The sequence below is a fragment of the Legionella shakespearei DSM 23087 genome, assembly GCF_000373765.1.
GTDB lineage: Bacteria > Pseudomonadota > Gammaproteobacteria > Legionellales > Legionellaceae > Legionella > Legionella shakespearei.
Map to the genome: position 1 here is coordinate 173,015 of NZ_KB892393.1, position 57,671 is coordinate 230,685.

Sequence of the window (57,671 nt, forward strand, 5' to 3'; positions counted from 1 at the left end):
GTTATCTCTTAATTGGTCCAGAGTGATTTTGTTTTTGATGACAAAAGTAGTCGTTCCATGCAACGCAGTAACTGTCAATGATTTGACATCCTCTGAAGCCGTTTGAAGCGGCTCCGTGTTTCCATCAGCACGAAACATGGCTTTTTTATCATGATAAACTATTTCATTTTTACGGGCATCGCCTCTTAACGCTCCCGTGGCGACATGAATATGCAGATCTTTAACATCTTCTGTGGATATATCCAGAAGATGGGAGTTTTCATATACAATATGTGCAACTTCTTCTTCAAGCGAACGCAGGTCATCCTGTCCTATTTTTCTATCGATCAACAGAGGCTTGTTGTCACCACTTAAAGCGTCAATTGTTTTCAAAAGCAACAGTTGTAAATCTCTGATTTGGATTTGCGTAAATCGCTTATTACTGAAGACCCTGTCATCGCCTGATTGAAATCCTTGAGCTACAGAAAAATCACGATCATAGATCAAGGGAGCCAAATCTGTTTGTCTGACGCCAGCAGCTAGCAATTTTGCTGTTACTTCATCATTTTCAAATCTGAAAATATTGGCACGGGCCCTTACTCGGTCGATATCACGCGTTTGCGGCCTTAAACGGTCATCAATAAAAACGAATTTCGCCTTAGGATCATAGTTTCTTATCTTTAAAGCACGATGGAGATTCCCAGGCCCAGCACCGATAAATACGTGAACAGTCATCATGATTCCTGAAAATGGATTACATGGCATGAAGAGCAGCAAAAAATGCTTCTGCTCTCACCTCTACTTGTTCAAAGTATAAAACATGAATATTAAGAATACATTAAGCATATATTTGTCACAAAAATCAGCAAATTAAATGTGATTTGAGTACCCTAATCTTATTGATAGAGTAAGCATAAAGTTAAAAAAAGCTTCCATATTATTTAACAATGTGATTAAATATGCAACACAAGAGGCTGTATTTAATTGTTTATGGAGTTTATCTTTTGATTTATGACGTCTATTCATTCGATTTTGATGGCTGTTTAGCCCATGTAGGATTTTTATCAGCCCAACAAAAAGACATCCTCGCTGCGAACAGAGATTTACTCGAATCACTTAAAGCCAGTCCTAATCCCAAAATTGCTTTTGTGGGTTCAAACAGACAATCCGCACCGGATGACTCAACAAATTCTCATGCCGATGAGCGTGGCTCTTGCTTTCCTGCAATTTCTGCTATTAGTCAGGAACTCAATGCCGTGTTGGATGGGTTCCTGCTGAGCGACCTCTATAATGATTTGCCTGATGGCACTTCTTTCAGGATGGCATTGGAACATATTGCTCCGAATAAAAAGGATTATAACCCAACAGATATTAAGCTGGTCAAAGGACTTCCTAACTGGATTCATGATGAAAGCAAGCTCACCCTGCTCTATGCACAAATTCATAAAATAGCATCCGAACATCCAAACGATACAATCAACTTCAACTTCTTTGACGATCGTGAAGATTTACTGGATAACCTGCATGCCTATTTTTCAAAATACCCCGAATTAATTCCCGGTAATGTTACTTTAAAATTAAAGCAGTATCGCGGTCCTGTTGACAAGTTCGATAAACCGATTGAGCCACAGGTAAAGGAGTATCCTTCTATACAAGGCAGCAGAACAACCTATGACGCAGATTATCGCCAGACTGTGAAAGATATGGCAGCTGTTACTATTGAAGAAATGACCAGGCAAGGTATAGACATTACAACATCCAAATCATCCAGACCAATCACCAGTTTTGCAGAGGCGAAACAGAATCAGTTTGATATGTCACCCATAAAATGCATCCGCTATTATCAACCTGGCATGACACTAGTCCCCAAAATTCAGGCTCCCGAGAAAGTTCAACCCCCGGTGAAAACCAAAAAATCGCGGTTCTTTTTTGGTTCGAGGAAACAGGAAAGCAATTCCAATTTGTCTGCAGCCTCCAGCTCATCAAGTTCTGCTGACTCACCAACGTCCCCCCGATTTGCAAGCTCGTCCAGCTCTTCGGGTTCATCAAGATCATCAAGTACTTCAAGCTCTCCAGATGATCCGAATTTAATAGCTATTGATAAAGGAAAACAGGAAGTGCAACCTGAACCTGTAGTATTTGGTAAAACCGTACCTAAACCGATAAAAACCTGGTTCCATCAACCCATGGGCGAACATAGAAGAAAAGGTCGTTCTACTGAAGATACTGCTTTATCTGGTGAAAGCCCAACAAATGGCAGTTTGAAATAAATTAAGGAATAATGCAGTGCAGCCACGAAGCCAGACCAGGTTATCTGGCTTCAGCATGTAACTGGTAAAAGGTCAGCCCCTAGCAGGAAACGTTCGAGCAAGAGACAAGCTCCTCCCTGACCTGTTACTTTACCTATTGTTCGTTAGCTAAAACAACATCTTGTGCTTTCAGGCCTTTCGGTCCCTTATCCAGCACAAACGTTACAGGATCATTTTCATGGAGTGTTTTAAACCCAACACCCTGGATGTCTTTGTAATGTACAAAAATATCATCGCCTTGCTGGTTGATAATAAATCCAAATCCTTTTTTTTCATTAAACCATTTTACATGGCCTGTTTCTCTTTGCGACATTAGCTATCCCCTTTGTCTTAAACATTTTACATCTTTTTCGTTATTTAAATATTATAATGTCTATCGTAAGAACTCAGGCAGGGAATTAAAATACGGTTAATGCTCTGTCTAAAAACTATAATAAACATTTTACTATACGCACAAACATGATGCGCATCTCCATTAGCATAACAGTTTTTTATTGATTGTTAAGGATTTTTTTCAAAATATGTGTTTGTTTTCAATAATTTTTTATTTTAGGAATAAATAATGAATCATACCAAATCATCTTTTATAAAATTAGCTCTAGATAGCCAAGTTTTAAAATTTGGGGAATTCACGTTAAAGTCAGGCCGGATAAGCCCCTATTTCTTCAATGCAGGATTATTTTATCAGGGTAATGCCTTACGCCAGTTAGGGAAATTTTACGCGCAAACTCTATTGGATCAAAAAGTAGAATTTGATCATCTGTTCGGTCCCGCTTATAAAGGGCTGCCTCTTGCAACAGCTACCGCAGTCGCTTTGGATGAAATGGGTAAAGATGTCACAGTCACTTTTAACCGTAAAGAAGTCAAAAGCCATGGTGAAGGCGGCCAGTTAATTGGAGCCCCTTTGACCGGAAGGACAGTAATTATCGATGATGTTATCACCGCAGGAACCGCTTTTCGTGAATCACAAACCCTGATTAAAGAGAACGGTGGCCAACTCAGTGCCGTAATTATTGCCCTGGACCGATGTGAACGAGGGTTAACCGAAAAGTCCACCCTCTCTGAAATTAAAGAACAGGGTATTGAAGTGTATTCGATCATTAATTTATTTGATCTGATCGAATACCTTAATCATGCCAATCAAAAAGATCAGGTACAGAAACTCGAGGCCTATCAGGCTCTTTATGGGTGTTAGCATAGTGCCAATATCTGGAGATCCTTCGCGCAAAAAGACGCGCTCAGGACGACGTAGATCGGGGAATGGCAAAGATGCGTAGCCCGGTCTGCTTGCAGCCGGGATCGAAGTGGCACAATCCCGTCCAGGATTCAGATTTACACTCTCTGCCACGTTGGCACAATCTCTCAGAAACACCTTGACCTAAGCCTGTCTTTTAGGGCGTTGTGCACAGGGACGTGCACATCGACCGCATGGACGCAGGTTTCCCTAAAAGACAGGCTTAGGTCAAGGGGTTTCTTGCTCAGGACTTTCGGACTTTCGTACTGGAACTAAAGCTCATTGCCACTTCGATCCCGGCTGCAAGCAGACCGGGCTACACACCGTGCCAGGATTCGGATTTACGCTCTCTGCCACGTTGGCACAATCTCTCGGAAACACCTTGACCCAAGCCTGTCTTTTAGGGCGTTGTGCGCAGGGACGCGCACATCGACCGCATGGATGCAGGTTTCCCTAAAAGACAGACTTGGGTTAAGGGGTTTCTTGCTCAGGGCTCGAAACCCTGGAGTTATCTTGAAGTTCGGTGCCACTTCGATCCCGGCTGCAAGCAGACCGGGCTACAACCCATAACTCACTTTGATTTATTTATTGACAAATTTATTGCATCAGATTATCATGTATTAATGTTATAACACGCTAATACATTATTATGAAAATACATACTACTGCTAAAAGCTCTGCTCTGCCGGAATTAATGGATGCCATCAGCATGTTGGCGAATGGAAATGAAGCCATGCAGTTTTTTACTGATTTGTGCACACCCGCCGAATTGGAATCAATGGCAGATCGCTGGCAAGTGGTGCCCTTGCTTCGTCAAGGCATACCCTATCGCACCATCCATGAACAAACCGGGGTGAGCGTCACCACCATTACTCGAGTGGCGCGTTGTTTAAGTTTTGGTACTGGCGGTTATAAGTTAATTGCCGACAGATTGGAGAAGTTATGAAAAATCGCTTACGTTTAGCCTTACAGAAAAAAGGTCGTTTATCAGAAGAATCACTAAGCCTCTTACAACGCTGCGGATTAAAATTTCGCATCAAACCCAATGCTCTGCTGACCCATGTAGATAATTTCCCCATAGACTTACTCTTTGTCAGAGACGATGACATCCCTACTCTGGTTTTCGACCGCCTTTGCGATGGCGGCATAGTCGGTGAAAACGTACTCTTTGAAGCCTCTCTGGCCAAACCAGAAAAACAATACAAAATAATATTGCCCCTGGGCACCTGCACTTGCCGTTTATCCATCGCTGTTCCTGAATCATTCGACTATCAAGGTCCAGGCAGCCTGGATGGCAAACGCATAGCCACCAGCTACCCATATTTGCTTGGCCAATACTTAAGTGAACGAAAAATCTGTGCCGAAAGCCTGATTCTGTCCGGCTCAGTTGAAGTGGCACCCCGAATGGGCATGGCAGATGTCATCTGCGATTTGGTATCCAGTGGCCAAACCCTGGAAGACAACAAACTCTATGAAGTAGACACCGTTTTACAAAGCCAGGCCGTATTCATCCAAAGCCAAAAACAAATGGCTCCCGAAATTCAGGACTTATTTGACATGCTTACCCGCAGAATACAGGCAGTACAACAAGCTCAGGAAAGAAAATACATAGTCTTCCACGCGCCAAAATCGGCGCTCCAGAGCATTGCAGAAAAGCTTCCAGGAGCTGAAGCCCCCACCATCCTGCCCTTGCCCGACAACATCGATAAAGTAGCCGTACATGTTGTTTCCACCGAGCGGGTATTTTGGAATACCCTGGAAAACATTCAAAGTCTGGGAGCAAGTTCCATACTGGTGTTGCCAATAGAAAAGATGTTGGAGTGATGTGATGTTAACGATTAAAAACTGGCAGCTACTCTCTGCCGCAGAAAAGAGACAGTGCCTATCCCGTCCTGTACCCACAGTATCAATCAAAGAGCGTGTTGCTGCAATTATTCAACAGGTACAAACTCAGGGTGATAAAGCCCTGTTTGATTTAACCCAACAGCTCGATGGTCCGGCACTGGAGCAAATACAGGTTCCTGAAGAAACCATTCAGAAAGCGGCGATCAACCAACAGGCATTAACTGCGATCAATCAGGCAATAGTGACCATAACCAGCTACCACCAATCACTGTTGCCAGAAAATACCCGAAGTACTACAGCTCCGGGAATAAACATTCTCACCACCTACAGACCCATTCAAAAGGTAGGCTTGTACGTCCCGGGTGGGAATAAAACTCCATTAATATCTTCCCTGCTGATGCAGGCAATCCCTGCACGTGTTGCCGGGTGCCCTGTAAAGGTTTTGTGCACACCACCTGATGCACAGGGAAAAATCAATGAGCATTTACTGGTTGCTGCACGCTTGTGCGGTATAGAGACCATCTACACTCTGGGTGGAGCTCAGGCCATTGCAGCCATGGCCTATGGTACAGAAACGGTAACCAAGGCAGATAAACTCTTCGGCCCCGGTAACAGTTATGTAACGGAAGCAAAAACACAGGTTGCCAGCGACCCTTTCGGTGCGGCTATAGATATGCCAGCAGGTCCATCTGAAGTCATGGTTCTTGCTGACGATAAAGCCAATCCTGATTTTGTTGCTGCAGATCTGTTAGCACAGGCTGAGCACGGAATTGATTCACAAGTCTATCTTGTCTGCGATGATTCAGCTTTTGCCCAAAAAGTGAATCAAGCCTTGAAAAGACAATTAGCCAGTTTATCCAGAACCGAGATAATGAATAAATCACTGGCAAACAGCATGATTATTGTTTGCTCTGATCTGCAAGAACAGGCGGATCTGGTAAATTCCTACGCTCCGGAACACTTGATTATTAATCGCGAAGACGCAGATTCCTGGGTGGATAAAATAACCGCCGTGGGTACTGTATTTCTTGGTGCCTGGGCTGCCGAAAGCATGGGCGATTATGTTACCGGCAGCAATCACGTGTTACCCACTAATGGCTTTGCCAAAAATCATAATGGTCTTGGCACTCTTGATTTTCTTACCCGTTTTAGTGTGCAATCAATAAACCAGGAGGGTATCAAAGCTTTAGGTCCAGCTGCAGTAACACTGGCCACAATCGAAGGACTAGACGCCCACGCCAATGCCGTACAGATTCGGCTTAATGCTTTGGAGGTTTAAAATGTCCATATTAAATTTGATACGCCCTGAATTACTGAACAGTCAAAATTATGTACCAGGCGGCGAAAGCAGCCAATACAGGCTGCACGCTAATGAATTGCCCTGGTCTCCGGTTGATTTTGACTCTCTGCCACTGAATTTTTACCCGGACACTCGTCTTGAAGCGCAGTTACAAAAACAATTGGCAGCATGTTACGGCATTGAGACCGATCAATTAGTACTGACCCGCGGCAGTGATGATGGCATTGATCTCGTAACCCGGCTCTTTTTAAATGGGCTGCAAGATGCATTAATGCAATTTCCTCCCACCTTTCCCATGTATGCCTTTTATGTTCGCTTGCAACAGGCACAACTTCTGCAATGCCCACTTGATGCCGAACAAAATTTTAATCTCACCCTCGATACCATCCGCAACAGCTGGCAAAGCAACTGCAAAATAATCATGTTCTGCAGTCCGAATAATCCCACAGCGAATGTGATGGATTTAAAACTTATAGCCGCAGCCTGCGAAGAATATACTGATAAATCAGTAATAGTAGTAGATGAGGCCTATATAGAGTTTTCCAGTTCTGAAAGTGCGACATCATTACTTTCGCAGTACGATAATCTGGTAGTATTAAGAACCATGTCCAAGGCACGAGGCCTTGCCGGATTGCGTCTTGGTTGCATTATTGCTCAGGCCGAAGTGATCAACGCATTTAAAAAAATTATCGCACCTTACACCATTCCCAGCACAACCATGCAACTTGCTGGCAAGGCTTTATCTGATCATAACTGGTTTTCTTCAGTTATAGAAAAGATTCAGAATTCACGCACGCAACTCATCAATGCATTGCAGGCTATGGCTGTATTCAAAAAGGTCTATTCGTCGGAAACCAATTTTATTCTGGTACAAACAAATCATGCCCGGGAATTAACTTCCTGGTTTGCAACCCATGACATAGCAGTGAGGGACTTCCCGCCCACATCTGTATTACATGACCATTTACGCATAACCGTGGGTGATGAGACACAAAATCAATTACTGATAGATGTCCTGTCTTCTTTTATCAATAATGTTTCAGGATTAAATGATGCAAAAAATCTTATTTATTGACCGCGATGGTACCTTGATTGAAGAACCTTTTGATTTTCAGGTGGATTCCCTTGATAAAATCAAATTAACCAAAGCTGTGATACCTGCCCTGCTCGAATTGAAAAAAGCAGGCTTTAACTTCATTATGGTTTCCAACCAGAATGGCATAGGCACCGCATCCTTTCCGGAAGAAGATTTTGCTGTTTGCCATGAATTTACTCTCGACCTTTTTTCCTCTCAGGGAATTGAGTTCGATGAAATTTATATTTGTCCCCATATGCCTGAAGACAATTGTGCCTGCCGAAAGCCTAAAACCGGTTTGCTCGATCAGTTCATGCGCAATACCCGTATTGATAATAATTCATCATGGGTTATAGGTGACAGAGAGACAGATCGCGAATTGGCAGACAATCTGGGCGTTAAATTTCTGCCAGTGTCCAAAGAACACGGCTGGCCAGAGATTGCTTTATCCATACTCAATAATCGCCGCAGTGCTGCAATTAACAGGACAACAAAAGAAACAGCAATAAGCTTGAATTTAACACTGGATACCGATCAAAAGAGTCAGATAAATACACCCATTGCTTTTTTTAGCCACATGCTGGAACAAATTGCAAAACACGGTGGCTTTGATCTGGAACTGACCGCAACAGGAGATGTGGAAGTAGATGATCACCATTTGGTAGAAGATACTGCTATTGCCTTAGGCGAAGCATTAAAAAATGCTTTGGGAGATAAATGGGGAATTAATCGATATGGGTTCACCTTACCCATGGATGAAGCACTTGTCAGTATCGCATTAGACATCAGCGGCAGAAGTTTTTGTGAGTTCAACGGCCAGTTCACCCGTGAATTTGTCGGCGGCATGGCAACCGAAATGGTGCCGCACTTTTTTAACTCACTGGCCAGTGCCTTGAATGCCACCATACACGTTAAGGTCACAGGATCCAATCACCACCACATGATTGAAGCCTGTTTTAAATCTTTGGGGAGAGCCTTACGTCAGGCCTGCACCAAAACCGGGGATGCCCTGCCCTCAACCAAGGGGATGCTATGATTGCGGTCATTGATATCAGCGGTAATAACCTGACATCACTGGCCAATGCTCTGAAAAGGCTGGGATTTGATTATGTACTCACTCATGATGCCAAAGTGATACAGAAAGCCAGCCATGTCATTTTACCAGGGGTAGGAACGGCCTCTTTTGGGATGAATGCATTGCGCAGTTATGGCTTGGTGGACGTACTCAGAAATTTAAGCCAGCCATTACTGGGCATTTGCCTTGGCATGCAATTGCTGCTCGAATACAGTGAAGAAGGCCAGGTAGAATGTCTTGGGTTAATTCCTGGTAGTGTGGAGCGTTTAACAGCAAAAAAAGACTGCCCCGTCCCGCACATGGGCTGGAATCAGTTACAGTGGCGCCGCGACAGTGTCCTGCAGGAAGGCTTGACTGAAAAGGATTACGTTTATTTTGTTCATAGCTATGCATTTAAAGCGGATGAATTCGCTTTGGCTCGCTGCCAATACAGCGAAGAATTCACTGCCATAATCAATAAAGGCACTATTTACGGCATGCAGTTTCATCCTGAAAAATCGGCAGAAACAGGTATGAAATTACTGAAGAACTTTTTATCACTGGAGGCTGTATGCTGATTATTCCTGCTATTGATTTGCAAGCTGGAAGCTGCGTGCGTTTAAAACAGGGAGAGTTTGACAGAGTAACCCGATTTGATATGGATCCAGTAGAGCGTGCTGCTTTTTTTGCCCGAACAGGAGCCCAAAGGCTACATATTGTTGATTTGGACGGGGCAAAGCTTGGTTCAATGCAACAACTTCCACTCATACGGTCTATGCAAGATACAGGTATTTCTGTTCAGGCGGGCGGAGGAATCAGAACCCTGGAGCAAGCCATATTGTGTCGTGACTCAGGTATAAAGCGTTTGGTTATTGGCAGTATTGCCATTTCTAATCCTGAGCTGACCGCTGCAATCATTGAAGAAATAAAACCTGAAAATATTGTGCTTGCTTTAGACGTACGTGTAGAACAAAACGTTCCCATTCCCGCGATTCATGGCTGGCAGAGCTCGAGTAACCGCACTTTGTGGGAAGTCGTTTCGGCTTATCGTCAATCAGGGATAAGAGAAATACTGTGTACTGATATTGCCTGTGATGGAATGATGCAAGGCCCTAACTTTTCCCTTTACCAGGAGGCCGTGAAACGCTTTCCCGACATAAACTGGCAGGCATCAGGCGGCATTCGCAGTATTGAAGATATAGCCACTCTTAAAGCATCTGGAGTTGCCGGAGCTATTCTTGGCTTATCGCTTTATAAAGGCACTATTGATTTGGCCGAATGCCTGGAAAAATACAGCTTAGAGGGGGATTTATGCTAACAAAACGTATTATACCCTGTCTTGATGTACGGGATAATCAGGTGGTAAAAGGGGTAAAATTTCGTAACCACAGAATCATAGGCGATATTATTCCCATGGCCGAGCACTATTCAGCATCGGGAGCTGATGAGCTGGTCTTTTACGACATAACCGCCAGCAGTGATCAGCGCTCCGTGTCCCCGCAGTGGGTAGATCAGGTTGCGGCAGCAATTAATATTCCCTTTACCGTAGCAGGAGGCATACGCTCTTTTTCACAAGCCAGGTCTATACTTAATGCGGGTGCAGACAAAATCTCAATCAACAGTCCTGCACTGGAGTCCCCCGCGTTAATAAATGAGTTAAGCAGTCAGTTTGGCAGCCAATGTGTGGTTATTGGCATTGACAGCCAATGGATAGAAGATGATTATTATGTATACCAGTACACTGGCAGTGAGAGTACCAGCATTAATTCAAGGCGAAAAACCCGCGACTGGATTAAAGAAGTTCAAGACCGCGGGGCTGGTGAAATTGTATTGAATTGCATGCAGTCTGATGGGGTACGAAAAGGTTATGACCTGCATCAGCTGGAAGAAATGTACCCTTTATGTCAGATACCTTTAATTGCCTCAGGAGGCGCAGGCAGTACTGATGACTTTGTTAGCCTGTTTTTAAAATCACATGTAAGTGGGGCTTTGGCAGCCAGTGTTTTTCATGACAAAATACTGACTATCAACGACGTAAAATCAGCCCTGAAAGCACACAATATTGAGGTAAGACTATGAGCGATTTGGAAATAAACTCACTGGATTGGCAAAAAATGAATGGCCTGCTCCCGGCCATTATCCAGAATGCTGAAAACGGAAACGTATTAATGCTAGGCTACATGAATCAGGAAGCCCTGATTGCTACAGTAACTTCGGGCCAATTGACCCTGTTTAGCAGAAGTCGACAAAGACTATGGCGTAAAGGGGAATCCTCCGGAAATAGTATGGCCGTACAATCCATTAGTGCGGATTGCGATAACGACAGCCTGTTAATTCATGTCTTGCCTAAAGGCTCTTGCTGTCATTTAGGCTATTCCAGTTGCTATCAGCCGCCATTACCGACAACACTCGGCTTTCTTGATGCTTTGATTGAACTGATTAATGAACGTGCAGAAGCCAATGATAGCGACAGTTATACCGCAAAATTATTAAGAGATGGCGTCAGCCGTTGCGCACAGAAAGTAGGTGAAGAGGCAGTAGAAACCGTAATCGCTGCCGTGAATGCTGACAGAGAAGAACTTATCAATGAAAGCTCTGATTTAGTGTTTCATTTGCTAGTGCTTTTAAAATCCTGCGAACTGAGCTTTTATGAAGTATTGCAGTGTTTGCAGGATCGGGATAGAAGTACTCATACATAAAAATGTAGCCTTGATTACGCTATCGCTGCATCAAGGCTACGCCTATTTTGAATCAACTACGCGATTTTTCAGTTAATGCCTTGCTTCATTTTCACAATATGACGATAGGCCTCATCAATTCTCTGCTCAGGAATTTCCCCTGACCTGACCTTTTGCTCGATAAGGTCAATCAACTCTTTAGAGCCTTGAAATTTATCAACCAGCTGATTGCCAAAAATCAGCATGTCTACACCTGCATTAATTGCCAGCGTGACGGCTGTATCGACACCGTAATAATTGGCAATTGCTTTCATCTGCATATCGTCAGTGATCACCACACCATCAAACTTCAAATCATGGCGCAACAGACCAGAAATCATCGTGTAAGACAGGCTGGCAGGAACTCCGGTTGGATCCAGTTTCCGGTTTACTATATGAGCCACCATAACCATGCCACAGTGCTGTGGTTGAGACAGTAATTGTAAAAAGGGAATAAGTTCCTGTTCGCTCCAGGTATCAGTGACATCAACAAAACCCAGATGAGAGTCATCCTGCGAACTTCCATGCCCTGGAAAATGCTTATAAGAACATTGGATGTTATGTGCCAGAAATTGATTCGAAAACACTTGTGCATACAAACCGACCTGCTCAGGAATGGAAGAAAAACTGCGCTCCTTTCGGCCTATAATCGGATTGTCAGGATTCACATCAACATCAAGAGAAGGGAAAAAATCAAGATTGAAGCCTGATGATTTTAATGCGTCCGTCATAAGGTTTGCTACATTCTGAGCATCTGTCAATGACATCTTACCCACCATCTTGGGCGCAGGAATGACAGGAAAGCCATAATTGGGATGAAGGCGATTTACCTGCCCTCCTTCGTAATCCACCGAAATCAATAAAGGCAAATTGGCACGATGATGTAAGCGGTTCGCTTTCTGTGTCCAGGACTGTAATTGCTGGTTTAATTTTTTTACTTGTTCAGGGCTTTCAATATTTTTATCAAAGGTTTGTGATTGCTGATTGTAATCAAAGAGAATAACCCCACCAATATTATCCTGCTCAATCGCATCGGCAATCGATGAATGCTCATCAAGCACTTTGCCATGAAATCCCAGAATAATCATCTGGCCAATTTTATCCCTAAGGCTTGGTTCTGCAGCAGGTGTACTGGCGGAAAAAGTGATGAGACTGATAGCGAATAGTATTTTCTTTAACATCAATAGGTTCTCATTTTAAAATGAAACGAAATAGAATAACCACAAATTATACCTATTTAGCCCATTTTAATCAAATTATAATCAAAAAGAAAGACTGTAGCCCGACCTGCTTGCAACCGGGACAAACCGAGGAACGTAGAAGTGATCCACGTCGTCCTGAGCGCGTCTTTTGGCGCGAAGGATCTCCTGAAAGCGGCACGGTGCCAGTATAACTGTTCCGCTCCCTCACGGTCGCGGCTCGGTTTTCGTGCGTTCGTAGATATTTCATCGTGCNCCGGAAACCGAGCCGCGACTGTTAAGGAGCGGAAGTTTTATAAAATCACATACAGTACGTTCCACTATCACTGTTCCACTCCCTCACGGTCGCGGCTCGGTTTTCGTGCGTTCGTAGATATTTCATCGTGCACCAGAAACTGAGCCGCGACCGTGAGGGAGCGGAAATTTTGCTGGGGCACAGATTTTATAGCCCGTATTTGGCGCTGACCGTAGGCTCTTTGCCACTTCGATCCCGGCTGCGAGCAGGCCGGGCTACAACTCCTGCCAGGATTTGGTGCGATCTCGTAGCCCGTACGGGGTAAGCACGATTAAATTTGAGACTTTGGGGAGACTGCTGTTTCACACACTCGCCTGATTGCACTGCCAATCTGTTTCAATACTGGCAATTGCCCTGCATCCATATGATAAGCTTTGGCGAGTGATTCCGGATCTGTAAAACTTAACCATACCTGTCCCGAGCTGTCTTTAGTAGCCATGATACGCAAGGGTAAATCAAGGGCAAACGCGGGGTTTTGCTCCATTAAAGCAGTACCCTTCGCCGGGTTTCCGATAATCAGCACTTCCGTATCAGCCAACGTCTGATTGACCTTTTTCGCCTCAGCTGAATGATTAATATGGGCAAAAACTGTTCCGCCATTTTTTTGAATTATGGCAGCCACACGCTCTAAAGTTTTATCTACTGAATAAGGGCTTTGAATCGTTTCAGACCAGAACGCACCTTCGGGAGTAGCCAATTTAATATCAAAAGCCGCTGCAATTTTACGTGCCAAAATATCCAGATCAGGCAAATTGTCCTTATTCGCCAGCAAGGTAACGCAGAGCAACTCTGAAGGGTCGGTAAAACGACTTAAAAAAGAAGAAAAACCAGGAATATTCCCCTTTATTTCCATCAAACCCGGATGTCCTGGAAACAGCCAACCGACATTGCCTGGTACTGCATTGCCATTTATTACTGGAGCACTGTATAAAAATTTTCTGTCTTCAGGATCTTTCACTAAAATATCACCAGCAAGGCCAATATCCCACAAGCTAATATCTTCTGCTGATGCAATAATTCCACTTGCTGAAAATGAAGCAGTCCAGCTCATTTCTGGTACAGGTTTTAACGTGTTATCGACCATAACATAGCCAACTGCTGGCTCTACCGGGTCAATAAAAACCGGATCTTTGAGAAAAGTGCTGTGTTTGAATGGTTTGGTACCATTATTGATTTCATTAGGAATATCTTTGGTCTTTCCTGCAAAAAAGGTATGTTTTAAGCCAAGACGAGTGATTTGATTTTTGGTGACATAGTCCTGATAACTCATCGCACTGGCCTTTTCTATAATCAGGCCAAGCAAATAGGGGTTAGTTGCACTGCTTTGCATCTGCGAACCCGGTTTAAACAATAAATCTTTATCAGCGACTAAAGCAATAATTGCCTCAGAATCATAGTTTTTTGCGTAATCAAAACCCTCACTCTGAGTATAATCAGGTATGCCTGTGCTGTGGGTTAATAATTGTCTGATAGTAATCGATTGCCAACTTTCAGGTATGGACGAAACATAGGTAACGATAAAATCATCCAACCGAAGCTTGCCTTCTTCTTTTAACTGCATGATGGCGACAGCAGTGTAGGCATTGGTCATTTGCCCAATATTGAAAACAGTCCGGGTAGCTGCCAAACGTTTATTTTCCGTATCTGCGAGGCCGTATCCTACGACTCGCGTTATATAAGGAGCCTGCACTATGGCTAAAGTCATCCCAGGCACATTATTGGCTTCCATATAGTCGATAATCAAATCATCAACGGATTGCCCTTTATATACAGTATGAAAATCACCACGCCCAGTCCCTGCGAACGAACTCATTGAATCCATAATAACTCCTGCAAAAAGTAATGCGATTAAGCCACCTTTTATCCATTTGCTTTGCACTGACAACTCCTTGTCATTGATATTTTGTTGTAGCGTATTCACGTCGTCCTGAGCGCGTCTTTTTTGCGCGAAGGATCTCCTGAAGCGGCATGGTGCCAGTATTTGGAGATCCTTCGCGCAAAAAGACGCGCTCAGGACGACGTAGATCGGGGAATAGCAAAGATGTGTAGAGAGTCAGCTGCTTGCAACCGGGAGCGCTCTATTTTAAATCATCATTCCCGGCTGCGAGCAGACCGGGCTACAACACCGTGCTACTCATGAACCCTCTGTTAATGTTAGTTGAACATTAGCAAATTACCAATCTGCCAAACCAGGATCTTTTGGCCAAGATAGTAGAAATGTCAACAGCCACTAAACCACAGCGACTAATACGGCAGTAAGATAATTCCCCTCAGGAAAAGAACTCAAGGTAGGATGGCAACTGGCTGGGCCATAAACTCCTAAAATACGAGCTTGTTTTCCCACTGCGGCAGCCTGCCCGCTTACCAGGGAACAAAACTCTTGCGATGACAGTGCGGAAGAACAATTGCAAGTCATCAGCAAGGAGCCAGGCTTCATGTTTTTGAATACTTCCCGGTGTAAGAAACGGTAATAATTCTTGGCCTTTTGCAAATGTTGTTGTGAAGGAACCAATTTAGGCGGGTCAAGAATGACGATGTCATACTCCCCTGCTTTCACCAGATAATCACGGGCATCCGCCTCAATAAATTCTATATTATCCAACCCATTTAAAGTTGCATTATTTTGCGCCTGCGCTATTGCCTGTCCTGAACTGTCCACAGCGGTAACCTGTTCAGCACCCGCTTTGGCTGCATGCAAGGCAAAACCTCCAGTATAAGTATACAAGTCTAAAACCTTCTTACCTTTTGCCAAATCGGCAACTCTCTTATGGTTTTCTCTTTGATCAATAAATAAACCGGTTTTCTGAGCATGCGCAAATTCAACCTGATAAAGAATTCCTGCTTCAAGAACCTGTGCAGTTGACTGCGCCTCCTCCGTTACTGCTTGTTTCCATCCATCTTGCCCCAAGGGTTTCACTTGAGGTATCCAGATGATTTGATCTGAAGGAAATAACTCCTGTATTACTTCGCTGATTATTTCCCTGTTCGCTTCCACCCAATACGCAGAACTTGCCACCACACAAATCTGGTTAAATCGGTCAATAGTTAATCCGGAAAGACCATCAGCTTCACTGTTAAATAATCTGTAAGCAGTAGTCTGTTGATCGGGCAAGTTCAAACAGTCTCTGACTCGCTTAGCCTGATGCAACCTGTGACGAATCAGCGGCCTGAAATCGCTCATATCCAGACCTTCATTTGCAAGCGCTAGAACCCTGACGCGATACAAGGAATGTTCATTGTATGCACCAATACCAATAAGACCATCCTCAGCACTGTAAATTTCAACCAGATGGCCGGTAGTCAGTTTACCGCTCGTTCGGGCAATCGCTTTTGGGAAAATCCAGGGATGGCCTCTCAGTACTGTGTTCTGCTTCGCCGCTAACAGCGTAATTTTTGCTTTCATATCTATTTCCCAAAGACCAAAAGTCGGCTAATCTACACCATAGAACGATGTAACTGCAATGAAAAAAGGACAATTATGCGGCAATATATAAAAATGCTATTCATTTTTCTTGGCGTATGCACAGCGAATACACAAGTATTAGCTGGACCATGGTTTACCGGCCCATTACTGGCGCCTGCAGGACATACCGTTCCCAGAGGACACACCAACTTTGAAATCTATGGAATCAGAGCCTTAAACGATGGTCATTATGATGACGCTGGCAACATATTTCATACCCCCATGTATCGTTCGTTCATCACCAACCCTCTTCTTACCCATGGCTTCACTGATTGGCTGGATGTCCAGATTGGAGTGCCCTATGCATTCAACTCAACTCAAGGTCAACATCATAACCGTTTAACCGACGTTTCTGCTGCTTTGGGGATACAATTACTGGAACAAAAAGGCTCACCCAGACGCTTTGATTTTCGCATACTGCTACAGGAAGTATTCCCAACGGGACGATTCGATCATCTAAACCCTGCGTTGTTAGGAACTGACTCAACCGGTCTGGGCAGCTATCAGACACAAGTAGGTTTAAATTTCCAATATTTGCTTGAAGTATTCAAAACTCATTATTTGAGAACGCGTCTTATTCTAAGCCGTAACTTTGCCAGCTCAGTTTTTGTAAACGGGTTGAGCAGCTACGGCGGTTCAGTAGATACCCATGGGTTTATCAAACCCGGAGATGAAAACAACGCTGATTTGGCTTTTGAATTTACTCTGACTCAAAATTGGGTTGCCGTGCTGGAAGGCTATGTAGCCAGAGGCCAGGCCAGTCGCTTTAATGGTATTTTAACCGTAGGAAATATAGGCAGCCCTACCGTAACCATAGGAAGCAAGAAATTTGAACAAAGAGGCTTGGCTCCTGCACTGGAATACAACTTCAATGAGAATGTTGGTCTTATTGGTGGCGTATGGTTCCCGGTCAGCGGCAGGAATACCTCCCATTTCACCACGTATATGTTAGCCCTTAATGCTTTTTGGTAAGCGCTATTTAGTATCTAACAGACAGGTGCACAATCCCGATGGAAATTAAAAATAAATTCTCTTATGGACTGACATTGGGAGCTTTGGGTGTCGTATTTGGAGACATTGGTACCAGCCCCTTATATGCCTTAAAAGTCACTTTATCTGATCTGCCAATTACACCACTGAATGTGCTGGGCGTCTTATCCCTCATATTCTGGTGTTTAATTATCATTATTTCGTTCAAGTATTTAATTATTATTTTCCGCGCTGACAACGATGGTGAAGGAGGCATATTGGCTCTGTTAGCTTTGATGAAGCACAAGAGCACTAAATACGAACCTTTATTTTATATAGTGGCTATCTTTGGCGCCGGGCTTTTGCTTGGGGACGGCATGCTTACCCCTGCCATTTCAGTGATCAGTGCTGTTGAAGGGATTACTACCCTTTCCCCTGCGTTTCATTCTTACATACTACCAATTGCCTGCATTATATTAATACTGCTTTTTATGATTCAATCACGAGGAACGACCAAGATAGGCTATTTCTTTGGCCCGTTGATTTTTGTCTGGTTTATTACCATTGCTGTTTTAGGCTTAACGCAAATCATAGCTCATCCTATAGTCCTCAAAGCAGTAAATCCCTACTACGCCATATATTTTTTATATAGTGAAGGATTAACGGGCTATCTGTTATTAGGAGGCATTTTCCTGGTAATGACCGGAGGCGAGGCGCTTTTTGCTGACATTGGCCATTTTGGTAAAAATCCTATTCGTGCCAGTTGGTTTCTTCTGGTTCTCCCTTGCCTGTTGATGAACTATTTTGGTCAGGGAGCTAATTTGTTATCCCATCCGGAAGCCATCACTAATCCCTTTTATATGATTGCTCCTCGCTGGTTTTATTTGCCTTTAATTATTCTTGCGACCTTTGCTACGATTATTGCATCGCAAGCGGTTATTTCAGCCACCTTTTCGCTCACGAAACAAGCAGTTTTACTGAGTTTGTGTCCAAGAATTCCTATAGTTCAGACTTCAAGAAAACATTCCGGACAAATTTACGTGCCGCAAATCAATTTTATTCTGCTGGCAGGAACCCTATTGTTTTCTATTGCCTTTAAAACTTCGGATAATCTGGCGCATGCGTACGGTATTGCAGTAAACATTGATATGCTGCTTGTTGATGCTATGGTGGCTTATGCAGCCTTATCTATCTGGAAATGGTCAAAACTCAAAACCGCGCTCATTTTTGGCCTCTTTATCGCCATAGATTTTGCCTTTGTTGGTGCCAATGCCCATAAATTTATGACGGGCGGTTGGGTTCCACTCCTTTTAGCCTTGCTTGTTGCCTTTATCATGTACACCTGGAAGTACGGTCTTGAATACCTCAGAAATAATTTCTATCTGAACAAAGAAGATATTTCCAAAATACTGAAACAATTACAATACAAGAGCTTAAATCAGTTACCTGGTGTTACCGCGATTTTCATCACTGATGTTTATGACAAAAGCGGCGGCAGCTTTCTTCACTTCCTTAAACTCAGCCGTTCGGTTCCTGAAAACGTGCTTATTGTTAATTATATCGTTGAGAATATTCCTTACGTCCGTTACAGCCAGCGTTACGAAATTACCTGCCTGGATGAACGCGTCTGTAAACTCACGTTACATTATGGCTTTATGGAAACCATTTCATTACCAAGAGCTTTGGAAAAAGCCAGTGATAAAGACCTGCTGCCCTTTAAACTCAATGTGGAGCATGCAACTTACATGGTTGAGATACCTAATGTTATGGCATCAAAAAATAAAAAATCTCTGGGCTTTTTCTGGCAGGAAAAATTGTTTGCCTTTTTAATTCGTAACTATTCGGCAAATTTGAATATTGAATTCTATAAATTGCCTTATAACAGAACCATCGCTATAGGTACTTATTGTATTCTCTAGCCGCGGGACGGTGGATTAAGGTGAAATTCCTTTTTTTCCATCGCGACGTAAGCGGTTTCATGGTAGTATTTCAAATTTATTTAAAGGATAAAATATGTGGTTTAATAATGCACTAGTGTTCCAATATGAATTAGATGAAGCGACAGATTTGAATGCTTCTCTGGCTGAAGAAAGCCTTAAACCCTGCCCTCCTCATGCACGTTTCATTTACGGCTGGCTTCCTGCCCTTGCTGATGAAATGGTTCATGAAGTAGCTGGTGCTGCACTTATTTGCATGGGTAAAGAAGAGCGCCTTCTTCCGCGCGGTGTTATTAATAAAATGCTGGAAGAAAAAATATTAAATATTGAAATGCAGCATGGACGCAGCGTAAAGCGTGCAGAGAAGGCGCAGATAGCCGAAGATCTGGAATTTGAATTATTACCTAAATCATTTTGCGTGCAAAAGAGATTACCCGCTTTACTGGATACCGTGAGTAAGCGTTTAATTGTCAATGCATCGAGCAATACCCAGGCAACACAGCTTACCTCTCTTCTGCGCAAATCAGTTGCAGGCATTAGTATAGAGCCTCTGACTCATACCGAAAACCTTGCAGTACGATTTGCAGAATGGATTCAATCACCAGACACTTTGCCAGAAGACTTCCAACTTGCTTCTGATTGTTTGTTGTTTTCTTTAGATGATGAAAAGAAACGCGTGCATTGTAAAGGGTATGAACTTCCTGCTGAAGAAATTTTAACTCTTCTTTCTCAAGGGATGGCTACTGCTGAAATTTCGATGATATGGAAAGAACGAATCCAATTTACCTTAACGCATGATTTCACTTTCAAAAAGCTTAAAAGTCTTGATTACCTCCAGGATGATTTTAACGAAATCAGACAGCTTGATGAAGAATACCAACGCGAAGATGCTGCTTTGACTTTATTGGCTGGAGAGTTAAGGGAGTTGACCAATGATTTGTTGGCGGCACTTAAACCAACAGAAGATAAAGCTTTGGCAGATGCTACTTCTGTAAAAGAAACCAACGATGCAGAATTGGAAGCTGTATAAAGAGTAAATAAAATGTAGCCTTGATGCAGCGCTAGCGCTGAGTGATCCTCTCATATTGAGTACCACTCAGAACTATGCAGGATCGCCTTCCCCTCTCCGGGGGAAGGTGCCCGACAGGGCGGATGGGGGGATCAAAAAAGGAGTTTCTATCAAATAGACCCTGTTATTTTAGACCTTTCTACCTTAAATAAGTTCTCTTTTTGATCCCCCCACCCGCCCTGTCGGGCACCCTCCCCCGGAGGTGGAGGGGCTACTTGCGCTGATCATCCTGCTTATTTGCATCTTTTTACAGGTTAAAATTATGAGAGGATCGCTCAGAGTGATAGCGTAATCAAGGTTTCATATCACAAAAAACGAACTAGAGAAAACCTTGATTACGTTTCACTCCATCACCAAAATATAAAAAAGATAGATATAGCCCTGCCTGCACATCTTTGCCGGTTCCCAGATCCAGGTCGTCCCCCAGCTCTACGTCGTCCTGAGCGCGTCTTTTGGCGCGAAGGATCTCCTGAAAGCGGCATGGTGCCAGTATTTGGAGATCCTTCGCGCCAAAAGACGCGCTCAGGACGACAGGGATCGGGGAATAACCAAGGTGTGTAAAAGAACCGGTTGCTTGCAACCGGGAACTAACATAGTAACCGTTCGGGGGGTATGGGCTTATGTGTACTCGAACAGACAGATTTGAGCTCAGGTTGAGAAAAAAACCCGCGAAATGAGCGGAGCATAGGTGGCTATGTGAGCATCATTTCGCGGGTTTTTTTCTCAAGATGAGCCAAATATGGCTGTTCCTTCAATAGGGCTGAACACTTACCTAACATATTCCTCAGGCAGGAACTCTACCCATATCAGTAGTATGATAAGTTGCCTGATAAACAGCCATTACATCATCTGCTGCTTTTTTCAATCCTAAAGCCATATTGGAGTTATACATAATCACCAGAGCTTTTTGTGCGCTCGGAGCTTGCTGATAGTTCTTAACCAGATAGTTGGCTCGTTCTATAGCCGCCACATACATTTTACGTTTGAAGTAATATTCCGATACGTTAAGTTCATGCTGAGCAAACATATTACGTAAATAAATCATACGCTGTAACGCATTGGCTTTATACTTACTCTCAGGGAACTTTTGAATCAAAGTAGCAAAATCAAGGAATGCCTGAGTCTGTGTACCCGGATCACGCCATGACTCATCCAACGGCAAGACTTTGGCAAAAACGCCGCGAGTTTGCTGGAAGTTAGCCAAACCTCTCATGTAATAAGCATAATCTACATTTTTAGCACGTGGATACAAATGAATAAAACGCTCCGCCGTAGCTGCTGTTGAAGGATAATCTTCATTCTTATAATAAGCATAAATCAAATCCATCTGCGAACTTTCTGTGTAATCACTAAAAGGATACATAGACTCAATCGCTTCCAGTTGCTTTGTTGCTGTAGCGTATTCCTCTTTCTTCAATGACTGACGTGAAGCCATGTACAGCTGTTTGGCTGTCATTCCTTTATAAGGGTTCTTTTCTTCATCATCTTTATTCCATTTGGCACATGATGAAATGCCTGCAATTAGAGCGACCAGGAATAATACTTGAATTCTTTTCATAAGCACACCTATAAATTGTATCCGTTACATCCGCAAACAGCGGCATGAAAATTTGGGACATTATACCTGTGACACGATAATTTGCGAACACTCTCGTGCTTATTCTTTGAATTTAAATAACCAAGCAGAGCGTTATACCAAATACCCTAAAAAAAGCGAAATATCATTTGCAATGAATAGGGGGTTGCGATAATATTGTCGACGGAGAGGTGGCAGAGTGGTCGAATGCGGCGGTCTTGAAAACCGTTGAAGGGCAACCTTCCCAGGGTTCGAATCCCTGTCTCTCCGCCAAGTTCCGGCATCAACAAAAATCCCTTCTATTGATAGACATATAGCGATCCCAATTGATATTTATGAAGAACATTTAAAAACGCATCTCTTTCTTGTGAAGACGGCTTTTGGACTGCCAAAATGTTGAGTAAAGACGTAACATCATCAGGATTAAGCGTTACAAAAATCGGTAAACTATGAAGAGTATCAATGATTTCCTGATCGGCCAGAAGAGGACTGTTAGTACAAACGGTTTTATAGGATTCTTCGTTTAAACCATCACTCGCCTCCAAGTGCTCAAAAAGGTAATAAGCCCCTCTTCCCAATTCATTAATTTTATTAATATCCTCACTATTATTTGGATTAACCAGAAAATCTTTGCTCAGTAATATGATATTTTTAGCCAGGATATTTGCATTTTCCGGGTGTACAGCAACTGCCTTGAAGTAGCCTTCGCTGAGCATTTCCGCAGTACTGAGTTTAACAATGCCTTTGTAAACAGATTCAACATGCTCTGGGTGTTTCGTCAGGAGATCCAGAGCATCCGTTAAGAACGGTTTATTTAACAGTACATTATTTTGTAAAAGATAAGAAAGCATCAGCAGAACTGCTCCGATATTCTGAGGGGGAATCTGACTCAGTGATGTTTCCATAGTTTTAGTGTTATAGGTATATTGTTGTAAATCGACAAGTAGCTTTCCAATCTCTGTCGCATGTTCAGGAAACTTCAACATTAAAAGCAGAGAGTCTGTACTTATAGATCCATGTGATGTGATATAGCTATTGATAGCATATTTTAATGGCTCAACAAACTGAGAAGCCGATGCGAGAAGATTCATATCAAGATCTCTGATATCTATATTCAACTCATGAAGAAATGTTAGCAAACTTTCAAAGGAGCCAGCATACGCCAGATTGTTGGAGACTATTTGATACAATTCCTCTGTCAAAGGAACATCAGAAATCATTAATGCCTTGTACAGATCAAGAATTCTGTTCACTGATTTGGGATTTGCTTCAATTAAAGCGATAAGAGCATCATCAGTTGTAAAAGGATAGTTTTTAGAATCTGATTCGCGATGTTTGCCTAGAAATAGGAAAAAAGAGTTTAACTTCTTTTCCACTTTCGGATATTTTTTTATAAGTTTCTGAATTTTTTCAGGCACTGGAGATTTATCAGCAGATTCCTGGAGATTTGACAGAATATTTTTTGTACTGGAACGGTTCTGTGCCATAAAAATCCCAGGCTGCATTCATTACATGATATTATAGCATAGCGAATAAATTGAGTTATTTTAACGTGAGTTCGGGATAAGAAGCTTGATTTAAATATATAAAAAACTGTAGCCTATTTTAAATGAATTAAGACAAACTGGGTAAACGAGGTTCATCCAGATGATGCAGGCGAAGAATTTCAATAATTTTATCTGCTACAAATTCCTCATCTGTTCCCTGCTTAATAAAACCAATAATAGATTCCAATTCACCTGGAGTCGGCTGTTCCAGTAATGGAATAGCTCGGAAGGCTTCTACCAAATTATTATTCAGAAAAACAGACTGATGGCTACAAACCAGTTCCAAACAGGGTTCAGTGAGCATGTCCTGAGCTTTTAAATGACATAAAAAGAGGTAAGCACCTGTTTTTAAATGACAAATTTTCAATAAATGTTCTCTGTTTTGATAATCAAAGAATGCCGTGGTGCTCAACAGGCTAATCAGTTTGGAAAAAGCAACCGCATTCTCAGGCTCTTCTTCCAATACTTCAAAATAACTTTGAGGCAATCTGTTTTCTGAAATTAATTTTTTTGCCCCTTTATAAACAGGTTCCAGGTAGTGCTTTTGTCTCAATAAAATATCCAGAGCGTCATAATAAAACAAATCGTTCTTCAGCAATAAATGACAAAGGCGTACCACCGTTTCAATATGCTGGGCATCAAATTGTTCCAGCACGAGACTAACACGTGCCAAAGAGAAAGCCCGAGCCTGCAGTTCAATAATGAATTGCGGTAAAGAAACCAATTCTGGATGGATAAGCACTAAATCGAGAGCGTTTTGATTCAACATTCCACTGTCTTTCAGTGTAACAATTGCATTCTTAACAGATTCTAACGATTTTGAAAGTTCGACCAATCTGGAAAAGGGAAGGCCTGACTCTATATCCATTGAAGTAAAAAAGCGTAACATACTGGTTACTGAAGCGATCAAGCTCAGGTTTTCTGCAATAATCTGTGCTGTCTCAGCTGTAAGAACAATGTTTACTGTATTTAATTCTTTAAACAAAGCAAGCAATCGTTTACTAAAACCTGGATGTTCCCTGAGTAATTTTTGTGCCTCGTCATCAGTACTAAGTCCTGATAAATCAACTTTATCCTTTTCTGTTAAAGCACTTATCATTTTTCCTGTAGTTTCTAGTCTCAATACCGACATATTGTATTCTTACAAACCATAAAGATAATAATATTAACACAACAAATCCGTTTACTCCATCTGTTTCTTCAATTTTATCAAACAATGCAACTGAAATATTTTGGGCTATATTATAAATATAATGCACATAAAGACCCAATATTATACTCAAGGTCTGATTTTTTGGAGAATGTTATGACGGGGGCTAAAGCTGGAACAGTTAAAGCGCAAGCAGACGATCTTAAAAATTATGCTGACACTATTGCCGCAGTACATTTACTAAAAGAAGCCTTAAACAAAGGTGCAGTTGTCTCTATAGGTTCTGCCAATCAATTAATTAAAGAAGAGAATGATAAGGCAAAACCCGAACTGGGAAATATTGTAAAACAAATTCTGGCCAAAGCAGGCCGCCCTGGAGAAACACAAAGCCAATGGGTCAAGGGTAAAGACAACCGATGGCAACTAGAGGCAGCAATCACCATTGGTGGCGCAGTGTATACCGTAAAATTTGAACACACACCAGGTAATTTGGGTTCAAATCAATATTATGACGTACAGATTACCAGTAAATTAAATCAGCAACCCGGCAGAGGAAAATTGTTTTTTGACGAAAGTCACACAGCTCAAGTCAAATTAATGGTGGATAAGGAAGGAGACTACCATGCGGTGACCTCAAAAGGATTAACCATTGGCGCAACCTCCTTTACCCCCTACCCCTACCAAAACGAAATACTGTCCAAATTTGGACGCAGTCTGGCAGATGATAAAGGCCAAAGGCTTGCAATAATGGGAACAGGTTCAGGTAAAAGCATTATAATGGCAGGAATTGCGCAAGCAGTGGGTCGTACTGTGATGATTGTTCCGGATGAAACATTAGTAGGGCAACAAAGCAGTGAGGTACGCTCCATGCTTGGGGCAGGAAAAGTGAATGGTAATACCAAAATTCCAACTGTATTTACTTTGAATAATCTTAAAGATCTCCAGGAGTTGGATATAGATTGGGAAGATCAAAGCTCCCTTGATAATTTATCTGAAGACGAAAAGGAACTGATCAGAAATTATTTTCGAAAAGTAATTAATGGCACTTCAATACCTGCATTTGATCAGATAGTTCTGCAATCCGAACATCCTTTATTTAAGATAATTGCTCCGGAAATCAAAGACTCTATGGTCTTAATTGATGAGAGTCATCGCCATACTTTCAGAAAGGAAGATGCAGTACTTCTTTCCCATATCAAAGAACATAATTCGGTTTTGGCTTTGACGGCAACACCTACTTCGGAATTGTATGAGATATTTAAGGGTGAGCCTTTGGATGATTTGAGTCTTGGCGGTGCAATCCAGTTAGGTACCATCAGGCCAGTAAAACCCGAAGTAAGTTATGAAGAGGATAATAATCTCGTCACTCAGGCAGTAACTCATTACTTTAATGATTACTATCTTGCTGATGGAATGAATGGTTACACCGATCCTGTTGCATTAAAAGCAGAATTAATGAAACCGCCCTCTTCTTTACCTGATGCCACGGCTGAAACACAGGCAGTGGAAAAAGCCTTAGCGTTAAATCGTATCAGAGCACAGAGGAATATGGGATTTTCTGACAGCCCGGAGATCCGCAGTCTATTGGCTCATACCTATCAGCAAATCGCTCAAAATGATGTCGCGACAATGAGTACGTATCAGTCCAGGGTTGCTGCTTTACGTCATAGCGCAGAGATTGACGCTCGATTGGCAATGAGTTTAAAACTGCATCCGACTAAAGACGAGGCTGAAATTGCCCACAGAAAAGAAGAAATAACAAAACAGACGCCTTTACCTGTTGTTGATTTGGCAAAAGACATTCAGACAGAACAGCAAAAAGACATTCAACGGACTATCAACAGCTATGCACTGGCACTGATATTTGGAGAAAGGCCCGCCAAAATTGCTGAAAAGGATAGAACCCATAAGTTGGAAGAGCAATTAAAAGGTTATGATAAGGAAATTGCCAAATTTGATGGCAACGATGCTCATGGCACTAATAGTCAAATTCCGCCTCAATTATTAAGTAAATTTAAAGAATGTAAAGAAATGAGCAGAGAGGTTTTGGCAGAACGACTGAATAAAATGGGACCACCTATATCCAGGCTCCCGCAAAGCCAAAAGCAGGAAATAATAAAACGGATACTGGACAGGGCTGAAGGTATTGTGAGTCATATCAATGAATCAAAACCAATAACCGCTATGGTGTTGCAAGCAGAACCAATAAATATGGCGGCTTTAGGTGCAACAAAATCTTATGCAACGGTGATTGATATGAACAGTGAACAACGTATTGTTGATGAACTACTGGCTCAGACCGAGGTAGGGCTTGCCCCTCATGTTATATCAGATCAGCGTATTGCTACTGGAGTGAGTATTAAAGATGTGCTGAATGTTCAGATCATTAATAATTATTCTCCGGTTGTTGAGTCTGATCCTAATGTAATTAATGGCACTTTGTCAGGCCCTCAGGCGGCAGGGCGCTGCGTGCGTAATGACGATGTTTCGGCGCGAGTACAACAATTTATTGATAAGCGTTATGAAAACAAAGGACTGATTTTAACTGTAGACGCTATTATTGATCCCGAGCAATCAGCGAAAAAAACCAAAGAAGTAATGACCCGCAGGGAACAACAGGCACAAAAAGAATATAATACTGCTCTACATGAACCAAGTCCTTATAGTAGTGCTTTGTTTGATGAACAACAGGATACCTTAAATAGTCTATCTCGCAATATTGGCAAAAAGGAAAAGAAATTAACGACACTAAAAGCATTACTTGAAGACTCGAAACTCTATTTAATAACAACCCAGGCGAAACTGCATCGGGTAGAAACTGCACTGGCATTTGTACCTGGAAATCCTGCAGATAGTATTCCTGTTCATTATCGTAACGATCATGAAAAAGTAGTGCTTTGGGCTGCACGAAAACTTTTACCGAAAGTGATAAAGGGTATAGAAGAGAAAAATGCAGAGTTCGAAAAAGCGATAAAAAAAACCAGTGAGAAATTGCTTACACTGCAAGAAAGAAGAGATCAGTTGCAGGTTAATGAACAGGTATCAGGAGAACTCAGGAAAGGTTAATACACTAAGGGAACACCATTGCCCGTTCGAGCAAGAGCCAAGTTCCCCCTCAAAGAAAACCGAGCCGCGACCGTGAGGGAGCGGAAATTTTGGTTGTACACCTAATGAGTAATCAACAATGGAGTACATCCAACTGTTCCGCTTCCTCACGGTCGCGGCTCGGTTTTCTTGGCATGATGCTCTTTTGTACTCTTGATTAGCAAGTCACAATACAGGCTCAAGGGGAAATTTCGTGAGGATTCTTCAGTTCGAGATCACGGTACAGTAGCACTGGCTCCTTGCTCCTGATCCAGTTCAGGATCTTCATCAAGCATTTGACTGTATATTTCCTGCTCTTCTGCAGTTAAGTCGTCTTTAACCGCATCATAATCAGAAGTCACGATACCCTCTTGCTCCAGCATATGTCTGTCCACTGGCGCATTATCCGATTCTTTAGCAATGCCAGAAAGAAGCTGAGGATTGTCCTGTTGCGAACAGTCTACCATAACTTCATTGCCCTCCCGGGAATCAGTAAAGTCACTTCCCTTTTTCGCTTGATTTATCAGCCCTTGAACAGCAGCAATATCTTCGGGGTTAGTCTTTTGTAAGGTATCCTGATGCACAGCAAGTTCTCTGAGAAATTTACCAATTCCCTGACGTTGATCAGCCGATTCGCTAAAGATTTTCTTTTCCCAAGGTGGTATTGCAATTCGAATACACCATTTTGTTTTAAATTCCTGGAAAAGCCCCTCTTTCTTGCCGGCTTCTAATAAATTAATCAAATTTTTTGACTGGCCTTTTAATTCACTAAGGTGTTCTTTACGATGAATTTTATGCCCTTTTCCGTGCTCTTCTTCACATTGTTTAGCGAGCGATGATTTTTTATCTATGAGAGGGTTGTATCCAACTACTTTTTTTAGACCACCAACCGAATGTCGAATAGTATGAGATGCTTTATCTTTAAAACCATAATCCTCCCTTTTAAGAACCAGGTCAAAATCTCCTCCTGGCTGCAAGCCTTTATTATCTCCATTTTTCGAAGTAGCCAGCATCAGGGTATGCCCAGCGCCTCGTGGAGTAAATTGTCGATCGCTTTCATTAACAACATCTTTTCCCAAACCATCTTCAAGTCGAGTCGCATGAGCATGCGTAGAACTTCTATGAGGTGCTCCAGCGGCTTGAAACGCCTGATATATTTTAGGGCCAACACCTTCAGGAAATCGCACGCGAGCGACACCAGAATCAAAAGTTTGTATACCGGTCAGAGCCTCAATACCCCATTGCATTGAGATATTGTCATTTTTGTCGGGATTTGGATTTGTTAAGTCCAAACTTAAAGGTTCATCAGGTTTAACAAAGAAAATTTGTTCGCCACGCTGAATATGTTTAGTAAATTGCTCATTACTCATGTTTTCGTTATATCGGAGCTTAGTCAACCAGGCTGAAGCCAAATTGTCCTGACCAAATTTGCTACCCGCCAGCTCGGGACAGTGATTGTTAAACTGCTGAATAAATTTCTGTTTCGTAGCTTCATATTCCGGCTTCGTAAAAAAGTCTTGCGGACTTATCTGCCCAGCCATGACTTTGGCAAACGTGGGATCATTTTTGGCTAGCAGAGCGATAGGATCACTCTCTCTCCTCTTCATTTCAGCAAGTGCAGGCTCATGATTTAACTGGGCTAATTTTTTTAATACCTCAGTATCCATCTTCCTAAGATCAACTGCTTCTTTCATAAATGAACCTTTCACAGTAATATCATCTATACCTAATAGTATAGTTTAACTTTGATGGCTCTGATGCAGAAAAAGGGATGAACCTGCAGCCCACGTTAACTTAACGAGTTCGGGATAAGAAGCTTGATTTACTTCGATGCCGTTCGGGCTGAGGAGAAGAGCTAGCCTCGTCTCGAACTGAGGAATCCCCACGAAATTTCCCCTTGAGCCTGTATTGTGACTCGCTAATCAAGAGTACAAAAGAGCATCATGCTAAGAAAACCGAGCCGCGACCGTAAGGGAGCGGAAATTTTGGATGTACACCTAATGAGTAATCAACAAGGGAGTGCATCGAACTGTTCCGCTCCCTTACGGTCGCGGCTCGGTTTTCTTTAGGTAATGAGAGCATAAGCAAACAGAAGATCTAGTGCTGATAAATAAATCATTTTCGTGGGGATACTTCAGGTCTCGAAGCCTTAGTACAATGCCAAAGCTTCGAGACAGCGCTACCATTAACTTAAGGAATAAGTGATTGATTAAAATATATAAAAAACTGTAGCCTATTTTAAATTTAAATCTCGCCTATTTGCTTGTACACAGCATCAATTGCTTTTAAGGATTCGAGTAATTGCCTCATTTTGGCAAGTGGCCAGCTGTTAGGGCCATCACTTAAGGCTTTGTCCGGATCAGGATGAGTTTCCATAAACAATCCTGAAATTCCAGCAGCCACTGCGGCGCGTGCAAGCACGGGAATAAATTCCCTTTGGCCACCAGAAACACCATTATTGCCGCCAGGTAACTGAACCGAGTGAGTGGCATCATAAACTACAGGGCAACCTGTTTCACGCATGATCGCTAAAGATCTCATGTCTGAAACCAGATTATTGTAACCAAAGCTTACGCCGCGCTCACACGCCATAATCTGCTCATTGCCTTCTGCTTTGGCTTTAGTGATGACATGCTTCATTTCCCAGGGAGCCAGAAATTGTCCCTTTTTAATGTTCACTGGCTTATTCATAGCAGCAACTTTTTGGATAAAGTTAGTTTGTCTGCATAAAAAAGCCGGGGTTTGCAATACGTCAACAACGCTGGATACTTCCAGTAAAGGAGTGTCTTCATGCACGTCAGTTAAAACAGGCACGCCTATCTGTGCCTTTACTTTTTCAAGAATCATTAAGCCCTTTTCAAAGCCTGGACCTCGGTAACTGGAAAGAGATGATCTGTTGGCTTTATCAAAAGATGATTTGTAAATAAAAGGAATCTGCAATTGCGCGCACATTTCTTTTAAATAGCCTGCGGTTTCCAACGCTAACTCTTCGCTTTCAATGACGCAAGGTCCTGCAATTAAGAATAAAGGTTTATCTATTCCTACTTCAAATCCACATAAATTCATTATGCTTTGTCCTTTTCTTTATGTTTAGTACGTGCAGCAAGCACAAACTGTTTAAATAACGGATGAGTGTTTCTTGGGTTAGAAGTAAACTCAGGATGAAATTGACAGGCAAGAAACCAGGGATGGTCAGCAAGCTCAATCATTTCGACTAAAGTACCATCCGAAGAGCGCCCGGCTATAATTAAACCATAGGCTACCAATTGTTCAATTAAAGTATTATTGACTTCATATCGATGTCGGTGACGTTCTACAATTTGCGGTTTACCATAGACTTTGCGGGCCAGAGTACCTTCTTCCAACTGACACAGTTGTGCACCAAGGCGCATGGTTCCACCCAAATCGGTATGTTCATCGCGAACTTGTCTGCTGCCATCAGCATCCATCCATTCGCTAATCAGACCTATAACCGGATAAGAAGTAGTTTTGTTAAACTCAGTGGAATTGGCATCATTCCAACCTGCTACATTTCGGGCAAATTCAATTACAGCAGTCTGCATGCCAAGGCAAATTCCCAAAAAGGGAACTTTATGTTCACGGGCATATTGAATGGCTTTAATTTTGCCTTCAATACCTCGCTCACCAAATCCGCCAGGAACCAGAATTGCATCCATATTATCAAGCAAGTCTGCGCCATGCTTTTCTATCAGTTCTGCGTCCAGATAAACAATTTCAACTTTAGTTTCAGAATGAATTCCTGCATGCAACAAAGCTTCATTAATGGATTTATAAGCATCGCTTAATTCAGTATATTTACCCACCATGGCAATTTTTACTGTCATGGTTTGAACAGCCTGCATGGTAACTACCTGTTGCCATTCACTTAAATCCGCTGGTTTGACATTCAGGCCTAACTTTTTAACGACAATTTCATCCAGACCTTGCTCGTGCAGAATCATTGGTATCTGATAAATACTTTTCGCATCCTCAAGGGCAATTACCCCCTCTTTTTCGACGTTGGTAAACAAAGCAATTTTGGCACGGTCACCAGGTGATAAGGTTTTTTCTGAACGGCAAATGAGTATATCGGGCTGAATACCAATAGAACGTAATTCTTTAACCGAGTGTTGTGTGGGTTTTGTTTTTGTCTCACCTGAAGTCGCTATGTAAGGAACCAGTGTTAAATGCAGAAACAAAGCACGTTGCGCGCCTAATTCAATGCGCATCTGGCGAATGGCTTCAAGAAAAGGCAGGGATTCAATATCACCTACTGTTCCGCCGATTTCGACCATGGCCACATCAAAGCCTTCAGCGCCTAATTTGATACAGCGTTTGATTTCATTAGTGATATGAGGAATAACCTGAACAGTGCCGCCCAGATAATCGCCTCTTCTTTCTTTTTTAATTACATTTTCATAAATTTTACCGGATGTGAAATTATTCCGTTGCGTCATGGTCGTATTAACAAAGCGCTCGTAATGGCCGAGATCCAAATCGGTTTCCGCCCCATCATTGGTCACGAACACTTCACCGTGCTGGAATGGGCTCATAGTACCAGGATCAACGTTGATGTATGGATCGAGCTTGATTAATGTAACACTTAAACCGCGCGCCTCAAGAATGGCCGCCAGAGATGCTGCTGCAATCCCTTTACCTAAGGAAGAGACTACACCGCCAGTAATAAAAATATAATTTGTCATTTTGACCCCGTTCAAACTGCCGTATCCACCCAAATTGGCGTTAAATTAAATTCGCATATAAACGGGATTTAATTCTACCAAAATGAGAATATAAATGACAGAATTAATTTATCAATTTCGTACATTAAGTTAATGTAGTTGTAGCCCGTATTAGGCGTAGCCTAAATGTTAACCCTACCTCCGATCCACGTCGTCCTGAGCGCGTCTTTTGGCGCGAAGGATCTCCTGAAAGTGGCATGGTGCCAATATTTGGAGATCCTTCGCGCCAAAAGACGCGCTCAGGACGACGTGAATCGGGGAAAGGAGCTGGATGCTCTGAAAATAATTCTATTGCAATTGCCTTCCAATCATATGCATCATCAACGCACAATCCACAGCATCTTTACCCTTATGCCCATGGTTACCGCCTACCCTGTCCCAAGCCTGCGCTTCGTTTTCAGTAGTGAGTACGCCAAAAACAACAGGTAAATTATAATCCAGCATGACGCGCTGACATCCCTGGCTTGCCTGATCACAGACATAATCATAATGGGTAGTGTCGCCACGAATTACTGCGCCCAAAGCAATGATGCATTGCACCTGATTCTTTTTGGCCAGCATTTGCGCTGCAAAAGGAATTTCAACAGCACCGGGAACCTCTACCAGCGTAATCTCACTGGGTTTAAACCCATGCTCAGCCAGCCGTTGCAAAGCCCCTTCTTTCAACGCGTTGGTAATCGGTTCATTAAAGGAACTCACAACCAAAGCTATGGGAAATGTGTGCTTAAACTCACTCAAATTGGCTTTAATTTCTTTCATATCCATCCTAATCAATAGCTAATAAATGCCCTAGTTTATGTTTTTTAGTGACCAGATAGCTGCGATTTTCATCGGTCGCTTTAATCTCCAGAGGTACACGCTCCGCTGTAATGCCATAACGTTGCAGGGCGGCAATTTTTAAAGGATTATTGGTGAGCATTCTTATGGAATTAATACCCAGATAATTCAATATTTGATAAGCAACAGCGTAATCCCTGTCATCCGCAGGCAAGCCTAACTTTAAATTGGCTTCAACAGTATCCAGCCCCTGCTCTTGTAATGAGTACGCTTTTAATTTATTAGCCAGACCAATGCCTCGCCCTTCCTGACGCAAATAAATCAATGCCCCCCCTTCAGCGGCAATCATGGCAAGGGATAAATCCAGCTGTTTGCCACAATCGCACTTGCAGGACCCAAACACGTCACCAGTGATGCATTCAGAATGGACACGTACTAAAGGAACCCGGTTGCCATACAATGGCGGCTTGACCAAAACAAAATGCTCTGCGTTATCCAGCGCGTTTTCAAATACAGTCATGCTGAACACACCGTGTTGTTCCAGAGGAATACGTGTAGTGGCCGCGGCATTGACCAAGGTTTCATGACGGATACGATACTCGATCAAATCCTTAATAGTAACCATGGGTATTTTATGCTTTTCTGAAAACAGCGCCAATTCATCACGGCGACTCATGGTACCGTCTTCATTAATAATTTCACAAATGACAGCAGCCGGTCGTAAACCTGCCATCCGAACCAGATCAACACTGCCTTCTGTTTGTCCGGCTCGCTCCAGAACCCCTTTTTTCTTTGCTCGTAAGGGGAAGACATGTCCTGGAGATATGATATGTTCAGGCCTGGCCTCAGCATCTATAGCGACCTTGATTGTATGGGAACGATCACTGGCTGATATTCCCGTTGAAACACCTTCAGCAGCCTCTATAGACACAGTAAAAGCAGTGCCATAAGGTGATCTGTTATTTTGTGCCATCATAGGTAATTGCAGTGCGTCAATTAATTCTTCTGCCATTGGCAAACAAATCAGGCCGCAGCCAAAACGGGACATGAAATTAATGGCCTCAGGTGTTGCATGCTCCGCTGCCATCACCAGATCACCTTCATTTTCCCTATCCTCATCATCCATCAGGATAATCATTTTACCGGCTTTAAGTGTTTCTATGGCCTGTTCTATAGTGATTAATGAATGTTTCATGGCTCTACCTCATAGTTCAATTTCCCGGAAATTTGAAGCTGATGAGCGACAATACGGGTAAGATAATCAAATTCTATATTTACATTTTGTCCTGCCCTCAATACCCCTAATGTTGTATGCATCAGAGTATGAGGGACCAGCATCAGTTTAATGGATTGACTGGTTACAGCATTAATAGTCAAACTGACACCTTCTACAGTAATACTTCCTTTTGGAATCAGATACAGCAAGGCTTGGGGCGAATATCCGGTCAGTTCCATTTCAATGTATTCATTTATGGGCGTAATGGACTGGATCTGAAACTGAGTATCCACATGTCCGCTCACATAATGACCGCCAAAACGGGTGGAGGCAAACATGGCGCGTTCCATATTCACTTCAGTTCCAGCAAGCAAATGACCCAGTGTTGTTAATTTCAAAGTCTCAGGCGATACATCAAAGTGCAGGTTTCCTGAATCAGAAGGCAATAAAGTAAGGCAGACACCATTAACGGCTATGCTTTCCCCTGTCTGCAGGTTTTCAAAGGGCGATGAAATAACAAGACGATTTGCACCATCTTGTTCCAGGTTCGCCAGCACTTCGCCTTTTTTTTCTATTAATCCGGTAAACATTAATCCTCCAGCCAATCAAGGCATAGTATCATATTGTCATCCATTGGGTGCCAGGAAACCTTATGTTTGCGAGCAAATAATCCTTTTTCCTGATAAGCGCAAAGCCCTTCAGGCCCTAAACTTTCGGGCACTAAATACAACCAGGTTCTATGCACCAGTCCTTGCTGATGCAGTGCACTGAATAAAGCACCCCCGGCCTCTACCCAGACATCATGGTAACCTGCGGCTCCCAAATGACTGATAATTGCATTTAAATCCAGCATTCCATCCAGAGTCGGAACCGGATGGAAGCTGCTGTTTGGATAAGGATTTGCTGAGGATTGTCCGCCATAATAAACATAGCAATGACTTGCCGTTGAAAAAATCTGCGCCTCTTTATTTAAATTCAAATGGGTATCAATAATCGCTACCGGCTTCGCCTGCGTCTTGCCATGCAAACGCACATTCATTTTTGGATCATCACGCGCGATAGTCTTTGCCGTTGTCACAATGACATCGCTTTCCGCACGCATTTTATGGGTAAAATCAGCGCAGAGGCTATTAGACAATATCAGGCGTTCGCCTTGTGGCATGCCAATTTTGCCATCAAGAGTCTGCGCCATTTTCACTGTTACTCTTGGTCTTCGGGTTAGAGTCCAATAAGCGTAGCTTTGATAAAAGGCGTCAATTGCCGCCAAGGGTAAATGGGTTACCTTGATGCCATGCTCACTCAGGAGTGCAGTCGAATTATTTTGTGCTACGATAGGGTTGGGATCTAAAAAGGCAAAGATAACTTCTTCGATTCCATGATTGACGAGTGCATCAACGCATGGTGGAGTTTTACCCCAATGATTACAGGGTTCAAGAGTGATATATACACTTACCCCTGGTGTTTTGGGGGTAATTTGTGCTAACAATAGTTGTTCTGCATGCAAAGTTCCTGCGCCTCTATGCCAGGCTTGTGCTATGATAGTGCCATTTTGCACAGCGACAGCGCCAACACTGGGATTAGGCGCGCATAGCCCCCGGCCGAGTTTGGCTTGTTCGAGTGCTGCAAGCAGAAACTGTTCGTGCATTGATTAACCATTTTTTAAAAGTGGATGAATGATAACAAATTATTCAATTTTTGAGTAGCCTAATGATTCAATTGAACTTAAAATATAAATTGAGCCTTATTCGTTCCAGATTGAAAAGCTGGAGCACGTTCATTCTCTTTGCTTTTTTGAGCCAAACGGTTTTGGCCCAAGGGCTCTCCCCTTATTCTACCAGCGAGCTGGAAGAGCTGGAAAAGGAATTTATTCAGCTTATCAATCAATCGGACAGTATAGAGCGTAATCCTTTAGCAAGTCAGTATATTAATTACGTAGGCAGCAAACTGGCGCATTTCGGCCGCATCAAATCACCCTATTTCTTTATTGTAAAATCCAGGGAAATTAATGCCTTTGCAGGACCTGGTGGTTATATAGGGATTAACACCCAGCTTATTTTAACGACTGCCAATGAAAGTGAACTTGCTGCCGTAATGGCGCATGAGATCGCTCACGTACGTCTGCATCATTTATACAGCTTGCTGGAACATCAAAAGCAAATGCGTGTTCCTATGCTGGCTTCATTGTTGGCATCAGCGGCTCTGGGAGCATTAAATCCTACCGTTGGGATGGGCGCTATGATGGCCTCGCTCTCAGGCTTTTCGCAGGATAATATTAATTTTACTCGCGCCAAGGAAAAAGAAGCGGACAGAATCGGTATTGATATGCTGATTAAAGCAGGGTTTAATCCTCGTGGTATGGCTGCATTTTTCCGGAAAATGCAAGAGAATTCCCGTTATTATTACACTGCTAATATTCCAGCCATTCTCCGTACTCACCCCATGGATGATGACCGTATTGCAGAAGCGGAGAACAGAACCCAGCGATTATCCTCCAAGGGTTATACGGACTCCCTTGATTATGCCCTGTTCAAAGAAATAATTCGTGTTGCAGTCACACCACAAAACAAACAAGTCATTGATTATTATGAAACCCAATGCCACAAAAGAAACAGTTCTATAGCCTGTCAGTACGGTTATGTTCTTGCCTTGTTAAACAGCAATAATTTCCACAAAGCAGCCAACCGCCTGGAACCCATTCTTAATCAACATCCGGATAACCTTTATTTTCAAATTGCAATGGCTCAGGCCGAAATTGGCCTCGCTAAAACGCAAAAGGGAATTAGTCGTTTAGCTGATGCACAGAAGAATTATCCTGATAATTATGCAGCGCTCATGGCTTATGCCCAGGGGCTATTGGCAGCAAACCAGGCAGAAAAGGCTACCAGTGTTTTGCTCAAAGGAAGCAGGCAGTATAAAAACGATTTACCCCTATGCCGAGAACTGGCACGCGCTCAGGCAGAATCGCATCAGAAAAGTTATGCTTATTTTACCCAGGCTCAATGCTTATTGCTTGAAGGGCAAAAAAGAGGAGCTATCGCTCAATTGAAAGTAGCACGCAGCCTGGCAAAACGCGATCCTTATTTGACGGCGAGAATTTCAGCTAAAATTGATGAAATAAAGTTTATGACGGAGAATTAGGGGACTGTTCATGCCAAGGCACGAGATTAAAACGTGGCGCGGGCGATGGCTGATTAACACTCTGAACTACGCAGAATCGCCTTCCCTCTCCGGGGGAAGGTGCCCGACAGGGCGGATGGGGGATCAAAAGGAGTCTTTTATCAATACATATTGTTTTGAGCTTTTGTATTTCATGAGTGGTTTTTGATCCCCCCACCCGCCCTGTCGGGCACCCTCCCCCGGTGGTGGAGGGGCTACTTGCCAGGATCTTCATGTTTATTTACATCCAATCAAAGTCCACATATAGACTTTTTAAAAAACAAAGTCTACAATAAAACTAATGATAATCTCTTGGAGATATCCATGATTCCACTGCAATCTTCTGCAAAAATCAAAGAAGAACACGTACAAACTGCGTTTAAAGTAGTTCTTAATATTTTTGATAAATGGCAATGTACTACTGAAGAAGCGCTTACTTTACTCGGCTTGAAGCGATCTACCTGGTTTAAATATAAAAGTGCTCCTGAGAAAGCATCCTTTAGCCATGATATTGCGGAGCGCATCTCTTATATTTTAAATATCCATGCAGCATTAAGAATTTTATTTTCCAACCCGGAATCGGTATACCAATGGGTAAGAAAACCGAACAAAGCCCCCTTTTTCAATGGTCGTTCTGCTATGGATATCATGCTGCAAGGTCGGGTTGTTGACCTGTGGGCGGTTGCGAGCAGACTTAATGCTGAGCGCGGTGGTAAAGCCTGATGCGCCTCCTGGATTCGCTTCATAAAAAATCGTTTACGATGCAGCGTTGCTATCGTTTAATTCCTTCCCAGTTTCCTCCCATCCATTTATTTGAAGACGTGGCCAACCATGAAGAGTTTGAAGCACTCTTTGCCATACAGATGCTTACGAATCCAAGGATTCAGGAAGAAATTGGCGTTTTGGATCGGGTTCCCAAAGACCAGCGTATCTATGATGTGCCAGGTTGCGGCTACGTTATGGCAGCTTTTACTCATGTTAACCCTGACGGCAGTCGATTCTCCAATGGTGATTATGGGGTTTATTACGCAGCGGACAGTCTTTCTACGGCTATTGCGGAAACGGTTTATCATAAAGAACTGTTTATGTCCTACACCAATGAACCTGCTCAGGAACTGGATATGCGCAGTTTAATAGCCGATTTTAGTGCTGAACTGTTTGACTTGACCGAATTGGACAAGCTGTTTGATCCTGTTTATTCATCCCTTGATTATAAAGCGGGACAAAACCTTGGGGCAGAGATTAAAGAACAACAGGATGATGGTCTGGTGTATCATTCAGTAAGAGCAGAAGGTACTAATTATGCCTTGTTTAAGCCGAATAAGGTCCATAAATGTCAGCAAGGAACGCATTTTAGTTATGTATGGGATGGAGAGAAAATAGCTACGGTATATCAGAAAGTAATCAGGAAGGAACAAATACACGGGTAATTCAGGCAGTGAGCAGCTTCCAGATTCAGACTGAAAAGCTGCTCACTAAAGCATTAGCTTCTTACTTCAACTTCTTTCCACCAGCTTGTTTTAGTCTCAGCAACCCAGTCAGCATTTCTTAAATTTTTAACAAATACTGCAGTTTCTTCTGGAGTAGAATGTTTTGGATCCAGTTTAATGCACCAGTCCCAGTCACCAGAAGTAGACCACAGGCTTTGAACTCCGCTCATTTTTGCAATTGAAGAAGAGTCAGACCAAGCATTTTTTGTTTTTAAGAACACAACACTATTCCATGAGTTCATTATAACTTTCCTTAGTAATTATTTAATTAAATGGCGCATCGAATAAAATATTCTCTGCGTCATATTACATTAGACCACACTATGATGAAGATCAAATTTTTAGTTGGGATTTAAACGTGTTGAATGTGAGAGGCTCCACGTCGTCCTGAGCACGTCTTTTTGCACGAAGGATCTCCCGAAAGCAATATGGTGCCACTGCGATCCCGGCTGCAAGCAGACCGGGCTACACTCCCTGCCAGGATTCAGTGGGATTCCGTTTGTGTCTAATCCGATCTACGTCGTCCTGAGCGCGTCTTTTTGCGCGAAGGATCTCCAAATACTGGCACCATGCCGCTTTCAGGAGGTCCTTCGCGCAAAAAGACGCGCTCAGGACGACGTGGCTTGGAGCCTAGTCGAGGCCCAGCTTTTTCAAGCGATATCTTAATGTTCTGAAACTAACCCCCAACAATTTCGCGGCAGCGGTTCGGTTCCATTTGGTTTTCTCCAGAGCCTCAAGAATAATCTCCTTTTCCTGATCAAGCAGATAACCATTCAAATTCGCAGAAACAGGTGCAGGAACAACAGGATTGGCCGCAACGATCTGAGGGATATGTAAATCGGAGAGTTCTATAGTATCCCCTTCACACATGGCCATGGCACGTTCCAAAATGTTTTCCAGTTCCCTGACATTTCCAGGGAAGTGATAATTTTGCAAGGCTTGTATGCACTCTGTATTGAGGGAAACAACGGATCTGTTTTGATTTTTCGCCAGTTTTCTTAAAATAGCAGAGGAGAGCGAGGGGATGTCAGAGAGTCGTTGTGATAAAGTGGGCACGCGGAGCTCAATCACGTTCACTCTGTAATATAAATCCTGCCTGAAACGTTCGGCATTGATTTCTTCCAAAAGGTTTTTATGGCTGGCACTTAAAATTCGCACATCGACAGGAATTTCATAAAGCTCGCCTATGGGTTTAATCGCCTTTTCCTGGATTGCACGCAGCAATTTTACTTGCATGGCTAATGGCAGCTCCGCTATTTCGTCGAGAAATAAAGTACCTCCATGTGCCGCGACAAACAAACCGGTTTTATCGGTAATTGCACCGGTGAAACTCCCCTTTTTATGGCCAAAAAATTCTGACTCCATCAGTTCACTGGGAATAGCGCCACAGTTTACAGGAATAAAGGGTTTGTCTTTTCTGGGACCATTAGCATGAATTAACTGCGCAACCAGCTCCTTACCTACTCCTGACTCACCTTGAATAAATACCGGAGCCTGGCTGCGGGCGAGTTTATAAATGTCTTCTCTTAACTGCTTCATCACCAGACTGTCACCCACCAAAACCTCTTCCCGTTCCTCAACCAAAGGGTTTTGCATTGCCAATGCGGTTTTTACCAATTGCTTTAACATCGTGAGATCAACAGGCTTTGAAACGTAGTCAAAGGCCCCTGCTTTTAGTGTATTGACCGCGCCTTCAACATTTCCATAAGCTGTAATGACGGCTACTGGCATTTGTGGTTTATTTTTTTGAATGAATTTGACGATTTCTATCCCATCACCATCAGGAAGCCGCATATCGGTAAGAACCAAGGCATAATTATTTTGTTTGATGCTCTCTATTCCTTCTTTAAAATCAGAAGCGGTATCACAGGACAATCCCATGCGTGACAGGGTAAGCATTAACAGTTCTCTGATGTCAGGTTCGTCATCTATAACCAGTATGTTGCTTTTCATCATATTAATAATTCATCCGATGGATTTAAAGTAATGGCAAAACAACTTCCCTTTCGTGATTTGACAAGATTTAATCTCGCCTGATTAATTTCACACAAATCCCGGGCAAGAAATAATCCCATACCAGTGCCAGTCCTGAGTGTTGTAAAAAAGGGTTCAAAAATATCCTCCCTGTTTTCAAATGGAATTCCTGGCCCCGTATCACTGACGGTAATGATCATTTTATAAGATAATGATTTTACTGTTATTACTATATTAGCACTTCCATCTGCATCACGACCATGCAAGATGGCATTATCACACAAAATAACCAGGATCTGTTCCAGTTGGCTTTTATCAAAAACAATGGAAAGATGTTTTTGTTTGGGTAGTTTTATCGTCAGGTTACAGGGATTATTATGACAAAAATCCTGTTTAAATTGTTCGAGAAAGCTCGATATGTCATTGACTTGCGGTTGCGATTGCTGGCGTCTTGACAGTTGCAATACGTTTTTAATCACCCCGTTCATGCGGTCACAATTGTTCATGATCAATTGTTTCAAGCGCGCGTCTTCCTTATTCAATGGCCCCTCGTCCCCAAATAACTGTGCTGCATAAGCAATTGCTCCCAGGGGATTGCGTAACTCATGCGCTATACTGGCGGAAAATCGACCAAGGGCTGCCAATTTTAACTGCTGAGCCTGTTGCGCGATATAAGTCATGTCTTCCAGAATAATTAATACTTCTGGCTTATTCACGACCGCAGTTGAAAAAAAATGTACTCTGAGATAAGGCTCCTCAATGGTGGTTTGGGCAATACGCTCGTCATTTTTAAATTTCACCATGAAGTTATCAAATTTTTCTGCAAGACGATGAGATAATTGCTGCAAGGTAACTACGGTACTGTTTTTACCAATATTAAAAAACTGGCGTGCCGCAGAATTAATTAATTTAATTGTTTTTTCTTCATCAACGTAAATAACCCCTGAATGCAGACGTTCAACGATGTATTCGTTTATACGTTGCATTCCCGCTAATTCATAACTGCGGTGCCGCGCCAGATTTTCAGACTGGCGTACCCAGTTGGAGAGGTACCAGGCGGTGAGTGCTGTGGCGAAAAATCCTGCGCCGTAAATGCCGCTATAGAAGAAAGTGCCTAAATCCTTTTGATTGTTTAAAATAAATTGCAGAACGTTTCCGCACAACAACAGGCAACTGGCTAGCGCTGCAAAAAAGATGGCCAGACGTCCGGGCACCAGAATGCTAAGGGCTGCGATGGTCACGTTGAGCAGAATCCCATATCCCGATTGCATATTCCCTATAATGTTTAACATGCTGGAAATGGCAATGACGTCTATAGTTCCAGAGATGAGAACCTGTTTATCGAAACTTAAGAAACCCACTCGCCACAGATAGAGGAATCCGATGGCAAAGAGCAGGTAAACACCCAGGATACTGTAAAACAAAGTAGTGTCAGTTTTGGAAATAAAACTGAATTTGTACAAGCCCAGAAACAACCCCACGCTAAGCAGCCTGTATATGTCATACACCAGTAAAAGTCGTGATTGTCTGTTTTCCGGTTCATGTACTTGGTGAGCAGGCATAGAACGAATCCATGTTAGTATTGATACAGTTTATAACTCTTCCATAATTTTAGTGCTTCTTTTGAGCCACTGTCCTTAGCTTTACCAATCCAATATTTTGCTTTGGATAAATTCTTTTTAATACCTGTACCATTTGCATAGATCATGCCAAGATTTATTTGCGCCAGTTCGAAATTTTGTTCCGCCGCTTTACTGTACCAAAAAATAGCTTTATTGATATTGCGAGGCACTCCTTCCCCATTCATATACATCACTGCCAGATTATTCTGTGCCAGAGGCTGACCTTGTTCGGCTGCTTTTTGATACCAATACAGCGCTTGTTTACTGTCTTTCTTTGTGCCAAGGCCGCTCATGTACATGACAGCCAAATTAAACTCGCCCAGGGGCAAGCCTTGCTCCGCAGACTTTTTATACCAGGAAAATGCTGTCTGATAGTCCTGAGGCACCCCGTCACCATTCATGAACATCAAACCCAGATTATTTTGAGCCTTCATGCTGCCTTGTTCCGCTGCCTTTTCAAACCAATATTTGGCTTTGGCAGTGTCTTTTACAGAAGCATCACCATTCATATAGAGAACACCAAGATTGGTTTGTGCTAATGGAGAACCCGCATTGGCAGCTTTGCTGTACCAATTAATTGCGCTTTGCAGATCTTGCGGAATGCTATCACCCCGCTCATAAAGTACTGCCAGGTTGTTCTGCGCATCCAAATCTCCTTGCAATGCCGCTTTTTCATACCAGAAAATTGCCTGGTTAGTATCCTTTTCAGTGCCTGTGCCATTCATGTATAAAACGGCCAGATTATACTGACCGTCTGAATCACCTTGTTCTGCAGCCTTCTTGTACCATAAAAAGGCTTCTTCCGGATTTTTGGCAACACCATTGCCATTTTCGTACATGACCCCCACATTATTTTGACTCATGGCTAAACCCTGATCAGCAGCCTTGCGAAACCAGAACAGTGCTTTTTGGCTGTCTTGGGAGACTCCCTGACCTTTCAGATAAAGTATAGCCAGATTATTTTGAGCATCCGGATGGCCTTTACTCGCAGCCTTTTCGTACCAATAAGCGGCCTTGGTCAAGTCTTTAAGAACGCCCATCCCTTTTTCATAATTGACACCTAATTCAAATTGGGATTGTACATCACCCTGCTCGGCTTTATCCTGAGTGTTTAACTCCTGGGGACGCCTGCTGTTATCGGAATCAAAGCTCATGGCAGGATTTGATAGAGTAAATAACATCAGACTTTGAAAAATAAATTTTTTCATAGTAACTCCCTGCCACAATTGTTCAATTATAGCACAGAAAGGGATTCTATATGCTTTGTAGCCCGGTCTGCTTGCAGCTGTCTCAATGCTAAATCATGCTCTGTGCCGCAACAAAAATTCCGCTTCCTGACGGTCGCGGCTCGGTTTCCGGTGCACGATGAAGTAGATACGAACACACGAAAACCGAGCCGCGACCGTCAGGAAGCGGAACAGTTATACTGGCAGCTTTGTAGCCCGTATTAGGCCTTGGCCGTAATACGGGAATAAGCTCATTGCCACTTCGAACCCGTATTACGGCTGGCGCCTAATACGGGCTACAACCCACCGCAGGTTCATGTTCCTAGTCTAACCGCTACTCTTTTTCGTCCCCAGCTTCCTGCTTTGCCGTGGAATACTCCGGCAATTTGATAATGGCAATTTAAACAATGGCCGGACTCATCGAGGTTATAGCTTAAAATCTGATACCAATCCCGCAGAATCACTGGCACATGGCATGAAGGACAATAGGTGGAACTTCCCGCTGTATCATGTACATTTCCGGTATATACATAATGTAATCCGGCTTTAAGGGCTATTTCTCTTGCGCGTTGCAGGGTTGTAATGGGTGTTGACGATTTATCCATCATCTTCCAGTCAGGATGAAACGCGGTGAAATGCAGAGGGACTTCTGCGCCCAGGTGCTCCATAATCCATTCTGACATGTGTTCCAGCTCATTATTCGAATCATTTTCATCAGGAATAAGCAAAGTAGTTATTTCAAACCAAACTTTTGTTTCCTTTTTTAAATAAACCAGAGTATCTAAAACAGGCTGTAAATGTGAACCGGTAATTTTATAATAAAAGTCTTCACTAAAGGCCTTCAAATCAATATTGGCCGCATCCATATAAGCATAAAACTCTTCACGAGGCTCCTTGTTCATATAACCTGCGGAAACTGCAACCGAATAAATTTCGGACTTGTGACACGCTTTGGCAACATCTATGGCATATTCCATAAAAACAACCGGATCGTTATAAGTAAAAGCCACACTCTTGCAGCCAAGATTTTTAGCAGCCAGAGCAATATCCGAAGGCATCGCATTATCGGCCAAAGTATCCATATCACGTGATTTGCTTATGTCCCAATTTTGGCAAAACTTACAGGCAAGATTACATCCAGCCGTCCCAAAGGATAAAACCGGTGTACCTGGCATGAAGTGATTGAGTGGCTTTTTTTCTATGGGATCAATGCAATAACCGCTTGATCGTCCATAAGTGGTCAGCTTGATTTGATTATCAATATTCGCACGCACAAAACACAGGCCTCTCTGCCCCTCACGCAATTTACAATTTCGGGGACACACATCGCATTGGATGCGATCATCTGGCAGTTTATGCCAATAATGAGTAGGAAAGGTGTTCATAAAATGACCTTAATAAAAAAGCTGGTCTATACTTAATAATTATAGTATCTGCTGTACTTATTGGAGGGACAGAATGAGTGTGAGGCACCCCGCAGTTGCAGGAGTTTTTTATCCCGCAGATCCTGAAGTTCTTCGTAAAACCGTACAAAACCTGCTTGATCATGCAGAACAACACCATATCCCACCCAAGGCTCTTGTCGTACCACATGCCGGTTTGATCTATTCAGGAGCCATAGCAGCTTCGGCTTATGCTTCACTAATAAACCATCATCATAAAGTAACTAAAATCGTTCTTTTGGGCCCCGCCCATACTTTATATTTTAAAGGCATTGCCTATGATCCGGTTGATTATTTCACAACTCCTCTGGGTGAAATCGCACAGGATCAGAATTTGCTGAAAAAAATCAAAGAATTTTCTTACGTTCATGCCCTACCGCAGGCTCATACGAAAGAACACTGTCTGGAAGTGCAATTACCCTTCTGCCAGATGATCTTTCCTCAATTTACGATACTTCCGTTAGTGGTTGGAGAAACAAGTGAAGAGGAGGTGGCTCAGTTATTGAACAAAGTATGGGGCGAGGATGAAACCCTGATTATTATAAGCAGCGACCTCAGCCATTACCTTCCTTATGACCAGGCACAGACAACGGACAATAAAACCTGTATTGCCATAGATACTCTCAATGCAGAATCTATTCCCCATAAAGCGGCTTGCGGTTATTATCCTTTACGTGGCTTTTTACACTATGCCCGAAAAAGTCACCTGTACGGCCACTTGCTGGATTTACGTAATTCAGGTGATACGGCTGGAAACAAAAACAAAGTGGTTGGCTATGCCGCTTATTATTTTTATCAGAATCTTCATTTTGCCGATCATTGCGCCGATGAATTAAAGTATCTTGCCAAACAAGCCTTGCGCCTTAGGGCGGAGGACAATGTTAATCTTAGAATTGACTATGAGGATTTCAATGAATTATTACAAATACGCCTCCCTACTTTTGTGACTTTGAAGAAAAAGGGGATGCTCAGAGGTTGTATGGGAACACTGACATCACAAGAGCACCTGGCCGATAATGTCATTCATAACTCAATTAAAGCAGGATTTGCAGATCCCAGATTTCCGCATTTAACCAGTGCCGAACTGGAGGACATCTCTTTATCCATTTCCATTCTCAGCCCCTTGGAACCTTTGCATTTCAGCGATGAGGATGATTTGAAAGCGCAATTACGCCCGGGAACTGACGGACTTGTACTGATAAGCGATGGTCATCAGGCCACCTTTTTACCCAGCGTATGGGATCAGTTACATACTAAGGAAGAGTTTTTAGCTCATTTAAAATTAAAAATGGGTGTTACCACCAATTATTGGTCTACAGACATGCAAGCTTTAAGGTATACTACAGAAATTATTGAATAGGGTTAGTAGTAATTTCACCGCCATAAGGGTAAAGAAATTCCGCCGTCCCGCGGTTTGTCCGCGGGATCCAGGGTCTGTAGCCTGTATTAGCGAAGCGTAATACAGGATCGACGTGGCAATTTCCCGTATTACGCTTCGCTAATACGGGCTACGAAATCGAGCAACTAGCAAACATCAGGCCTTATTATGACAAAACTCAAAGGTATTCTTAATGTTTTTATTTTATTGTGTACCTGCCTTCCCGTTAAAGCAGCCAATCCAAACATGAAATTACCTGCAGAAGCCTTTTGGATAAAAAATCATTGGAAATCGGCCAATGGCCTGATATTGGCTGAACCGGTAAACTGGAGAAAAGTATCGGGTTATGAGGTAGTTATAAAAGGAACAGATCAGCACATCAATACCAAAGGTCTGGACAAGCTGTTTATGTCAGGCAGCGCCAGTCCAACCCTGGGAGCGCTGCGTTGGTTACAGGAAACTTATGGCCTGAAACACCCTGTTTATATTATCGATCTGCGTCAGGAAACGCATCTGTTGCTCAATGAATTACCCATCAGTATATTTTATAAAAAGGATCAAATTAACTGGGGAAAATCCTCTGCAGAAATTAGTGAATCCGAGCAAAACTGGGTGAAACAGATATTGGCTGAAAAAACTGTTCGGATTAATACTCTAGGTCGCCCTAAAGATGGATTTAAAGTTCCCATAGATCCGGTGACGATATCGGTTAAGACAGTCTCCACCGAAGCTCAGGCAGTGGAAAAAGCGGGGATGAATTATTTCAGAATTCCTGTGCCAGATTATCATCCACCCTCACCCCAACAAGTCGACCAGTTTTTGACACTAATAAAAAAAATACCATCAGACTCATGGCTTCATTTTCATTGTGCTGCAGGAAAAGGCAGAACGACTTTGTTTATGGTGATGCGCGATATTATTGCTAATGGAAAAGAACTATCACTGGAAGACATAGTTAACAGGCAAAACGCTCTCGGTGGAATTAATTTACTCGGACAATCAAAGTCACTGGCAGTACAACCCTGGAAAAGGCAGTATCATCAAGCCCGCGTTGAGTTTCTCAAACTATTCTATACTTATATTCATACAGACGCTTATTTGAATCAGAAATTTGGTACCTGGATAGTGAAACAGCCCAACAGTGCTTATAAATCATTTATAGGAACTGAGGCTTATCAGCGATAAGTTTATCTGACTACTACTGTTTGATATACAGGTCTCGAACAGGCATAAGATATGCATTATAGTAGTCAAGAACTGATTGAAATTGCTTAATGGACTACAAGGTATAATAAAATGGACAATTCATTCGCTTTTAATGAAACCACTTTGAAGCGTATACCCCACTTTTTAGTACTCATTATTATTTTACTCCTGGGCCTTCCTTACATAGCCCTTAATCTAGGACTGGATTTCAGCACTATTACCAATAAATTAAATGCAATCAATGAATACCAGACTCATTTAATTGAATCGCAGGTACGAGGTTATTTCCGGCAAACCCTTTTGCAATGGTCAGGTTTTTCGCTTGCAGCTGTGACCGTGCTGCTCTCATTTACCCAATACAGGCTAAGCAATGACAGGCTAGCCCTGATTATTGGTTTATCCGTTTTGTTTTCGGGCTCTATAGAGGCACTGCACACGCTGGTTATTGATGGAATATCCATCAAATATAATGAAAAAACCAATCTGGATGCGCTGATATGGATTTTTTCAAACAGCATCAGTGGCCTTATTTTACTTATAGGTTTGACTCTTCTTTTAATCAATAAGGATGAGCAATCGGTCAGGTTCAGCACGTTTGTATTGCTTACTGCCTTTCTGGTGCTTTCTGCCATCATCATACTTTATTACTCAGCAGGTGTCGTCAAACTTCCCGATATGTGGTTTAAGGATTCTTATCTGTCCAGGCCTTATGAATTAATATCGGTTGGCATTTATTTACTCCTGATACTCGTTGTTTATCCCCGGATTTATAAAGCCCAACCTAATATTTTATCCGATTGTATTTTTTACATGTCAGTCACACAAATTGTGATTTCATTTTATTTAATGCTCTTGTCCAACCAACCTTATGACAGTGCCTATAACATTGCCTATTTTCTCAAGGTAGTTGCCTATTTTATCCCCTGTACTTGCCTGGTGATAAACTATGTTTTTTCTTATTCAGCGGTGCTGAATGCCCAAAAACGATTGAAGATAAAACAGGAAGAGCTGGCCTATATGGCCTCTCATGATCCATTAACTAACCTCTTTAACCGCCGTGAATTCGAAGATCTGCTGGACAAATCCATAGCGAATGCGCAAAGAACCAAGACGTCATTAGCCTTGTTGCTGATTGATTTGGATAACTTCAAAACAACGAATGATACCTTTGGCCATTTTCATGGTGATGAGTTACTTAAACAATTTTCCAGCCGGCTGACATTATTAATAAGAAAAGGCGATTTACTTTCAAGAGTGGGCGGTGATGAATTTACGCTAATATCAACCCATTTGAAATCACCTTCTGCCGCACGCCAACTTGCAGAACGGATTTTAAATGAACTGAACAGTCCCTACCCTATTTGCGGTAAATTGATTACGGTCACGGTAAGTATTGGTATATCCATCTTCCCTGATGATGGAATTTCAACAGAAGATTTGCTCAGAAAAGCCGATCTTGCCATGTATAAATCCAAAAGTTCGGGTAAAAATACCTATCAATTTTATGTGGATCAGCTCAGTCACAGACAGCACAGGGAATCCGAAGTGGAAACCCATCTGCGTCAGGGCATTCAGAATGAAGAGTTCGAACTTTATTATCAACCGCAATATAACCTTCTCACCAAAAAGATAGTGGGTGCAGAAATTTTATTACGCTGGAATAATAAAACCTTAGGCAACGTATCACCAGATGAATTTATTCCCGTTGCCGAGAGCACAGGATTAATTGTAGAGCTGGGGAACTGGATTCTGAATAAAGCCTTTGCACAAGTGATGGTTTGGTTCAGAGAATATGACAGCATGCTTTCTTTTTCAATTAACATCTCTCCGATACAATTGGCTAATCACCAGTTTCTTAACAATCTGGAGACTGCTTTAAAAAATCATAACTATCCTGCTGAACATCTTGAATTGGAAATCACAGAAAACCTGTTGATGGGTAACAGTGATGATATTAATCAGGTACTGAACAGTATTTCGGCTTTGGGAGTGCGCCTCTCTCTTGATGATTTTGGTAAGGGATATTCATCATTGAACCGTTTAAGAACCTTGCCTCTGGACACGTTGAAAATTGATAAGGACTTTGTCTCTGACATCGAAGATGAACGGGATAAAGTGGTTATTGTTGATATCATTATCAAACTGGCTAATGAACTGGGAATGAATATTATCGCGGAAGGAATAGAAACCGAACAGCAATTGGCCTATCTTGTGTCAAGGAAATGTCACCAGGGCCAGGGGTTTCTTTTAAGCAACCCTTTGACCGCAGAAGAATTTGCCCTGTTGGCTTATAACAATGCTACGGAACAAGAAACCAGCTTGAAAGAAGTGTAATCAGATTAAGGCTCTATGTTTAAGCACTGTTTTACCCATCGTCTGCGATAAGAACTCAACATTTTTTGCATTAGAACAATCCGTTCGTGCTGAGGAGGCGCGGCTTTTTGCGCCGTCTCGAAGCATTGGCACAAAACCTTTGCCCTGGTGCCTGCTTCGAGACGGGGTTACCACCCCTCCTCAGCACGAACGGGCCGGTGCGTGGGATGGGATGATAAAACCTTATTTCGAGTTTCACATCAGTTCTCAATAAAACCGTAACCTTTTTTGGCGCTCGCACAATCCGTTCGTGCTGAGGAGGCGCGTCTTTTTGCGCCGTCTCGAAGCACTGGCACAGATTTTTTGCCCTGGTGCCTGCTTCGAGACGGGGTTCCCACCCCTCCTCAGCACGAACGGGCCGGTGAGTGGGATGGGAGAATAAAAACCTTATTTCGGGTTCACATGAGTTTTGAATAAAACAGTAGTTTATTGCCACTTCGATCCCGTATTACGGCTGGCGCCTAATACGGGCTACAAATACCGGTACTAATCGCGGAAATTCTCGAACTGTAATGGCAATTCAATGTCCGATTTCTTCAATAACGCAATGGTATCCTGCAAATCATCGCGCTTTTTCCCGGTAACACGAATTTTTTCACCCTGAATTGAGGTTTGTACCTTAACTTTGCTGTCTTTAATGTATTTAATGATTTCTTTGGCCGCAGGCTGATCAATCCCTTGCTTAAAGGTCATGTTCAGTGAAAAAAACTTGCCGCTGTGGATGGGCTTGTCTTCTATATCAACCCCGGATGTGTCCAAATTGCGTTTCGAGCAATGAGTACGGAATAAATCTTCCAATTGCCTTACCTGAAAGTCCGATTCAGAACGCAGGGTCACGGTGAGTTCTTTCAGCTCTATAGTCGCCTCGACACCACGAAAATCAAAGCGAGTGCCTACCTCTCTGACCGCATTATCTACTGCGTTGCGTAATTCTACTTCATTCGTTTCAGAAACAATATCAAAAGATGGCATAGCAAACCCGTTCAAGTCAAAAATCTAAATTTAGCAAAAAAAGGAGCCTGGTGGAAGGCTAAGTTGCTGGTCAATTAATTAGCTGTTGCATAATCAGAAAAAGAGTGTTATCAAATAAATTGCTTTAAAAGTAATCCAGTCGTCTATGGAATAATAAATCCAGCAATACCGTAAGGCCGCGGACATTGCCATTACGTGAACGTCGCGGACCCCACTGCGTTATTTGCTTTCTCAAGGAGTGAGAAGTATGGGAAAGGAAAAAAGGGATCATTTGGCATTATATAAACCATTACCTTATAAAGCCCGCTTTTGGCTTTATTCAGAAAATTGCTATACAGAAGAGGAGCTCAATTTAAGGGAATGGCTTCTGAAAACCCGAGCCCAATCCGGCATCCATCAGGATTATCTGAAAAACGCCAGCCCTTGGTTTGCAGATAACGACCAAGCGCTTATAAACCCCTACGAACATGCCTGGTTTTATTCTGATGCATTTAAAACCCGCCATGTATTAAGCCGGGATGATTTTCACGTACAACCTGTCGACAGGCTCCAGTGGCCAGCTTTGTATGATTTGATGCAAAAAGTTGGAGATTATCTCCTAATCAGAAATCAGAACCTCCCTGCCGAGCATCTGAATCAACCCATGAACTTTATCCTGCTCGATCTGAATCTGATTTTAAAAAGCTTATCCCAAAATACAGACATGGGACATGTGAAAGAACAACTCGAATTGATTACCCAGTATTTAAGAACCATTGAAAAAAACATCTCTCCGCTTATTGGTTCAGACCGCCTGTTTCTGGCAAATTTTCGGTTCACTATTGATGAAGAAATTCACCCTTACCTCAATCACATGATTGAATCACAACAATTAAAGGAACGTCTGGGTGACTTGTCGAAAGTGATCAAAAAATTGTCCACTGATCGGAATCGGATTTTGCATTTTGCACTTAACATCAATCAGGTCAATCCACACCCTTACGATTTTTCCCAGCCGCAACTGGAAGACTCACCAGGCTTTCCAACCCAGGCCGCAAAAAAATGTGGCGCAAGCAGCACCGAGTTAATAGCGGATCCTATGCCGGTCTTGCATTTAACCATGGAACAACTTCATGATTGCCCTAATTTCAAATTAATCTCTATGAATGAAGATATTTTGAATCACTATGCTTCTGCCATTGCCGATTTAAATGAGCTGGAACGCTTCCAGAAAGTAATTTCTCAAATTATGGATTTATTAGGTCAGGCTGGAGAGGTCTATACTATCTATCAGTTTAATGAGCAAATGCTCAGCCTTCTCAAACAAATAGATGGCTTTATTGATAATTCATCAAAACATATAGATGCAATCCTTCATGCCAATACCCAGGAATATCATAAAGCGATAGAGACAGAACAAAATTTGTCCTTATGGCAAAGATGGTTTTCAGAACAAAAGGAATTGTTACAAACATACATTAAAAATCAGGATACGCTGGCTCAGTTTCCTTCCAGCAGTTCCGATTTGGCCAAGACCAATAAAATGCTCAAAAGTCACGTGAATCAGGTTATCAGCCATTTAAGTCAACCTCGCTCTATTGAAACCAGTTTTGAAGCTATAGCAGACAAAGCTCAGGAATTGGACAGGCTCATGGGCTCAATGCATCAATGGATTAAGATTCAACATGAAATGAAAGGTCTGCCAGCGCCAAATCCTCCTAAGTTATTACAAAGTATCACTGCGGCCGAACAGATACCCCGGCCACAAATACCGGTCATTCAGACAACGCCAGAAGAAGAACCATCACCACAAGCTGCAACGCATTATCCCCCTTTATTTTCACCACAGACCGCCCCCTCCCCGAACTTGTGTGCGGAAAGCAGCGGTCAATGCCAAAGTGATGCTTTGGAATGTCCCACTGCGAACAATAATATGCTTTATTTCGGAGCAATTGCCTTAATTCCTATAGGGCTAATTGTTTTGTATTTGATTTATAACTGGTCTCAGAAAAAAGAAAGTTCTATCCAGACCCTTCAAGGAACAGAAGATGAATTTGAACTGTTAAAAACCAGGTTTGAAGATTTACTGGTTAACATTCGCAGGTATGAACAAGAATACGACCAGGATCTGACGGATGAGTATGAAACCATTCTTCATAGCTTTAATGAATTGGTTCGCAAAGCAAAATCAGGGGTTTACCATACAGAAGAATTAAAAGAGACAATTGAGGATCTGAATTATTTCTATCAGGAAACATGTCAGAAAGAGGATAAAAGACTTAATATGGTGAGGTAAAGGGTTAACCCGATTCAGGTCATGCTGAATAAAGGTTTTTGTAGCCCGGTCTGCTTGCAGCCGGGCTACGCTCTATTGCACTCCACAAGAAGGCACCGAAATATCTGTAACATCGTCTTTGTCTAATCCGTTTTCATTTTCTGACGAGATATCTTTGGCATCGTTAGATGAATCTTCTATGTCTTCTAATTCTGGAGATGCGGAGAACTCTAAGATCACAGAATTTTTACCAGGCGCAAAAAAGGTACTGAACAAACCTTGACGTAAAGGAGAGCCTTCAGTTACACCCACTTTTTCTTCTTCATCGCTTTTTATGTCTTTAAAAATTCCTGCCGACAGGTTTTCTGTAAAAAATTTTACAAGAGAATTTTGGACGTGCTCCCTTAACAACTCATCATAGGCGTCATCAATTATGCTCTGAATTTCAGACATACGCTCTTGAATTTCCGCACGCCTGATGCCTACAGCGTTAGCCTCTTTTATTTTTTTACGTGATGAAAAACGATTGACGGCGGCTACAGTAACATTCTGCTCGTATGCCTCATTAAGCAAAGCAATGTATTCCAGAGTTACCAATTGTAATTTGACTGTTTCCCTTTTAAGGTCCTCAAATGGTGGAATCAATTCAGGAGCCTCTATTCCATTTAATTTCTGCGCTAATAAATCAAAATTCAGATCAGTAAGAAGAATCAATTTATTTTTATTGACAGGTGGTATCCTTGGTAGTAACGCGGCCACTTCCTTGCGAATTCGTGCTGCCTGATAACTTATTTCAGGATCCGTTTGAATCTGAAGAGCCAATTCTTGCCCCAAAGAAGACTCCAGCTTTTTGTTATGTGGCTTATACGGTGCAATTTTTTTCCGTAATAAAGTAATTGAATCTTTGTTGTTACTTATTAACTCATCCAAGTCTATATCTATAGTTACGGAAGAAGGATTTAAAGAGCGTAAAACCTGATTCATCCGGTTATGAAAATCAACACTATTTAAGGTTAATTCCCGATTTCGTTCCAATACAACTCTTAAAGGATGTTTGAGCTGCGACAATAAAAGAGCAGCATAAGGCAGGCCGGATTTATTATCTATCCCCATTAGAGAGGCCTCATGTTTAATCAGCACGTCAAGACAGGCAATTCTTGATTCATCGGGAGCCGTACTTTTAAAAAAATAATCAACCATAGAAGAATAAACAACATTCTTAATGGTGAAATTTTTGAAATGCACAGGGACTATATTATTTTTAAGCAGAAAATCCAGTAACTCATGGCGCCCCATTTGTAAGACAGCAAGCAGCAGTTCATCAGGGAGTAAATGATAAAATGAATTAAGTCTTTCAGCATGTTTAAAATCTGAACTCATCAAAAGTCGTTGTAATACTCTGACGCCTGCTTTTTCAATACGGGCGGCAAGTATACGCAAATCGTTTAAATCCCCGGCTGTAGCCGTGCGCTCTTTAAGCTCCACTTGCCATTCTTTTTCCTTCAAGCGGCCATGCAAGTCCCTAAGTTCTGTTGCTAATTCAGGATCCTTCAGTACTTCGCTTGAATTAAGTTTAAGTTTTAAATCTTCTATATCAGCACTGATTGCAGGCTTGAGTCTGACCTGTTGTGGCTGTGCTTGTACTGACTTTGTTTTTGATGAACGAGACTTTTTTTCCGCCTTTCCAGAATAGGCTTCTTTAGAAGAGCTTGGTTTATTGTGTTCATTTTCGCGCCCTTGTCCTATTTCTGGAGAGACAGTAACGGGGGCTGGCTTTTGATGAGAATCCTCTGCTTCCATGATTTCTTTAGATGCCGTCAGCCATCTCATTTTTGTGATGATTTTTGCTGATTTATTGGATATCTTGCTTAACTTATGTAACACGTTTATTTGACTTGTAATAACCTCCAGATATTCCTTTTTATTTTTAACCAGCTCAGAAGACAAGTACTCCAATCGATTTTCCAATTCATCGAATTGGCGCTGCAGATCACCTACCCTGCTCTTCTGGACGCCTCTTAAAAAGGTTACTAATTCAGAGCAAGCTGCTGTTGCCAAATCGGCGAATAGATCGTCTAAATCATCACTGTCGACAGGTTCATATTTATCCCCATTTAAAACAGATAACATGGGGCTGGTTACAAAGCCATCTTCAGCATCATAATACACATGCAGGCGGTATTCTGTTCCTGAAGCACTCTCAAAAAAGGCAGTGTAGTGATATTGGCTTTTTAAATCGATTTTACCTGCAGGCGACTCATACACACTGACATGATGACTGATTAAATCAAGATTATCGATACGTGTTTTCTTTGCAAGAGGTAATTCAAAAAGGAAATAACGCGCACCGGATGTATGACTTTTATTAATTAAGCGTATTCCGTCAGGCAAGACAAAATGCGTTGTACGGTAATTCATTTCAATCAGATTATAAAGAGCTTTTTTAGACATATTTAACACCAATGCGACTTAGAGCTCAAAAATAATACTTCAAGAAACAAAAAAAAGCAATTAATTAGTAAAAAACAGGCCAAATAGTTTGCGATTAGTCAAAAAATGTCGTGCAGAGAGGAAAATCGTAGCCCGGTCTGCTTGCAGCCGGGAATGAAGACTTAGTTAGAACTCAGGTTGTGTAACGATCACCAATTCCCGGCTGCAAGCAGACCGGGCTACACATCCTGCCAGGACTCTACGACACTGGTCATTCCCCGATATTCCGACGTCCCGCGGCTTGTCCGCGGGATCCAGGGTTCCACACTCACCACTCAGCCACGGGCTACGAATTATTGTGTCAAACAAGTGCCACTTGGAGCAATGTTCGTATCTTCGGTATTCACTAATTTTTCGTCACTTCCTGACGACAGGTCAGAATCAGCAACATTATCTGACACTGAAGATGCAGAAACTCTGGCATCAGACGCGAAGAATGTTACAGCACTTCTTAAACTCGAAACTTCTTTTTTATCATCACTGCCTGTTTCAGGACGTTGTAAATCTTCAGCCTGTACGTCTTGTGTTAAAACAGCTATTTTTTCATCAAGAACAGCCTTAGACCGAATGGCTTCAGATAGCGCACTCCTTTCTTCACTGATCATTTTTTTAAGATGCGTTTCCAGCAGTTCTCTATAGGCATAAGTAAGCATAGTTTTGATTTCTACTATACGATTATCAATTTCCATTGTTCGTCTTTTAAGAGCCTTAAGTTGTTTTGATTCTTTTCGAGCGTGTAGATTGACCCCAACTAATGCTTTTGGAAAATTAATTACCTCATCAACCAAACTAAGGTATTCCAATATCGCGAGTTGTAATCTGACTGTTGTTCTTTTAAGGTCCTCTAAAGGTGGAATGTATGCAAGGCTACTTAGCCCATTTATTCCTATCACTAACAAATCAAAATTAATAGTGGTTAAATTAGCAAGATCTCTTTTAGAGGTAACCTCGCGTACCCGCGGGATCAATAATGCGACCTCCCGGCGAATTCGGCCCGCCTGGTAACTTATTTCAGGATCCGTTTCAAGCTGATGAACCAACTCGTGCCCCAAAGACAGCTCAAGTTTTGGGTCATGTTGCTGGTGCAGTGCAATTCTTTGTCGCAATAAAACAATTGAATCTTTATTATTTTCTATCAATGTATCTACATTTATAGCTCGGGATTCAGGAGTCAGGGAGCGTAAAACCTGGTTCATTTTGCTATAAAATTGAATACTATTTAAGGTTAATTCCTGATTTCGCTCCAGTACAGCCCGCAAAGGATGAGTTTGCTGGAACAATAAAAGCGCTGCATAAGGCAGGCCGGTTTTGTTGTCTATGTCCATCAGGGAAGCGCCTCGTTTAATCAAAACATCAAGGCATGCCATTTTTTGCTCATCCGATGCAGGGCCATTGAAAAAATAATCAGTCATAGAAGAATAGGTAACGCTTTTTATAGTGAGATTTTTGCAATTTAAAGGGGCAATATTATGTTTAAGCAGGAAATCAAGTAATTGGTGGCGATTGCTCTGTAAGGCCAAAAGCAGCATATTCTCAGGAAGTAAATGATAA

45 protein-coding genes and 1 tRNA gene (2 of these 46 running past the window's edge) are annotated in these 57,671 nt (G+C 42.3%); 23 read left to right on the forward strand and 23 right to left on the reverse strand.

Annotation, left to right across the window (positions count from 1 at the left end; genetic code table 11):
* Positions 1–717 carry the 5' portion of a hypothetical protein gene (locus B094_RS0106510; RefSeq protein ID WP_155823680.1) on the reverse strand. The gene continues 1,836 nt to the left of window position 1, outside the view, so 717 of the gene's 2,553 nt are visible here — the first part of the coding sequence; the start codon lies at positions 715–717; its stop codon lies off the left edge, out of view.
* Positions 718–938: 221 nt separating this feature from the next.
* On the opposite strand from B094_RS0106510, the gene B094_RS16460 reads away from it, so the two are divergent.
* On the forward strand, positions 939–2,249 hold the full coding sequence (locus tag B094_RS16460) for a hypothetical protein (RefSeq protein ID WP_018577000.1): 1,311 nt from the start codon (positions 939–941) through the stop codon (positions 2,247–2,249).
* A 133-nt stretch (positions 2,250–2,382) separates the two neighbouring features.
* Here B094_RS16460 and B094_RS0106520 read toward each other — a convergent pair whose 3' ends face one another.
* Entirely contained in the window at positions 2,383–2,601 is a 219-nt protein-coding gene (locus B094_RS0106520; protein WP_018577001.1) for a cold-shock protein, read from the reverse strand.
* 249 nt (positions 2,602–2,850) lie between these two features.
* On the opposite strand from B094_RS0106520, the gene pyrE reads away from it, so the two are divergent.
* From pyrE to hisIE, 10 genes are all read left to right on the forward strand, one after another.
* Positions 2,851–3,483, forward strand: a complete 633-nt coding sequence (pyrE, locus tag B094_RS0106525) for an orotate phosphoribosyltransferase (RefSeq protein WP_018577002.1) — start codon at positions 2,851–2,853, stop codon at positions 3,481–3,483.
* A 688-nt stretch (positions 3,484–4,171) separates the two neighbouring features.
* On the forward strand, positions 4,172–4,468 hold the full coding sequence (locus B094_RS0106535; protein WP_018577004.1) for a YerC/YecD family TrpR-related protein: 297 nt from the start codon (positions 4,172–4,174) through the stop codon (positions 4,466–4,468).
* Positions 4,465–5,346 carry an ATP phosphoribosyltransferase gene (gene hisG / locus B094_RS0106540; protein ID WP_018577005.1) on the forward strand — a complete coding sequence of 294 codons (882 nt, stop codon included), beginning with the start codon at positions 4,465–4,467 and terminating at the stop codon, positions 5,344–5,346. The genes B094_RS0106535 and hisG overlap by 4 nt, the downstream gene beginning before the upstream one ends.
* Positions 5,347–5,350: 4 nt before the next feature.
* Positions 5,351–6,646 (forward strand): histidinol dehydrogenase, encoded by a 1,296-nt coding sequence (gene hisD / locus B094_RS0106545; protein WP_018577006.1) that lies wholly within the window; start codon positions 5,351–5,353, stop codon positions 6,644–6,646.
* A 1-nt stretch (position 6,647) separates the two neighbouring features.
* On the forward strand, positions 6,648–7,742 hold the full coding sequence (gene hisC, locus B094_RS0106550; RefSeq protein ID WP_018577007.1) for a histidinol-phosphate transaminase: 1,095 nt from the start codon (positions 6,648–6,650) through the stop codon (positions 7,740–7,742).
* Entirely contained in the window at positions 7,720–8,778 is a 1,059-nt protein-coding gene (hisB, locus tag B094_RS0106555) for a bifunctional histidinol-phosphatase/imidazoleglycerol-phosphate dehydratase HisB (protein ID WP_018577008.1), read from the forward strand. Before hisC ends, hisB begins: the two co-directional genes overlap by 23 nt.
* Positions 8,775–9,374 carry an imidazole glycerol phosphate synthase subunit HisH gene (hisH, locus tag B094_RS0106560; protein WP_018577009.1) on the forward strand — a complete coding sequence of 200 codons (600 nt, stop codon included), beginning with the start codon at positions 8,775–8,777 and terminating at the stop codon, positions 9,372–9,374. The genes hisB and hisH overlap by 4 nt, the downstream gene beginning before the upstream one ends.
* Entirely contained in the window at positions 9,368–10,114 is a 747-nt protein-coding gene (hisA, locus tag B094_RS0106565; RefSeq protein ID WP_018577010.1) for a 1-(5-phosphoribosyl)-5-[(5-phosphoribosylamino)methylideneamino]imidazole-4-carboxamide isomerase, read from the forward strand. Before hisH ends, hisA begins: the two co-directional genes overlap by 7 nt.
* Positions 10,108–10,875, forward strand: coding sequence for an imidazole glycerol phosphate synthase subunit HisF (hisF, locus tag B094_RS0106570; RefSeq protein WP_018577011.1), 768 nt, complete (start codon positions 10,108–10,110; stop codon positions 10,873–10,875). Before hisA ends, hisF begins: the two co-directional genes overlap by 7 nt.
* Positions 10,872–11,495, forward strand: a complete 624-nt coding sequence (gene hisIE, locus B094_RS0106575) for a bifunctional phosphoribosyl-AMP cyclohydrolase/phosphoribosyl-ATP diphosphatase HisIE (protein ID WP_018577012.1) — start codon at positions 10,872–10,874, stop codon at positions 11,493–11,495. Before hisF ends, hisIE begins: the two co-directional genes overlap by 4 nt.
* A gap of 68 nt (positions 11,496–11,563) precedes the next feature.
* Here hisIE and B094_RS0106580 read toward each other — a convergent pair whose 3' ends face one another.
* The 3 genes from B094_RS0106580 to B094_RS0106590 form a co-directional block, all read right to left on the reverse strand.
* Positions 11,564–12,694, reverse strand: coding sequence for a glycoside hydrolase family 3 protein (locus B094_RS0106580; RefSeq protein ID WP_018577013.1), 1,131 nt, complete (start codon positions 12,692–12,694; stop codon positions 11,564–11,566).
* Between the two features lie 584 nt (positions 12,695–13,278).
* On the reverse strand, positions 13,279–14,886 hold the full coding sequence (locus B094_RS0106585) for a serine hydrolase (RefSeq protein WP_018577014.1): 1,608 nt from the start codon (positions 14,884–14,886) through the stop codon (positions 13,279–13,281).
* A gap of 351 nt (positions 14,887–15,237) precedes the next feature.
* Entirely contained in the window at positions 15,238–16,410 is a 1,173-nt protein-coding gene (locus B094_RS0106590; protein WP_018577015.1) for a class I SAM-dependent rRNA methyltransferase, read from the reverse strand.
* Between the two features lie 75 nt (positions 16,411–16,485).
* Here B094_RS0106590 and B094_RS0106595 point away from each other — a divergent pair, with 75 nt between their 5' ends.
* The 3 genes from B094_RS0106595 to B094_RS0106605 all read left to right on the forward strand — a co-directional run bounded on the left by B094_RS0106595 (position 16,486) and on the right by B094_RS0106605 (position 20,406).
* The gene (locus tag B094_RS0106595) at positions 16,486–17,442 is read left to right on the forward strand and encodes a hypothetical protein (RefSeq protein ID WP_018577016.1); all 957 of its coding nucleotides are present in this window, start codon (positions 16,486–16,488) and stop codon (positions 17,440–17,442) included.
* A gap of 38 nt (positions 17,443–17,480) precedes the next feature.
* On the forward strand, positions 17,481–19,358 hold the full coding sequence (locus tag B094_RS0106600; protein WP_018577017.1) for a potassium transporter Kup: 1,878 nt from the start codon (positions 17,481–17,483) through the stop codon (positions 19,356–19,358).
* Between the two features lie 94 nt (positions 19,359–19,452).
* Positions 19,453–20,406, forward strand: a complete 954-nt coding sequence (locus B094_RS0106605; RefSeq protein WP_018577018.1) for a recombination-associated protein RdgC — start codon at positions 19,453–19,455, stop codon at positions 20,404–20,406.
* Between the two features lie 823 nt (positions 20,407–21,229).
* Here B094_RS0106605 and B094_RS0106615 read toward each other — a convergent pair.
* Complete coding sequence (locus B094_RS0106615; protein WP_018577020.1) at positions 21,230–22,003, reverse strand: outer membrane protein assembly factor BamD; 774 nt, start codon at positions 22,001–22,003, stop codon at positions 21,230–21,232.
* Between the two features lie 203 nt (positions 22,004–22,206).
* Between B094_RS0106615 and B094_RS0106620 the strand changes: the two genes are divergently transcribed.
* A tRNA-Ser gene (locus B094_RS0106620) sits at positions 22,207–22,294 on the forward strand.
* A gap of 26 nt (positions 22,295–22,320) precedes the next feature.
* Here B094_RS0106620 and B094_RS0106625 read toward each other — a convergent pair.
* Both B094_RS0106625 and B094_RS0106630 read right to left on the reverse strand, forming a co-directional pair.
* Positions 22,321–23,508 (reverse strand): hypothetical protein, encoded by a 1,188-nt coding sequence (locus tag B094_RS0106625; protein ID WP_040524051.1) that lies wholly within the window; start codon positions 23,506–23,508, stop codon positions 22,321–22,323.
* A 127-nt stretch (positions 23,509–23,635) separates the two neighbouring features.
* A complete protein-coding gene (locus tag B094_RS0106630) occupies positions 23,636–24,700 on the reverse strand; it encodes a hypothetical protein (RefSeq protein ID WP_155823685.1) in 1,065 nt (354 codons plus the stop codon).
* Positions 24,701–24,874: 174 nt separating this feature from the next.
* On the opposite strand from B094_RS0106630, the gene B094_RS0106640 reads away from it, so the two are divergent.
* Positions 24,875–27,784, forward strand: coding sequence for a DEAD/DEAH box helicase family protein (locus B094_RS0106640; RefSeq protein ID WP_018577024.1), 2,910 nt, complete (start codon positions 24,875–24,877; stop codon positions 27,782–27,784).
* A 254-nt stretch (positions 27,785–28,038) separates the two neighbouring features.
* Here B094_RS0106640 and B094_RS0106645 read toward each other — a convergent pair whose 3' ends face one another.
* The 7 genes from B094_RS0106645 to ribD form a co-directional block, all read right to left on the reverse strand.
* Positions 28,039–29,496: a hypothetical protein gene (locus B094_RS0106645; RefSeq protein WP_018577025.1), complete on the reverse strand. Its 1,458-nt coding sequence runs from the start codon at positions 29,494–29,496 to the stop codon at positions 28,039–28,041.
* A 550-nt stretch (positions 29,497–30,046) separates the two neighbouring features.
* On the reverse strand, positions 30,047–30,868 hold the full coding sequence (gene kdsA, locus B094_RS0106650) for a 3-deoxy-8-phosphooctulonate synthase (protein ID WP_018577026.1): 822 nt from the start codon (positions 30,866–30,868) through the stop codon (positions 30,047–30,049).
* The gene (gene pyrG / locus B094_RS0106655) at positions 30,868–32,505 is read right to left on the reverse strand and encodes a CTP synthase (RefSeq protein ID WP_018577027.1); all 1,638 of its coding nucleotides are present in this window, start codon (positions 32,503–32,505) and stop codon (positions 30,868–30,870) included. Before pyrG ends, kdsA begins: the two co-directional genes overlap by 1 nt.
* A gap of 327 nt (positions 32,506–32,832) precedes the next feature.
* Positions 32,833–33,303, reverse strand: a complete 471-nt coding sequence (ribH, locus tag B094_RS0106660) for a 6,7-dimethyl-8-ribityllumazine synthase (RefSeq protein WP_018577028.1) — start codon at positions 33,301–33,303, stop codon at positions 32,833–32,835.
* A gap of 7 nt (positions 33,304–33,310) precedes the next feature.
* Entirely contained in the window at positions 33,311–34,516 is a 1,206-nt protein-coding gene (locus B094_RS0106665) for a bifunctional 3,4-dihydroxy-2-butanone-4-phosphate synthase/GTP cyclohydrolase II (protein ID WP_018577029.1), read from the reverse strand.
* Positions 34,513–35,127, reverse strand: a complete 615-nt coding sequence (locus B094_RS0106670) for a riboflavin synthase (protein ID WP_018577030.1) — start codon at positions 35,125–35,127, stop codon at positions 34,513–34,515. Before B094_RS0106670 ends, B094_RS0106665 begins: the two co-directional genes overlap by 4 nt.
* Entirely contained in the window at positions 35,127–36,182 is a 1,056-nt protein-coding gene (ribD, locus tag B094_RS0106675) for a bifunctional diaminohydroxyphosphoribosylaminopyrimidine deaminase/5-amino-6-(5-phosphoribosylamino)uracil reductase RibD (RefSeq protein ID WP_018577031.1), read from the reverse strand. Before ribD ends, B094_RS0106670 begins: the two co-directional genes overlap by 1 nt.
* A 62-nt stretch (positions 36,183–36,244) precedes the next feature.
* On the opposite strand from ribD, the gene B094_RS0106680 reads away from it, so the two are divergent.
* From B094_RS0106680 to B094_RS0106690, 3 genes are all read left to right on the forward strand, one after another.
* Entirely contained in the window at positions 36,245–37,675 is a 1,431-nt protein-coding gene (locus tag B094_RS0106680) for a M48 family metalloprotease (protein WP_018577032.1), read from the forward strand.
* 342 nt (positions 37,676–38,017) lie between these two features.
* Positions 38,018–38,416, forward strand: coding sequence for an MbcA/ParS/Xre antitoxin family protein (locus B094_RS0106685; RefSeq protein ID WP_018577033.1), 399 nt, complete (start codon positions 38,018–38,020; stop codon positions 38,414–38,416).
* On the forward strand, positions 38,416–39,123 hold the full coding sequence (locus tag B094_RS0106690) for an RES family NAD+ phosphorylase (protein WP_018577034.1): 708 nt from the start codon (positions 38,416–38,418) through the stop codon (positions 39,121–39,123). The genes B094_RS0106685 and B094_RS0106690 overlap by 1 nt, the downstream gene beginning before the upstream one ends.
* A gap of 53 nt (positions 39,124–39,176) precedes the next feature.
* Here the strand turns inward: B094_RS0106690 and B094_RS0106695 are convergent, their stop codons facing one another.
* The 5 genes from B094_RS0106695 to amrS all read right to left on the reverse strand — a co-directional run bounded on the left by B094_RS0106695 (position 39,177) and on the right by amrS (position 45,390).
* The gene (locus B094_RS0106695; protein WP_018577035.1) at positions 39,177–39,425 is read right to left on the reverse strand and encodes a hypothetical protein; all 249 of its coding nucleotides are present in this window, start codon (positions 39,423–39,425) and stop codon (positions 39,177–39,179) included.
* A gap of 388 nt (positions 39,426–39,813) precedes the next feature.
* Positions 39,814–41,139, reverse strand: coding sequence for a sigma-54-dependent transcriptional regulator (locus tag B094_RS0106700; RefSeq protein WP_018577036.1), 1,326 nt, complete (start codon positions 41,137–41,139; stop codon positions 39,814–39,816).
* Positions 41,136–42,719, reverse strand: a complete 1,584-nt coding sequence (locus tag B094_RS0106705; protein ID WP_018577037.1) for a two-component system sensor histidine kinase NtrB — start codon at positions 42,717–42,719, stop codon at positions 41,136–41,138. The genes B094_RS0106700 and B094_RS0106705 overlap by 4 nt, the downstream gene beginning before the upstream one ends.
* A gap of 14 nt (positions 42,720–42,733) precedes the next feature.
* Positions 42,734–43,987, reverse strand: a complete 1,254-nt coding sequence (locus tag B094_RS0106710) for an SEL1-like repeat protein (RefSeq protein WP_018577038.1) — start codon at positions 43,985–43,987, stop codon at positions 42,734–42,736.
* 332 nt (positions 43,988–44,319) lie between these two features.
* The gene (gene amrS, locus B094_RS0106715) at positions 44,320–45,390 is read right to left on the reverse strand and encodes an AmmeMemoRadiSam system radical SAM enzyme (RefSeq protein ID WP_018577039.1); all 1,071 of its coding nucleotides are present in this window, start codon (positions 45,388–45,390) and stop codon (positions 44,320–44,322) included.
* A gap of 73 nt (positions 45,391–45,463) precedes the next feature.
* On the opposite strand from amrS, the gene amrB reads away from it, so the two are divergent.
* The 3 genes from amrB to B094_RS0106730 all read left to right on the forward strand — a co-directional run bounded on the left by amrB (position 45,464) and on the right by B094_RS0106730 (position 50,365).
* Positions 45,464–46,807: an AmmeMemoRadiSam system protein B gene (amrB, locus tag B094_RS0106720; protein ID WP_018577040.1), complete on the forward strand. Its 1,344-nt coding sequence runs from the start codon at positions 45,464–45,466 to the stop codon at positions 46,805–46,807.
* Positions 46,808–46,993: 186 nt separating this feature from the next.
* Entirely contained in the window at positions 46,994–48,010 is a 1,017-nt protein-coding gene (locus B094_RS16465; protein ID WP_018577041.1) for a fused DSP-PTPase phosphatase/NAD kinase-like protein, read from the forward strand.
* A gap of 111 nt (positions 48,011–48,121) precedes the next feature.
* Positions 48,122–50,365 (forward strand): putative bifunctional diguanylate cyclase/phosphodiesterase, encoded by a 2,244-nt coding sequence (locus tag B094_RS0106730; protein ID WP_018577042.1) that lies wholly within the window; start codon positions 48,122–48,124, stop codon positions 50,363–50,365.
* A 525-nt stretch (positions 50,366–50,890) separates the two neighbouring features.
* On the opposite strand, the gene B094_RS0106735 is transcribed toward B094_RS0106730, so the two are convergent.
* Positions 50,891–51,376 carry a YajQ family cyclic di-GMP-binding protein gene (locus tag B094_RS0106735; protein ID WP_018577043.1) on the reverse strand — a complete coding sequence of 162 codons (486 nt, stop codon included), beginning with the start codon at positions 51,374–51,376 and terminating at the stop codon, positions 50,891–50,893.
* A 247-nt stretch (positions 51,377–51,623) separates the two neighbouring features.
* Here B094_RS0106735 and B094_RS0106740 point away from each other — a divergent pair, with 247 nt between their 5' ends.
* The gene (locus B094_RS0106740; protein WP_018577044.1) at positions 51,624–53,651 is read left to right on the forward strand and encodes a hypothetical protein; all 2,028 of its coding nucleotides are present in this window, start codon (positions 51,624–51,626) and stop codon (positions 53,649–53,651) included.
* A 72-nt stretch (positions 53,652–53,723) separates the two neighbouring features.
* Here B094_RS0106740 and B094_RS0106745 read toward each other — a convergent pair whose 3' ends face one another.
* Positions 53,724–56,081: a hypothetical protein gene (locus B094_RS0106745; RefSeq protein ID WP_018577045.1), complete on the reverse strand. Its 2,358-nt coding sequence runs from the start codon at positions 56,079–56,081 to the stop codon at positions 53,724–53,726.
* Between the two features lie 332 nt (positions 56,082–56,413).
* Positions 56,414–57,671: the 3' portion of an ankyrin repeat domain-containing protein gene (locus tag B094_RS0106750; RefSeq protein ID WP_018577046.1), read on the reverse strand. 1,094 nt of this gene lie beyond the right edge of the window; 1,258 of the gene's 2,352 nt are visible here — the last part of the coding sequence; its start codon lies off the right edge, out of view; it ends in the stop codon at positions 56,414–56,416.

Coding starts and splice junctions, on each gene's coding strand:
- B094_RS16460 (WP_018577000.1), top strand. CDS start 939: ATGCAACACAAGAGGCTGTATTTAATTGTTTATGGAGTTTATCTTTTG.
- B094_RS0106520 (WP_018577001.1), bottom strand. CDS start 2,601: ATGTCGCAAAGAGAAACAGGCCATGTAAAATGGTTTAATGAAAAAAAA.
- pyrE (WP_018577002.1), top strand. CDS start 2,851: ATGAATCATACCAAATCATCTTTTATAAAATTAGCTCTAGATAGCCAA.
- B094_RS0106535 (WP_018577004.1), top strand. CDS start 4,172: ATGAAAATACATACTACTGCTAAAAGCTCTGCTCTGCCGGAATTAATG.
- hisG (WP_018577005.1), top strand. CDS start 4,465: ATGAAAAATCGCTTACGTTTAGCCTTACAGAAAAAAGGTCGTTTATCA.
- hisD (WP_018577006.1), top strand. CDS start 5,351: ATGTTAACGATTAAAAACTGGCAGCTACTCTCTGCCGCAGAAAAGAGA.
- hisC (WP_018577007.1), top strand. CDS start 6,648: ATGTCCATATTAAATTTGATACGCCCTGAATTACTGAACAGTCAAAAT.
- hisB (WP_018577008.1), top strand. CDS start 7,720: ATGCAAAAAATCTTATTTATTGACCGCGATGGTACCTTGATTGAAGAA.
- hisH (WP_018577009.1), top strand. CDS start 8,775: ATGATTGCGGTCATTGATATCAGCGGTAATAACCTGACATCACTGGCC.
- hisA (WP_018577010.1), top strand. CDS start 9,368: ATGCTGATTATTCCTGCTATTGATTTGCAAGCTGGAAGCTGCGTGCGT.
- hisF (WP_018577011.1), top strand. CDS start 10,108: ATGCTAACAAAACGTATTATACCCTGTCTTGATGTACGGGATAATCAG.
- hisIE (WP_018577012.1), top strand. CDS start 10,872: ATGAGCGATTTGGAAATAAACTCACTGGATTGGCAAAAAATGAATGGC.
- B094_RS0106580 (WP_018577013.1), bottom strand. CDS start 12,694: ATGTTAAAGAAAATACTATTCGCTATCAGTCTCATCACTTTTTCCGCC.
- B094_RS0106590 (WP_018577015.1), bottom strand. CDS start 16,410: ATGAAAGCAAAAATTACGCTGTTAGCGGCGAAGCAGAACACAGTACTG.
- B094_RS0106595 (WP_018577016.1), top strand. CDS start 16,486: ATGCGGCAATATATAAAAATGCTATTCATTTTTCTTGGCGTATGCACA.
- B094_RS0106600 (WP_018577017.1), top strand. CDS start 17,481: ATGGAAATTAAAAATAAATTCTCTTATGGACTGACATTGGGAGCTTTG.
- B094_RS0106605 (WP_018577018.1), top strand. CDS start 19,453: ATGTGGTTTAATAATGCACTAGTGTTCCAATATGAATTAGATGAAGCG.
- B094_RS0106615 (WP_018577020.1), bottom strand. CDS start 22,003: ATGAAAAGAATTCAAGTATTATTCCTGGTCGCTCTAATTGCAGGCATT.
- B094_RS0106625 (WP_040524051.1), bottom strand. CDS start 23,508: ATGGCACAGAACCGTTCCAGTACAAAAAATATTCTGTCAAATCTCCAG.
- B094_RS0106630 (WP_155823685.1), bottom strand. CDS start 24,700: ATGTCGGTATTGAGACTAGAAACTACAGGAAAAATGATAAGTGCTTTA.
- B094_RS0106640 (WP_018577024.1), top strand. CDS start 24,875: ATGACGGGGGCTAAAGCTGGAACAGTTAAAGCGCAAGCAGACGATCTT.
- B094_RS0106645 (WP_018577025.1), bottom strand. CDS start 29,496: ATGAAAGAAGCAGTTGATCTTAGGAAGATGGATACTGAGGTATTAAAA.
- kdsA (WP_018577026.1), bottom strand. CDS start 30,868: ATGAATTTATGTGGATTTGAAGTAGGAATAGATAAACCTTTATTCTTA.
- pyrG (WP_018577027.1), bottom strand. CDS start 32,505: ATGACAAATTATATTTTTATTACTGGCGGTGTAGTCTCTTCCTTAGGT.
- ribH (WP_018577028.1), bottom strand. CDS start 33,303: ATGAAAGAAATTAAAGCCAATTTGAGTGAGTTTAAGCACACATTTCCC.
- B094_RS0106665 (WP_018577029.1), bottom strand. CDS start 34,516: ATGAAACATTCATTAATCACTATAGAACAGGCCATAGAAACACTTAAA.
- B094_RS0106670 (WP_018577030.1), bottom strand. CDS start 35,127: ATGTTTACCGGATTAATAGAAAAAAAAGGCGAAGTGCTGGCGAACCTG.
- ribD (WP_018577031.1), bottom strand. CDS start 36,182: ATGCACGAACAGTTTCTGCTTGCAGCACTCGAACAAGCCAAACTCGGC.
- B094_RS0106680 (WP_018577032.1), top strand. CDS start 36,245: ATGATTCAATTGAACTTAAAATATAAATTGAGCCTTATTCGTTCCAGA.
- B094_RS0106685 (WP_018577033.1), top strand. CDS start 38,018: ATGATTCCACTGCAATCTTCTGCAAAAATCAAAGAAGAACACGTACAA.
- B094_RS0106690 (WP_018577034.1), top strand. CDS start 38,416: ATGCGCCTCCTGGATTCGCTTCATAAAAAATCGTTTACGATGCAGCGT.
- B094_RS0106695 (WP_018577035.1), bottom strand. CDS start 39,425: ATGAACTCATGGAATAGTGTTGTGTTCTTAAAAACAAAAAATGCTTGG.
- B094_RS0106700 (WP_018577036.1), bottom strand. CDS start 41,139: ATGATGAAAAGCAACATACTGGTTATAGATGACGAACCTGACATCAGA.
- B094_RS0106705 (WP_018577037.1), bottom strand. CDS start 42,719: ATGCCTGCTCACCAAGTACATGAACCGGAAAACAGACAATCACGACTT.
- B094_RS0106710 (WP_018577038.1), bottom strand. CDS start 43,987: ATGAAAAAATTTATTTTTCAAAGTCTGATGTTATTTACTCTATCAAAT.
- amrS (WP_018577039.1), bottom strand. CDS start 45,390: ATGAACACCTTTCCTACTCATTATTGGCATAAACTGCCAGATGATCGC.
- amrB (WP_018577040.1), top strand. CDS start 45,464: ATGAGTGTGAGGCACCCCGCAGTTGCAGGAGTTTTTTATCCCGCAGAT.
- B094_RS16465 (WP_018577041.1), top strand. CDS start 46,994: ATGACAAAACTCAAAGGTATTCTTAATGTTTTTATTTTATTGTGTACC.
- B094_RS0106730 (WP_018577042.1), top strand. CDS start 48,122: ATGGACAATTCATTCGCTTTTAATGAAACCACTTTGAAGCGTATACCC.
- B094_RS0106735 (WP_018577043.1), bottom strand. CDS start 51,376: ATGCCATCTTTTGATATTGTTTCTGAAACGAATGAAGTAGAATTACGC.
- B094_RS0106740 (WP_018577044.1), top strand. CDS start 51,624: ATGGGAAAGGAAAAAAGGGATCATTTGGCATTATATAAACCATTACCT.
- B094_RS0106745 (WP_018577045.1), bottom strand. CDS start 56,081: ATGTCTAAAAAAGCTCTTTATAATCTGATTGAAATGAATTACCGTACA.